The sequence below is a fragment of the Blochmannia endosymbiont of Polyrhachis (Hedomyrma) turneri genome (genome assembly GCF_000973505.1).
GTDB lineage: Bacteria > Pseudomonadota > Gammaproteobacteria > Enterobacterales > Enterobacteriaceae > Blochmanniella.
Genome location: NZ_CP010048.1, coordinates 1 through 57,671 on the forward strand (window position 1 = coordinate 1; position 57,671 = coordinate 57,671).

Here is a 57,671-nt window from a genome sequence, read left to right on the forward strand (position 1 = left end):
ATGACACCACTATCACTACCCCTACCAAAAATTAATTTCGAAGTTATTATCATCGGCGGCGGACATGCTGGTATTGAAGCTGCATGGACCACATCAAAAAAAAAATGCAAAACATTACTATTAACCCACAACATAAAAACAATAGGAGAAATGTTCTGTAACCCATCAATCGGCGGAATAGGAAAAAGTCATCTAGTAAAAGAAATTGATGCAATGGGAGGACTAATGGGACATGCTGCCGATTATTCAGGCATACAATTCAGAACATTAAACACCAGCAAAGGTCGTGCTGTAAGATCTACACGAGCACAAATAGACAAAAAATTATATAAAAAATACATCCAACTAAAATTAAAACAACAAAAATACTTAACTATTTTAGAAGCAACAGTAAGTGATTTAATTATTTACAATAATATAATACAAGGAGTAGTACTTACCTTAACTAAAGAAAAAATATTTACAAAAACAGTTATTTTATGTACCGGAACTTTCCTAAATGGAAAAATCTATATTGGAATGAACGAATATTACAACAAAAAAATAGGAAATTTAAAATTAATAACAACTGCTAAAATATCTCAACAACTACAAGAAATCGGATTTCAAACACGTCGATTAAAAACTGGTACTTCACCCCGTGTTAACAAAAATAGCATCAACTTTTCCTCACTCGTTCCTCAATATAGTGAACAACCTATACCTTTTTTTTCATTTTTTAATACAATTAATATGCATCCCAAACAAATTCCATGCTATATTACTCACACTAACAAAGAAACACATAAAATCATTTCTAATAATTTACACCACAGTCCACTTTTTACAAAAAAAATATTAGGTATAGGACCTCGATACTGTCCATCTATTGAAGACAAAATTATACGATTCCCTCATCATGAATCACATCAAATATTTTTAGAACCTGAAGGATCAAATAGTTCTGAAATTTATTTAAATGGTATTTCTACTAGCTTACCTTTAAACGTACAAATAAAAATTCTTCGATCTATAAAGGGATTAGAACATTCAAAAATCACTAAACCAGGATACGCTATTGAATATGATTTTTTTGATCCAACACATTTAAAACTAACTTTAGAAAGTAAATTAATTCACGGACTATTTTTTGCAGGTCAAATAAATGGAACTACAGGTTATGAAGAAGCAGCTGCACAAGGTTTAATAGCTGGTATAAATGCTGCCTTATTTGTCAATAACCATGAATGTTGGTTTCCTAGAAGAAATCAAGCATATATAGGAGTACTTATAGATGATCTATGTACACAAGGAGTAGATGAACCATATCGAATGTTTACATCTCGTGCTGAACATAGATTATTATTACGAGAAAATAATGCTGATATTCGATTAACAGAAATTGCAAGAAAGTTGTTTTTAATTGATGATCGTTGTTGGAATATATTTTGCGAAAAACAAAATAATATTAAGAGTGAATACAAAAGATTAAAAAATATATGGATATATCCTTGTGATCAATCTAATGTACAATCGAATTTGTTAAGCAAACCTTTACAAAGTAAAATTAGTATTAAAAAATTATTATGTAGACCTGAAATTAATTTTAAAAAATTAATTAATTTAGGTTTATTTAAATCTTCGGTTAGTCCTCTTGTTCTTGAAGAAATAGAAACTCAAATTAAATATAAAGGATATATTGATCGTCAAAATAATGAGATTGCACGTCAATTACGAAATGAAATGACATATTTGCCAAATGACATTGATTATTCTTGTGTTACTGGTTTATCTACAGAAGTAATTCATAAATTGAATAATTATCAACCTACTTCACTTGGGCAAGCTTCAAGAATTTCTGGAATAACTCCATCATCTATTTCTATTTTGTTGATATGGTTAAAAAAACAAGGTTTTATGTCTTGTTTGGATTAATGTAAAAAAATTTTACAGTATAGAAAAAATTTTAATTTATTGTTTTATTAAGTTTATTGTTTATTATTTTATTAATTAATATATATATTATGTAATTCTATTAGTATTATTAGTATTAGGATGTATAGTTATGTTTAATGTTACAATTGCTCCAAAGGAGTATATTCAACATCATTTAATAAATCTTCAATTAGATTTGCGTACATTTGAGTGGGTTAATGAATCACAAAATACTTCGTCATTTTGGATACTAAATGTTGATTCATTATTTTTCTCAAATATATTAGGTATTTCTTTCTTATTTTTTTTTGTTTTTTTATCAAAATATATGACGAGTAATATTCCTGAAAAATTGCAAATGTTTGTAGAATTAATAATTTTATTTGTTGAAGACAGTGTTAAAGAAATATTTCATAAACGTAATAAATTAATTGCTCCATTGTCTATGACAATTTTTATTTGGGTTTTTTTAATGAATTTTTTGGATTTATTACCAATAGATTTTTTACCATATATAGTTCAGTATATATTTGGTGTATCGGTACTGCATGTAGTACCATCAACTGATATTAATATTGTTCTTTCGATGGCGATTGGTGTTTTTTTTCTGATGTTATATTATTCTTTTAAGCATAAAGGCGTTTGTGGATTTATTAAAAGTTTGATATTTTATCCGTTTAATCATCCTTTGTGTATTCCACTAAATTTTTTTTTAGAAATTGTTAATTTGTTATCTAAACCAGTTTCTTTGGGTTTAAGATTATTTGGTAATATGTATGCTGGTGAATTAGTTTTTATTTTGTTTGCTACTTTTGTGCCATGGTGGTGTCAATGGATATTTACTGTACCTTGGGCTATTTTTCATATTTTTGTTATTGTATTGCAGGCTTTTATTTTTATGATTTTAACGATTGTTTATTTATCTATAGCATGCGAGGAAGATTAATAAGATGAATATAATTTAGTGTAGATTGGTTTAAGTTTAGTTTTTTTATGTTAATAATAAGTTTAGTTTTTTGCGTTAATAATAAATTTATCGAGGATCATAATAATGGATCATTTATTAAATAACATAGATTTATTGTATTTGGCGGCAGCTATTATGTTAGGATTAGCAGCAATTGGTGCATCAATTGGAATTGGTATTTTAGGTAGTAAGTTTTTGGAAGGTGCAGCTCGTCAGCCTGATTTAATTCCACTTTTACGTACTCAATTTTTTATTGTTATGGGATTGGTAGATGCTATTCCTATGATTGCTGTAGCTTTTGGTTTATATATTATGTTTGCTGTAATATAAATATGAACGAGTAAGATTGATGAAATATATAACTTTGATATATTAATGAATATTTATTGGTTAGCTTTTAGTATTTTGATGATAAAGTAAATAGGATTGGTGTTGTGAATATTAATATTACAATTTTAGGTCAAGCCATATCATTTGTTATATTTGTTTTGTTTTGTATGAAATATGTTTGGGAACCAATAATTACTGTTATTGAAAAGCGACAAAAAATGCTTGCTGATATTTTTGCAAATGCGGAGCAATCTAAAAAAAATTCGGAGGTATTACGAATTGAAGCTAACAATTGTTTACAACAAGCTAGATGTGAAGCTGAATTAATTATAAAACGTGCGAACGAGTATAGTTTGCAGTTGATTAATCAGGCTAAATTTGATGCAGAGTCTGAAAAAAATAATATTTTATTCCAATCTCGGCAGATTTTGTCTATTGAAAAAAAGCGTGTTATTGAAGAATTACAGAAAGAAATGGGTCTAATGCTTATATCTGCTTTAGAAAAAGTTATGGTATGTTCTATAAATAAAAACATTGATTATAATATTACAAATATAATGCTTAACGATTTGGAACTTAATATTAATAATAAAATAAATAAGAATATATAGATGACTGAATGCTCTTTAACTTTATCGCGTCCATATGCTCAAGCAGCGTTTGATTTTGCGTTTGAGCATAAGACGTTAGACAAATGGGAATTTATGCTGTTTTCTGCGAAAAGTATTATTCAAGATGTGATGGTTAAAAAAGTGTTATCTAATGTTGATTGTATAGAGCCTTTTAAATTATCAGAGATATTAATTTCTATTGGGAGTCATAATTTTAATTGTTTTTTTCAAAATTTTATTCGAGTTATGGCTGAATATAAACGATTATCTTTGTTACCAGTTGTATTTGAACAATTTCTTTCTTTTCGCCGTGATTGTGAATTAGTTACTGAAATTAAAATAGTTACGGCTAATGTATTAAAAAATGATCAATTATTAAAAATAATTTCTTTTATGGAGAAAAGATTGTTACGTAAAGTTAATGTTACTATTAATTTGGATTATTCAATTATTGGTGGTTTTGTTATTTATTTTAATGATGTTGTAATAGATAGTAGTATAAGAAGTCGTATTGAACGATTGAAAAACGGTATATTGAAGGTTTAAAATAGGGGTAAAATTAATATGCAGTTAAGTGCTGTTGAGATTAGTAAGTTAATTAAACAACGTATTGCAGGGTGCAATCTTGATTATGAGGTACGTAATGAAGGTGTGATTGTTTCGATTAGTGATGGTGTTCTTCGTATATATGGTCTATCTGATGCAATGCAAGGTGAAGTTATTGAATTACCGGAAAATAAGTTTGCTCTTGTATTGAATTTGGAACGTGATTTTGTAGGGGCAGTAGTTATGGGATCACATGTTGGTTTGCTTGAGGGTATGTTAGTAAAGTGTACAGGTCATGTTTTGGAAGTACCTATTGGTTTTGGTTTATTAGGTCGAGTGGTGAACGCGTTAGGGCAGCCTATAGATGGGAAAGGGGAATTGGAAAATGTTGTTTTATCTCCAGTTGAATTGGATGCTCCTGGAATTCTTGAGAGAGAAGCTATAGATGAGCCTATTCAAACTGGTTATAAATGTATTGATAGTATGGTGCCTATTGGTCGTGGACAGCGTGAATTGATTATTGGAGACAGACAAACTGGAAAAACTGCTCTTGTTATTGATACTATTATTAATCAACGCGATAAGCATATTAAATGTATTTATGTTGCTATTGGACAAAAAGCGTCCAATGTTTCGAACGTTGTAAAAAAATTAGAGGAACATCGTGCCTTATTGAATACTATTGTAGTAGTGGCTTCTTCTTCTGAGCCTGCTGTATTACAATATTTGGCACCATACTCTGGTTGTGTAATGGGTGAGTATTTTCGAAATATTGGTGAGGATGCATTAATTGTATATGATGATCTTTCTAAACAAGCGGTGTCGTATCGTCAAATTTCTTTATTGTTGCGGCGGCCTCCTGGTCGTGAAGCATATCCAGGTGATATATTTTATTTGCATTCTCGGTTGTTAGAAAGAGCTGCTCGTATAAATTCAGATTATGTTGAATGTCTTAGTAATGGCAAAGTGAAAGGAAAAAGTGGATCTTTAACTGCTTTGCCAATTGTTGAAACTCAGGCTGGTGATGTGTCTGCTTTTATTCCTACTAATGTTATTTCTATTACTGATGGTCAAATTTTTTTAGAATCTAGTTTATTTAATGAGGGTATTCGTCCTGCAATGAATCCTGGAATTTCGGTATCACGGGTGGGAGGTGCTGCGCAAACTAGTATTATGAAATTTTTGTCTAGTGGTATTCGTACAACATTAGCTCAGTATCGTGAATTAGCTGCTTTTTCTCAATTTTCATCTGAATTAGATGAAATTACAAACAAACAGTTACAGCATGGTAAGAAAGTTACTGAGTTGTTAAAACAAAATCAATATGCATCAATGTCTGTTTCGCAACAATCGATAGTATTGTTTTCGGTTATGTATGGTTATTTAGATGATGTCGAATTTAGAAAAATTGCAAATTTTGAACGTTCTTTAATATCATATATGGAGCGTGAAAATAAAAAATTTATGCAGTATATAGATGAGAATGGGTTTTATAATGAGGATGTTAAATTAAAGATTCATGAGATGTTAGATTTCTTTAAGCGTACTCAATCTTGGTAGATTTTTTAAGAAGCATGGTGTTGTATAATTTTGAATTAATTAAAATTACAGTAATATTTTTGTTTTATGTATAATATTTTTGGTGATGGAAGAATATAATAATGTTTAGTATGCAGGAGATACGTTCTCAGGTTAATAGTATTCAAAGTATAAAAAAAATTGCTAAAGTTATGGAAATGGTGGCTTTATCAAAAATGAAAAAAACTCAACAACGTATGTTGGCTAGTCGTCCATATACAGATATGATTCGCAAGGTTATTACTCATGTTGCGTTAGGTAATTTAGAATATAAACATCCTTATTTAACTATCCGTAAAATTCGTCGTGTGGGTTATTTAGTAATATCTACAGATCGTGGATTGGCTGGTAGTTTAAATATTAATGTATTTAAGAAAGTATTGTGTGATATTGAAAATTGTCATTCTGAAGGTATAGAAGTGAGTTTATTTTTAATTGGCGCTAAGGCTTGTGCTTTTTTTTCTTTTATGAAAGAAAAAATTGTGAATTATCTTACTGGGATTGGTGATAATCCTGGTTTATCTGAATTAATTAGTCTTGTTAAAAGTATTTTAGAGTTATATGATGCGTGTTATCTTGATAAGATTTATCTTATTTTCAATAAATTTAAAAATGTACTGTCGCAGGTTCCACATATTTTTCAAATTTTACCTTTATTGCCTTTTGGTGAACAACAAGAAGAGAATTTGAAAAATAAATTTTGGGATTATTTGTATGAGCCAGATCCAAAAATATTGTTAGATACATTATTAGTTCGATATATAGAGTTACAAATATATCAAGGTGTTGTGGAAAATTTAGCTAGTGAACAAGCAGCCCGTATGGTAGCAATGAAATCAGCGTTTGATAATGCTGAGAATATTATGAGAGACCTGAAATTGATTTATAATAAAGTGAGACAAACAAAAATTACTCAAGAATTGATTGAAATTATTTCTGGTTCTATTGCAGTTATTTAATAATTTGGTGTAGATTGTTTTATAGGATGGATCATACAATGGAAAAAGGTAAGATTATTCAAGTTATTGGTGCGGTTATTGATGTTCTATTTTCAATAGATTCAGTACCTAATATTCATTATGCCTTAGAAGTGAAATGTGATTCTAGAAAATTGATTTTAGAGGTTGAGCAGCAGTTAGGTGGTGGTGTGGTTCGGTGTATTGCAATGGGAGTTTCACATGGTTTACGTCGTGGGTTAGAAGTTTTAAATTTAAAAAAGACTATCGAGGTTCCTGTTGGCACAGGAACGTTAGGTCGTGTTATGAATGTTTTGGGTGATCCTATTGATATGAAAGGTGATATTGTATCAAATGAAAAATGGTCAATTCATCGTTCCGCTCCATTGTATGAGGAATTATCTAATGTTCAAGAAATTTTAGTTACTGGTATTAAGGTTATTGATTTAATATGTCCTTTTGTTAAAGGAGGTAAAGTTGGATTATTTGGTGGTGCAGGTGTTGGAAAAACTGTAAATATGATGGAGTTTATTCGTAATATTGCAATTGAACATTCAGGGTATTCTGTATTTGTTGGAGTGGGAGAACGTATCCGTGAAGGACATGATTTTTATCATGAAATGCGTAATTCTCAGGTTTTAGATAAGGTTGCTTTAGTATATGGACAAATGAATGAACCTCCTGGTAATCGGTTCCGTGTAGCGTTTACTGGTTTAACTATAGCAGAGAAGTTTAGAGATGAAGGTCGTGATGTGTTGTTATTTATTGATAATATTTATCGCTATACTTTAGCTGGTACTGAAGTATCTGCGTTGTTAGGTCGGATACCATCAGCTGTAGGTTATCAATCAACTTTATCGGAAGAAATGGGTGTCTTACAGGAACGTATTACTTCTACTAAACAAGGTTCGATCACTTCTGTGCAAGCTGTATATGTTCCTGCGGATGATTTAACAGATCCATCTCCTGCTACTACTTTTTCTCATTTAGATGCTACTGTGGTTCTTAGTCGACAAATTGCTGCTCTTGGTATTTATCCAGCAGTTGATCCTTTAGATTCAACTAGTCGTCAATTAGATCCGTTAATTATTAGTCAAGAACATTATGAGGTAGCTAGATCTGTACAATCTATTTTACAAAGGTATCAAGAATTAAAAGATATAATTGCTATTCTTGGTATGGATGAGTTATCTGAAGATGATAAGTTATTAGTATTGAGATCTCGAAAAATTCAAAGATTTTTGTCTCAGCCTTTTTTTGTTTCTGAAGTTTTCACTGGTTTACCTGGTAAATATGTACCACTAGAAGATACTATTTTTGGTTTTAAAGGTATTATAGATGGTGAGTATGATCATATTCCTGAGCAAGCTTTTTATATGGTTGGTTCTATTGAAGATGTTATAGAAAAAAGTAAACACATTGTGTGATGATAGAATGTTATAATGGTGTGTCATCTTGTTTGAATTATGGAGGTATGATTTTTAATCATATCATATTAGTGTAGTGAGTGGTATAATATTTCAGAGGTATGTTATTTGATGAGGTCTTATTATTTAGATATTGTTAGTGTTGAGGAAAAGATATTTTCTGATTTCGTTAAAAAAATTCAAGTAGTAGGTAGTGAGGGTGAAATGGGCATTTTTCCACGTCATGCCCCGTTACTTGCTTATATCAAACCTGGTATAGTGCATATTTTTATGATAAATAATGAGATAAAATATATATATTTATCTGGTGGTATTTTAGAGGTCCAGCCTGATGTGGTGACAATTTTAGCAGATGTGGCAATTCGTGCTGAAGATCTTGATGAAAATAAGGTTGTGGAGTCCGAACGAAAAGTACAAAAGTCTATTAGTAATTTTTATAATAATGATTTAGGTTATGCTCAGATTGCTGCAGAGATTTCTAAAGCAATTAGAAAACTTAGAATGCTTGAACGCGTGAAGCGGTAATTGTCATTATTGTTTTGTATTTTTTTAGCGAAGTTAGTTTAATAGTTTATAAATATTAATGTTATTGATTATATTAAGAAGTTTTATTGTATGTTGTGTAAAATATTTAGTACAATTATTTTAGCTGCTGGAAAAGGTAGAAGAATGTGTTCAAATATACCCAAGGTGTTGCATCGGATTGGTGGAAAATTTGTTCTTCAATATGTTATTGATACTGCTATACGGGTAGGTTCAAAAGATATCTATGTAGTATATAGTGATGATTATGGTAAGAATATTTTAAAAGATACTTTGGGTGCACAAAATAATTTTGTTGATTGGGTGTTGCAAAATCCAGTATGTGGTACTGGGCATGCAGTAAATCAGGTACTTTCTTTTTTGTCTGATGATATTGATATTTTGATTTTGTATGGTGATGTTCCTTTTGTTTCACCTTATACATTGCGTAAATTATTTGATGCTAAACCTGTAGGAGGTGTAAGTTTGTTGACTGCGTTTTTGCGAAAAAATAGTGGATATGGTCGAATTATACGACAAAATGGAAAGGTTAGTAATATTATTGAAGATAGTGATCTTACTGAAGATCAAAAGGATATTCATGAGGTTAATACTGGTGTTATGGTAGTAACTGGTCGAGATTTAAAACGTTGGGTAAATTGTATTAAATGTGTTAATGCGAATCGAGAGTTTTATTTAACAGATATTATACATATGGCTTGGTTGGAAGATTGTACAGTAAATACTGTTTTTCCTAAAGATAATAATGAGGTAAGTGGTGTCAATAATAAATTACAGCTTGTTGAATTAGAAAGGATATATCAAAAGAAACAAGCTGAATTTTTATTATCTAATGGTGTGTTTTTATCGGATATTTATCGATTTAGCTTACGGGGTAAATTGTATCATGGTGACGATGTATATATTGATGTGAATGTAGTTATTGAAGGTACAGTGTGTCTTGGAAATCGTGTGAATATTGGGATAGGTTGTATTTTGAAAAATAGTGTTGTGTATGATGATGTCGTAATTTATCCTTATAGTTTGATTGATGGTGTTAAGATTAGTTCTCATAGTATAGTTGGTCCATTTGCTCGATTACGTGCTGGGAGTGAGTTAGGGTCGGAAAGTGTTATTGGGAATTTTGTTGAATTAAAAAATACTCGACTAGGGGAAAAATCTAAAATTAATCATGTGAGTTATATGGGTGATGCGGATATTGGTAATATGGTCAATATTGGTGCTGGTGTTATATCATGTAATTATGATGGTTTTGATAAACACAAGACAGTGATTGATGATAATGCTTTTGTTGGTGCGGATAGTCAATTGGTAGCTCCTGTTACAATTGGAGCAGGAGCTAAAATTGGTGCTGGCACTACTGTGACTCGTGATGTTTTACCGGATGAAATGATAATTAGCCGAGTTCGTCAGTTTCCTATTACTTCTTGGAAGCGTATTTTGAAAAAGGATAATGGTGATTGAAAGTATTTGGTGATTAAATTTGTTGTAGTTATTTTCCTATGCAAAAAGTAGAGAATATTTTTTTAAGTAGTTCGTTTGAATTATATTTTCCTGTGATTTTTTTTAATTCTATGTATGCGTATCGTAGTTCTTCTGCTAAGATTTCATCATATTCTTGTTGTGTGTTATTACTGTAATTTTTTATTATTTTTTTTGCTTTTAGTAGGTGTTGATAGCTTGATTTTAATGCTTCTATATGTCGTTGATGACTTATAAAATGTTTTTCTTGGTCATTTGTGAATGGTGTTATGTTATTTTCTAGGTGTTTTTTTATTAAATCAATTCCCTTGTTGTATTTTGCAGAAATAGTAATTGTTGTTTGTTGGTTTGTGTGTGTGATATTTATTTTTTCATTTGTTAAGTCAGCTTTATTTCGTATAATCGTTATGGGTGTTTTGTCATCAATGAGTTGTTGTTTTATTTTTAATTGTAATTGTAGATGTTCTTGATATGAAGAAGGATTATTACTGTCTATAAGAAGTAGAATATGGTTTGCTTGTTTAATTTCATTCCATGCTCGTTTAATTCCAATTTTTTCAATTTCATTTTCTGTTATGTGTTTTTGTGTATTTTGTTGTTTCAGGTTGTTTGTTTCTTGTAGACCTGCAGTGTCTATAATTTGAATTAGTATGCCGTTATTAAGTTGTATGTGTTCATGTAATATATCGCGTGTAGTACCGGCGATTGGTGTTACAATAGCTGCTTCTTTTTCTGATAATGTGTTAAATAAGCTAGATTTTCCAGAGTTTGGTTTACCTGTAATTACTACTTTTATACCCTGTTGTATTAATATGTTATTTTGTGCGTTTTGATATATTTTTTTTATTTTATTAATTATATTGTTTGTTTGGTTTTTTATGTTAGTGTAATCAATGATTTTTATTTGTTCATCTGGAAAGTCAATATTTGATTCAATGTACATTCTTAAATTAGATAGTTGTTGTTCTAATGTGTGTATTTTTTTAGAAAATTTTCCTTGTAGTGTGTTTGATGCTAATTGTGCTGAACGATATGAAGTGGCATTAATAAGATCAGCAATAGCTTCTGCTTGAATTAGGTCTATTTTATTATTTATGAACGCACGTTCAGAAAATTCTCCTGGTCGTGCTATTCTGATGTATTCGGGTGATATATTTAAGATATTTTGTATTATTGTATTTAAAATGATAGGTCCTCCATGTCCATGAATTTCTAGTATATCTTCTCCAGTAAAAGAATTTGGTTTTGGAAAAAAGAGTGCAATAACGTTGTCTAGTATGTTTTTGTGTTTGTGAGCATATAATGGTAGATGTGTGGCTTGACGTGGATATGGTAATATTTTTAATAATTTATGAGATATTTTTGGGACGAGTGTTCCTGATATTCGTATAACACCTATGCTTGATTGTCCCAGAGGAGTAGCAAGTGCAACGATAGTATCTAAATAATAATGATGATTAGTAGTCATTTTTTGAATTTTAATATTAAATATAATCGTTTATGCATTGTTGTTGTGTGATTTAAGATTTGTAAAGTTTCAGTATTAATTATTATCATTATTATGTTATGATCATTACTTATTTTTATTATTTATTGTTAGTCCTTTTTTTTCTAATTCATGATAAATAATTTGTTGTTGAACAATGGTGATAATATTACTGATAATATAGTATAACACTAGTCCAGATGGGAACCATAGAAAAAATATTGTAAAAATTATTAGCATAAATGTCATTATTTTTTTTTGCATGGGATTAGAAATGCTGGTTGATGGTGATAATCGTTGTATAAGAAACATAGTAATTCCCATAATAATTGGTAAAATATATAAAGGGTCTTGGGATGATAAATCATGAATCCATAGTGCGAATTTAGCATGTCGTAGTTCAATAGAACTGGATAACATGTAATATAGAGCTAAGAAAATAGGCATTTGAATTATTAACGGTAGACATCCTCCTAATGGGTTTACGTTTTCAGATTTGTATAGTGTCATAATTGCTTGGTGATATTTATATTTATCGTTTTTAAATTGATTGTGTATTTTTGTTAATTTTGGTTGTAAAAGTCGTATTTTTGCTATAGATATATATTGTGCTTTTGTTAATGGGTATGTAATAAATCGTATAATCAGTGTGATAATAATAATAGCAAATCCCCAGTTATGAATATAATGATGAATGAATTGTAGTAATTTAAATAGTGGTTGTGAAATAAACCATAGCCACCCATAATCGATAGTTAATTCAAGATTTGGAGCTATAAGGGCCATTTTTTCTTGTATTTTAGGTCCAATCCACAGAATGGTTTTTAGTGTGTGTTTGTTATTTGCTGGAATGTCAATAGGTGATGTTTTAAAATTTATTGAAATTTTATCATTATTTAAATATTTTGTATAAAAGATGATACTATTATTGGGTATTGTTGGATACCAGGCAGTAATGAAGTATTGTTCTAATATACTTATCCAACCATTTTGTTCTGTTATAATATGTAGGTTATGATTCTTGATGTCTTTGAATGAGTATTTCTGATATTTTTTGTTTACAGTAGAATATGCTGTGTTTCTGTAATTGTATAAAGAGAGAAAATTATTGTTATTTCGTGATTTAGGATAGTGTATGGATTGAATTAAATTGCCAAAAAGTTCGATGGTTTGTGTTTGTGCGCTTGTATTGTTTATATTATAATGTACATGTACAGAAAAGTCGTTTTTGTTTAAAACGTATGTTTTAGTATATTTAATGCCATTATTATTAGTGTAATATAATGGCACATGAATTGTTTTTTGATTATTTTTCAAGATATATCTATTGTTTTGGTTGTTGTTGGTTGTATAAAGCGGTCTTTGTATTTGAAAAGGTCCGTCGGGAATGTTGGGGTGTATTAAACCGCTTTTTGCTTGATATGTAAATTCTTTTGATGTTTGTAGTAAATGAAAAGGTTTTTTAGAGTTTAATTTTTCTGAATAATTTAAAAGATAAGCTTCTTCAATATCTCCACCGTAAGTGTTTATTTTTAATAATAATACGTCTGTTTGTATTATAATGATTTTATTATTATGTGTATTATTGTTGTTGGTAGTGTTGTATACATGATTTTTGTTTATTGTTAGTTCTTGATAATTGTTTTTATTATCAATATTTTTTTGTTGAATTTGTTGATCTGTTTGCCATATTTGCCAAATAATTAAAGATACAATTAATAAAGATATGATGAGAAAATCACGTTGTGAATTCATTTTAAATTTTTCCTATCTTGAATCTTTAATTGATTTTTTGTTGATTCTTTTGTTGAATGAAATATGTTTTTATTTAAACTTTGTTATTTTAACAAAAGGGTGACATTTCGATATGCGTATTATAAGCATCCATGTGCCTTTTAGTGCACCAAAATTATTTATTGCATCAATTCCATATTGTGAACATGTTTTTTGAAATCGACAACGAGGTTGCATTAATGGGCTGATGATTATTTGATATGTTTGTATTAATTTTGTTAATAATTTTATGAGTAGAGGCATGGTATCGCCATATTTTTTTTAACATGTTTTTTAAGGTATCATTATGTAATGATAAGATATCTTTTTTTATTATGATAATGAAATCTATGTTAGATAATATATTATGTTGATATAGTCGGAAACTTTCTCGTATTTGGCGTTTAACATGATTTCGTTTATGTGCATGTTTAATGTTTTTTTTGCTAATTATAATTCCAATACGTGGATAGTTTAAATTATTTATATTAATATATGTAATTATTTCGTTCGTGAGAATTTTATGTGAGTTTCTAAAGGCGAAAAAATAGTCACGTGAAGATCGCAATCGTAATTTTTTTGAAAAAGACAATTTTTTCACGTTCATGTTAATCAATTTGAAAATCGTAAATTATTGACGTGGTTTGAAATTGGTAGTTATTTAGTAGTTTATGTGCGATATTTGTTCAGTGATTTTTTTTTGTTGCAGTTAATTTTATTCTTCCTTTTGCGCGACGTCGTGATAATATTTTTCTTCCATTACTAGTAGCCATGCGTGCTCGAAACCCATGAGTACGGATTCGTTTTATTACAGATGGTTGAAAAGTTCTTTTCATGTTATTTAATGTTTATTTGTAAAATTACTAATATTACTGATGATATGATAATTGTTAATGGTTATTTTTTTTGTATAACACCGAATGGTAGTAAAAAAAAATTTTATTAAATATTTGTAACTTTAAATTTATGCAGTCTGAATTTTATAGAATAAGTTAAAAAATGCAAGATATTTTTTAATTTTTTGAAGTATAGAATTATAAATTCTATATGATTTTTTTATTAAAAATATACTATTGTATAGTATAGATAGTAATTTTTTTATTCAGTCTATGTATGATTATTTTTGTAAAATATTAAATTTTGTGTTTACAAGGTACATTTAAGAATTTATATATTATTTATGTTAAGAATTTATATATTGTTTATGTGTTGTATTGATTGGCTATGATGATGTGTTGTATTAGTTGGCTATGATGTTTGGTATTATATTTAAGTAACTTTTATGTGTGTTTTTTATATGCAGCAATATGAAACATGTATTATTTTTGAATATATTATATTAATTTTTAATTAACAAATAATAATTTAAGTTGTTATGATGTTTTTTGGGTATAAAAGCTGTATTTTTGTAGTAGTTTTTTATTTGATATTTTTTTATTTTTGTACAACATAAGAGTGTTTTTAAAAACGTAACATTTATCATTATAGTGGTTTTAATTTTTATGTGGAGTTTTTTGTTGTGTCATTTTCGATTTGGCAATATTGTCTTATTTTTTTGAAAAAAGAATTATCTGCTACAGAATTCAGTACTTGGATACGCCCTTTGCAGGTAGAGTTAATTAGTAATATTTTGACAATTTATGCACCTAATCGTTTTGTTTTAGATTGGATTAGGGCTAAGTATTTGAGTCATATTAGTTCCTGTTTAAATAGTTTTTGTGGTACGAATGCGCCGTTATTATGTTTTAAGATAGGGAAAAAACCTTTACATATTAGTGATTCTGGGAAAGATAATATATATAATTCTGGTCGATCGTCTATTTTATCTTCTATTGGAAGAAGTTCAGGATTTGTGGTATGGAGTAATTCATCATCTCAATCGGAATTATTTTATCAATCTAATATAAATCCCAAGCACAATTTTAATAATTTTTTAGAAGGTAAATGTAATCAGTTGGCTCGAGCTGCAGCTCAACAGATAGTTGAGCATAATATAGGAGGTATTTATAATCCTTTATTTTTATATGGTGGTACTGGTGTGGGTAAAACACATTTGTTACATGCTGTGGGAAATGGTATTATGATGAAATGTTCTAGTGCTAAAGTGGTGTATATGCGTTCTGAACAATTTGTTCAAGATATGGTGCAGGCTTTACAAAATAATACTATTGAAAAGTTTAAACTATATTATCGTTCTGTTGATGCATTGTTGATTGATGATATTCAATTTTTTGCTAATAAAGTACGTTCTCAGGAAGAGTTTTTTCATACTTTAAATGCGTTGTTAGAAGGTAATCAACAGATTGTTTTGACTTCTGATTGTTATCCTAAAAAAATTCAGGGTCTTATGGATAGGTTAAAATCTCGTTTTGCATGGGGATTGACAGTAGGCATTGAGTCGCCTGAAGTAGAAATTTGTGTAAGAATATTAATGCAGCGAGCAGAAGAGAAGAATGTTATATTTCCTCAAGATGTTGCATTATTTATTGCTAAACGTTTGCATTCTAACATTCGTGAATTGGAAGGAGCTTTTAATTGTGTAGTAGCTAATTCTAATTTTACTGGAAAATCAATTACGGTTGAGTTTGTTCGTGAGTCATTGAAGGATTTATTTTCTTTTAGAACGCGTATAGTGACTGTTAATCATATTCAAAAAATTGTTTCAGAATATTATAGAATAAAAATTGTGGATTTATTATCTAAACGTCGTTCTCGTTCTCTTGTTCGTCCAAGACAAATCGCTATGGCTTTGTCTAAAGAGTTAAGTAATAATAGTTTATCTGAAATTGGTAATGCTTTTGGTGGTAGGGATCGTACTACAGTATTATATTCTTGTAAAAAAATTAAACGATTGTGTGAGGAAAATCATTGTATTAAGGAAGATTTTTTACATTTAACTAACATGTTATTTTCTTGAAATTTATGTATATTATTATTGAGCGGAATTTTGTGTTTCATGCATTACAGAATGTATTAGGTTTTGTTGGGGGGGTTAAATCTTCTTCACCGATTTTAGGCCATATATTATTAGAAGTTCGTAATAATAATTTGTTTATGATTGGTACTAATATTGATATTGAAATTGTCGTATATATTCCTATATATAAAATATATGATATTGGTCAAATTACTGTTCCAGCAAAAAAGTTTTTTGATATATGTCGTGCTTTGTCTGTAACTTCGAAAATTATTCTACGATATCAGGAAAGCAAATTGTTTATATCTTCTGAAGGTAGTTCTTTTTCACTTGTTACATTTTCTCCGTTGGATTTTCCTAATATGGGTGTGTGGGATGCTGAAATAGAATTTACTGTGTCATCAAATGTTTTAAGGAATGTAATTGAATTAACGCAATTTTCGATGGGTAAACGAGATGTCCGTTATTATTTAAATGGTATGTTGTTCGAGTTCAATATGAAAAATCTGTGCGCGGTAGCTACTGATGGCCATCGATTAGCATATTGTTCAGTGTTAATTGTGTCAACAGAAGTAGATATAAATTCATCTTTTTCTATTATTGTTCCTCGTAAATATGTAATTAGTATGACACGAATGCTAGATGTTAATGAGGAAAAGATCAAATTGAAAATAGGTAGGCAAAATATATCTATTGTAGTCGGTAATTATGTTGTAACTTCTAAATTAATTAATGGTATTTTTCCGAATTATAAATCTGTTTTTCCTAAGGAATCAAAATTTGTTTTAGAAGTAGCTGTTAAGAAGTTACAACAAGCTATTAAACGTGCTATGATTTTATGTAGTGAGAAATTTCATGTAGTTAGATTTTTGTTAGGTCTTAATCAGTTAAAGATTGTTAGTAGTAATCCTGAACATGAATTGTCGGAACAATTGTTAGATGTTGTTTATTCTGGACGGGATATGGAAATTGGTTTTAATATTTATTATATTATAGATATATTGAATGTTATAAGATCGAATACGGTACGTTTTTTATTAACGGATGAACATTCTAGTGTGAAGATTGTGAGTTATCCAATGGATATTAGTGTGTATATTATTATGCCTATACGTTTATAATTTGATATATGTTTACGTAAATGTACTTTAAATTTATGGATGGTTGCATGTAGTTGTTGTTTGTAAGTGATATTGTGTGTTTTTATATTAAAAACATTGTTTATAATTCAAAATTATTGTGAGAAATTATTAATGTTAAATTTGTATGATTCTTCAAGCATTAAGGTGCTTAAGGGTTTAGAGGCTGTACGTAGACGTCCTGGTATGTATATTGGTGACACTGATGATGGTACAGGATTACATCATATGGTGTTTGAAGTTATAGATAATGCTATTGATGAAGTGCTTTCTGGTTGTTGTAAAATAATTATTGTGACTATATACCAGGATGGTTCAGTATCTATAGAGGATGATGGTCGTGGAATTCCTACTGATCTTCATGAGGAGGAAGGTGTATCTGCTGCTGAAGTTATTATGACTGTATTACATGCTGGAGCTAAATTTGATAATATTAATTATAAAGTATCTGGTGGATTACATGGGGTGGGTGTATCAGTAGTTAATGCTTTGTCCAGAAAGTTAGAATTAATTATCAAGCGGGATAGTAAAGTTCACCGACAAGTTTATTATGAAGGGAAACCACAATTTCCATTAAAAATTATAGGGAAGTGTTCAAAGTGTGATCATGGCACTTATATACGTTTTTGGCCGAATTTTTCTATTTTTTCTAATAAAATTGAATTTCAATATAGTATTTTATCCAGGAGGTTACGTCAATTATCGTTTTTAAATTCTTCAGCGTCGATTATTTTGAGAGATTGTAGAGTATGTCCTCACAGAGAAGATAATTTTCATTATCAGGGAGGCATTAAATCGTTTATAGAGTATTTAAATAAGGATAGAGTACCAGTTCATTCTAATGTTTTTTATTGTTTGAATATTAAAGATAATGTTTCTGTTGAAGTGGCTTTACAATGGAATGATGGTTTTCAAGAAAACATTTATTGTTTTACTAATAATGTTCCACAGCAAGATGGAGGTACTCATTTATCAGGTTTTCGGGCGGCGATTACAAGAACCATGCATTTTTATATGCATAAAGAAGGATATGATAAAAAATTCAAGGTGGTTACGATTGGTGATGATGTTAGAGAGGGGTTAGTTGCTATAGTAGCTGTTAAGATTCCAGATCCAAAGTTTTCTTCTCAGACAAAAGATAAATTGGTATCCTCAGAAGTTAGAATTATAGTTGAATCTTTGATATACGAAAAATTATTAGAGTTTTTATTGGAACATCCTAATGATGCTAAAGTGATTATAAATAAAATTGTTAGTGTTGCACGTGCTCGTGAAGCGGCACGAAAGATTCGTGACATTACTCGTAAAAAGAGTATGTATGATTTTGCTAGTCTTCCTGGAAAATTAGCTGATTGTCAAGAGAAGGATCCTAGTATGTCTGAATTATATTTAGTTGAAGGTGATTCTGCTGGTGGTTCTGCCAAACAAGGTAGAGATCGAAAAAATCAAGCTGTTTTGCCTTTGAAAGGTAAGATTCTTAATGTTGAACGTGCACGATTTGATAAGATGTTATCTTCGCAAGAGTTAGTTATGTTGATTACCGCATTAGGATGTGGTATTGGTCGTGATGAATATAATCCAGATAAGTTACGTTATCATAATATTATTATTATGACAGATGCTGATATTGATGGTTCACATATTCGAACGTTGTTATTAACTTTTTTTTATCGTTATATGCCTGAAATTATTGCACGAGGTCATGTGTTTATTGCGCAACCACCATTGTATAAGGTACAAAAAGGGGTCAAAGAACAATATTTTAAAGATGAAGAGTCTATGTATCGATATCAAATTTCCATAGCTGTGGATGGTGCTTCTTTATATAATTTAAAGAATGATTTTCCGCGTATTTCTGGGGGAGATTTAGAGACGTTAGTAGCTGAATACCATGAGATACAAAAAGTGATTGCTCGTATGCAGTATAGATTCCCAATTTTGTTATTGGATCGATTAATTTATCATCCAATTTTAGTAGAGACAGATTGTCGGTATTTTGAACGTGTTAATATGTGGATGCAATTGTTAGTACAAAAATTAAATAATTGTTCAGCACATGGTACTAGTTATAGTTTTGTAATTCAATTAGATTCTATAAAAAAATGTTTTGAGTCGATACTTCAAGTAAAAAATTATGGTGAAATTACAAATTATTTATTAAATGCTGATTTTATTAATAGTGTTGAATACAAACAGCTTATGTATTTTGGTAAAAAAATACAAGGCGTGTTTTTATCAGATACTTATGTTGAGAAGGGTGCGTTTTCTAAGCGTGTTGATTCATTTCGATCATTGGTTGCGTGGTTATTGCAGGAGTCTCGTAAGGGGTTGATTATACAACGGTATAAAGGTTTGGGAGAAATGAATCCTAATCAATTATGGGAAACGACTATGGATCCTAATAATCGTTCAATGTTACGTGTTACTGTGAAAGATGCTTTATTGGCTGATCATTTGTTTAACACTTTGATGGGAGATTCGGTTGAGTCTCGTCGTAAATTTATTGAAAAATATTCTTTACAGGCAAGTAATATAGATGTTTAGGTTTTGGTGCACAAGTACTTATTTGATTATTATACTATAATAAGTAAATAGATAAATTTATATTGATAATATATTTTAGCTGATTGTGCTGTATTGTGATTAATAAATGTGTAATTAAGACAAAATTATGGTTTTTTTTAGTGTAATTATACTAAAAATTATTTATGATGCATTTTCTTGTAGTGATTGGAGTGTTAAATGTTATAAAAAAATATTTTTTTATCGTCGTATATTTCTATGATATATTTAACAAAAGAATTTGATTTTTTTAGATTATTTTCATGTTAAGTGAGGAATATTCTATGTTACAATATTGAAAGGTAGTATATTAATTATTATTGGTAATAGTATTTGTAATATATCTATAAAAAAGTATTTGTATTGTGGTATAATTAAATGAAATTTTAAATGTCAGTTTGGTGTATCAGAGAATGTAAAGGTAATGTATGTTAATTTAAAAAGTGGATTATTAAATGTATATTTAAAGCGTTTTTTTGGTAAAATTTTTTTTTAAAGTCTAATCGAATTAAAATTAAAATAGTGAACAGTAGTGGTGTTTGTATATTTTTTATATACAGATGCTATGATTGTTTTCGTGATTTTATGGAGAATGATATATGCGTGATTATGATTTTTCACCATTATTTCGTCAATGGATTGGATTTGATCAATTGGCAAATGATATGCAGGAAGAAAAGGGAGGATTAAGTTTTCCGCTTTATAATATAGCTAAATCGAGTGATAATCAATATCGTATTACTTTGGCGTTAGCTGGTTTTAAGCAAGAAGATTTAATTATTGAATTACAAGGTACTCGTTTAACTATTTCAGGTCGTCCAAATATGGATGGAGAAGATCAAATAAAAGAATATTTACATCAGGGTATAATTTCTAAAGAATTTTCATTGGAATTTACCTTAGCTGAAAATATGGTGGTTAAACATGCCCGTTTTGGTAATGGTTTGTTAAATATAGATTTAGAGAGACATCTTCCTGAATCTATGAAACCTTGTCGTATTTCTATTGATTAATTATTAATATGTCGTATTTTTTATCAGTTGTTGTTGCATGTTTAAAATGTTAATTTTTTTTATTACAATTAATTATTATAATTATTAAGAATAGTGTTGTTGTTTTATTATGATGTATAGAAGTGAAGGTATAGTAGTGGCAATAGTGTAATTTTCATTAAATTAGATTGTGTGCTCGTAGTTCAGTTTTCAAATAAGCGTAATAAATTGGTGCTGCTATTATGCCTTCTAATCCAAAAATTGATTCAAATAATAACATAACTAACATTAATTCCCACGGTTGGGCTTTTATGCGATTTCCGATAATTTCAGCGTTGAGAAAATACTCTAGTTTATGAATTAAAATTAAATATACTAACATCATTCCACCTGCTATTAATGAAATTGAAAGTGCAGAGATAGTAATTATGATGTTGGACATGATGTTTCCTACAATTGGTAATAATCCGAAGATAAAAGTAGTTAATGTTAATGTTTTGCTAAGTGGTAGTTTGTCATTAAATATTAAAGGAAATATAATAAAAATTATTATAGATGTGAATAATGTGTTTATTAAAGATATTTTTATTTGAGCAAATACAATATTATGAAATGCGTTTGATAAGTGATGTATGCGTTGTAATAATTGAGATATGAAATATGTATGCTTTGTAGTTGTTGGTTTACTTAATGCGATGACTGTACCAATTATTAATCCAATAAATAATGTAATTAATCCATGCAAAAATGTATGTCCCATATTTCGGATGAAAATTAAATTGGATTCGATAAAAATAAAAATTTGATCTTTAAGTTCTTCAGTGCTGTTTGGCAGCCATGAAGGAAGAAATATCGGAACATGTTTTTTTACATCATTGAAAATTCGATTAATTTCTGTAATTAGGTCAATTTTTTTTTGAAAATCTTCTAAGAATGTGATTAAGCTGATTATACCTAATGTCATACTGCTCACAACTATTGTAGAAATAAAGGCAACTACCAACCATCTAGCTTTAGCTTTTTCGCTGCCAACTATTTTTTCAAATATTGTAGCTAGTGAAATGATAATTTCATATGAAAGTAATCCAGAAATGAAACAAGGAAAAAGATGTAATGGAATAATAACAATGATTAATGTGAATGTTAGTAAATAGCTGATCATTTTTATGGAAGATTCTTTATTTATCATTTTTTATCATTATTTTATATATAGTAAAATCATTACATAGTATGGATTATCTCATTTTATTTATGTTATGTGTAGTGTATATAGTTTATTGTTTTATTGTTATATATGTGTTTTTAATTGATAGATGATTAATAAAATAGGTGTTAGTTATGTGTGATAAAATATCATTTTTCTGGATGTTTTAGGGGTGTCTGTATTGTTTTTGTATTATGTTATCAAGTAGTATTATTATTAATAATTGTTTATTCTATATTATATTTTGTATTTGTTATAAAATTACAATATTTAATATAAGTAGGTTTAGGTTTTTTTGTTGGTTTTTTTATGGAGTTATTATATGTTTTTAAGAATTTTGTTATTTTTTTTTATTTTTCAAACAAAATATAAATTTAACGTTTAACTTGTAGTTGTTTATTTTTATTTGATTATTTGTTTTTTACGTGTATATACAGTAATTTTATTCGATCTTGAAATTAGGATATGATTATGTTAGTTAATAATGCTGTGTGTTATTTTTTTAATGATATTTATAATTTAATTAGTAAATTTTTTTTTGATAGATAGAGTTGAAATGGAAAATAGTCCTGTGAAAACTTTTCAAGAGTTGGTGTTTGATCTTCAGAGTTATTGGAGATGTCATGGGTGTATGATAGCTCACTCTTTTGATATGGAAATTGGTGCGGCTACTTCACATCCAATAACATTTTTACGTGCAATTGGACCAGAGCCTATATGTGTGGCATATATTCAAGCATCTAGACGTCCAGTAGATAGTAGATATGCTAAAAATCCAAATAAGTTGCAGCATTATTATCAGTTTCAAGTTATTATGAAACCACCTCCAGAAAACATTCAAGATTTGTATCTTGTTTCTTTGAAATCAATTGGATTAGATATTATGGATCATGACATTAAATTTATAGAAGATAATTGGTCTAATCCTACTCTTGGAGCTTGGGGTGTAGGTTGGGAGGTATGGTTAGATGGAATGGAAATTACGCAATTCACTTATTTTCAGCAGGTGGGTGGATTAGAATGCAATCCGGTTATGGCTGAAATTACATATGGGTTAGAACGTTTAGCTATGTCTTTGCAAAAAGTTGATAATGTTTATAATATTGTGTGGGATAATTATTTATTAGGTCCGGTAACATATGGTGATATTTTTTTTCAAAATGAATTAGAACAGTCTCAGTATAATTTGGAATATGTTGACGTTAATTTTTTATTTATGTGTTTTGCGGAGTATGAAAAACAAGTTCAGTATTTGATTCATTTGGAACCTCCGTTATCAATTCCAGCTTATGAGTATATTTTGAAATTAGTGCATGTTTTTAATTTATTAGAGAGCAGAAAAGTGATTTCTGTTATGGATAGGCAGAATTATATTTTGCGTATTTGTAATCTTACTAAAATAGTTGCTGGAGCTTACTATTTATCTCGAAAATCATTAGGTTTTCCTATGTGTGTAAATGATAAAATAAGATAAATAGTGATATATTATGGTTAAGCATGTTTTGTTAGTAGAGATTGGTACTGAAATGTTACCTTCGAAGATGTTAAGAAGGTTGGGTGAGTCGTTTGCTAACAATGTAAAACGTGGATTTAAGCAAGTTAATATTTATTATGAGCAGTTTTTGTGGTTTGCTTCTCCTAGACGTTTAGCGTTTCAGGTTATTGATATTTCAATGTTTAGTGAAGAAGAGTTAAAAAATAACGTGTATAGTAGTCAATTTGTGCAACAAGATATTACAGAATTGTTGAATACTATAGTTTTTGATGCTTTAACTCAATTATCAACTTCAACAATGATGAGATGGAAAGATGAGAATAGAAAATTTATTCGACCGGTTCGTAGTATTACTATCTTGTTAGATGATAAAGTTGTTACATCAAATTTTTTTGGATTGCCTTCAAATCGGGTGGTACGTGGTCATCATATTATGGCAAATCGGGATATGATTCTTGATCATGCCGCTCATTATCAAAAGGTATTATTAGAATCTGGTTTTGTTATAGCGGACTATGAATATCGAAAACAAATTATATATTCTGGTATTAAAGATTTTGTTAAGAAAGTAAAAGGAGTAATAGATAATCAGATTCATGATTTATTGGAGGAGGTAACTTCTTTATCAGAGTGGCCGGTGATATTGTTAGGATCTTTTGATGAGAGGTTTTTATGTATACCATATGAAATTTTATTATATATAATGAAAGTGAAAAAAAAATATTTTCCTGTTTATGATTTTTCTGGAAAATTATTACCTTATTTTATTTTTGTTATAGATATAATTACTAACAATAGTGAAAGAATTATATGTGCACATGAGAAATTGTTGTCTTTATGTTTTTCTGATGTTGAGTTTTTTTTAAATTGTGATAAACGATATCGTTTAGAAGATTATTTATTTCGTTTAAATACTGTTTCATTTCATAGCAGGTTGGGTAATTTGTATGATAAAACCATGCGAATTAAATTTTTATCTATTTGGATTGCTAATAAGATTGGTGTGGATGTATCACAAGTAGAACGTGCTTCGGTTTTGTCTAAATGTGATTTATTATCTTGTATGGTATCTGAATTTCCTATGGCTCAAGGGATAATAGGTATGTATTATGCTCGACGTGATGGTGAGTTAGAATCAGTTGCTTTAGCTCAAAAGGAACAGTACTTACCCGGATTTTTTTCTGATGTATTACCTAGTACACTTATATCATGTATAGTATCTATTGCTGACAAAATTGATACAATATCAGGTATGTTTATAATTGGAGAGAATCCTAAAGGACGTGGTGATCCATGGGGTTTAAGAAGAGCTGCTTTTGGTATTTTGCGTATTGTGTTGGAAAAAAAATTGGACATTAATTTGTCGCATTTAATAAAATATTCTTTGAATTTGTATAAAACTAGTTTAGTTGGTTTTAATGATTCGTACGTAAGTTTGTCGATTGATCATGGATTAAATGCAATTAATAGTTTTATTTATAAACGGTTATGCATTTTGTATGAAAGAAAAGGTTATGGAATAAGTATTATTCAAGCTGTATTACCTGAGAATATAATGAGTTTAGTAGATTTTGACAAAAAAGTGCATGCGTTAAGTTCTTTTTGTGTATTAAAAAAAAAAGAATCTCAGCAATTGTTTATTATATTTAAACGAATTTTTAATATTTTGAAAAATGTTAGTGGGTTAAAATGTGGTGTCAGTGCTGTTTTATTGATTGAAGAGGAAGAAATTATTTTGGCAAATAAACTCAAAGTTTTGAGTTCTAATTTTCAATTATTGTATAATGATAGTGATTACTACGGTGCGTTAGTATTATTATCAGCTTTATATGATCCTGTAGACTGCTTTTTTAGATCTGTAGTTGTGATGTCTGAGAATGAAGGTCTTCGGTTGAATCGGTTATCATTATTGAATGAAATAATGTGTTTGTTATTTCAGATAGTTTGTCATCCGCAATATATTTTTAATATATATTCTGGAAAAAAATAAATAACCACCATTCAGTGAATGGTGGTTAGATGATTTTGATTTATAAATTTAATTTATTAAATGTTTTAGTTCTTTTCTTTATTTTAAATTTTAAAATGAATCATTCAGTCGTCGTGATACTTCTTCCCAATTTACAATATTCCAAAATGATTGGATGTAATTTATTTTGTTGTTTCGATATTTTAAGTAATAGGCGTGTTCCCAAATGTCCAAACATAAAATTGGGTAGGAATAATCTTCTCCAGATATTTCTTTTCCCATGAGCGGGTTATCTTGATTACTTGTTGAAATTATATGCAATGTATTGTCGTGTTTTTTTACTAACCAAATCCATCCAGATCCGAATTTGTTTATAGCGCATTTTTCGAATTGTTCTTTGAAAGCGTGTATACTGTTGAAATTGTATTCGATTACATTTTTCAGTTGTCCTTCCAGGGTTGTATTTTTTTTTAGCATTTTCCAAAACAAGGTGTGATTAATATGGCCACCTGCATTATTTCTTAGTGTTGTTTGTGATTGTCCTGTTATGTTTTTTAGTTCTTTAATTAGTTTTTCTATAGAGGTTTTATTATATTGTTCTAGATTTTTTAATACTGAATTAGCATTGTTAATATATGTTTGATGATGTTTGGTATGGTGTATTTTCATTGTTTCTTCGTCAATGAACGGTTCTAATGCATTATATGGATAGGACAATGTTGGTAATGTAAAAGTCATAATTTCTCCTTATACAAGGTTATTTTTTTTTGAAAAATGAAGATTTTGTTATATGAATAACATAATGTATGATAGCATACAATATGGTTTTAAAAAAGTACTTTTATTATTTTTAGTATGTTTGTTGACATAGAAAAAAATATTAATTGATTATAATTCGATGATTATATTGTTTTATTAGTGTTATTTGTTTGAAGTTAATGTGAATATCTTTTTGCAATTCGCATTTTTTATTTTATGTGTTTTTGTTGTATGTGTTTTTTGATATGTGATATCAGTTGGAATAATATTTGTATTAGAAATTTTAATGAGTATTGATAATTTTAATATGTTGTTTGCTTTGTTAGTTTTATAAATGAATAGTCAGTTTTATACATGAATATTGTGGTAGGATTTTAATGTATATATGTTTTTTTGATAAAATAGTTATAATTATATGGTCAATCCTTTATTAAGTCAGTTTTATTTACCACCGTTTTCTTTAATTCATAGTTCGGATATTGAATGTGCTGTTAGGGTGATAGTAAGTTATTGTTATGAAATTGTGGAGGAGGTTTTATCGCAGTTTCCTCATACTTGGGACAATTTGTGTTATCCGTTATTATTATCAGAAAATCAATTATGCCGTGTTTGGTCTCCAATAGAGCACTTATATGCTGTGAAAAACACCCCCGGGTTATGTCAGTCATATAAGAAAAGTAAAGCTATTATTGTTGAGTATGAAGTTTGGATTAGTCAAAATTATTCTTTGTATTGTGCATATTATAGTTTAAGAAATAGCAATGGTTATTTAAATTTAACGAGATCACAAAAAAGATTTGTGACAAACGCTCTGTCTGGGTTTGTATTTTCTGGTTGTGAGTTGTCAATAGTAAAACGAACGAGATATGCAAGAATTTATAAAAAATTATCAAGTTTAATTAATATATACAATGATAATGTTTTAAATGCTACAAATTCTTGGAAAAAAGTGATACTTGATAAAGAAAGATTATATGGATTGTCTAATTATGATTTAGAAATGATCGCGTATGATTCAAACATACACAATAGGAACTGTAGTAGTTGGTTGTTGACTTTAGAGTATCCTGTGTATTTATCAGTAATGAAGTATTGTGAAGATAGTGTTTTACGTGAAGAGATGTATTGGGCATATAATACTCGAGCTTCTGATCAGGGACCAGACTTGGGACGTTGGGATAATACTTTAGTTATAGATGAAATATTATCATTACGTTATGAATTAGCTAAATTATTAGGATTTAATAATTATTCTGATACAGTTTTAATAAATAGAATGGCTAAAAATTCTCATCAAGTAATATCGTTTCTTCAAAATTTATCTGCTAGCATATGTTCGCATGCGAATGTTTTTTTTGTAGATTTAAAAAAATTTGTTCAAAAATATTATGGATATAATAAATTATATCCATGGGATATACTGTTTTATATTGAAAAACAGAAGAGACATTTATTTTTTTTATCTGAAATAGAATTGCGTGAATATTTTCCTGTTAATCATGTGCTTAATGGTATTTTCAAAATAGTTAATTGCATTTATGGTATTAGTATTTATGAACGTTATACAATTGATGTTTGGCATCCTGATGTGCGATTTTTTGATGTTCTAGATCTAGATGGTCACTGGTTAGGTGGTTTTTATTTAGATATGTATTCTCGTAATGATAAATTTCCAGGGGCTTGGATGGATGATTTTGTGTCTATGATGTATAATGTCTGTGGTGTTAAACAAAGGCCTATTGCATATCTAATATGTAATTTTAATATTATGAATGATAAGGAGTGCATTTGTTTATCTCATGATGAGGTAAGCACGTTATTGCATGAATTTGGACATGTGTTGCATCATATTATGACTATTGTTGATATTCCCGGGGTGTCTGGGATTCATGGTGTGCCATTAGATGCAGTGGAAGTACCTAGTCAATTTATGGAAAAATTTTGTTGGGATTTTGAAGTATTAAAAGTAATTACTTCACATTTTTTAACGGGTGAGTCATTATCTGTGAGTTTAATAAATCAACTTTTAAAATTAAAGAAATATCAATCATCATATAATTTATTATATCAATTAATATATAGTATATTTGATATACGTATATATAGTGAGTTTCGTTCTAATGAATATTTTGATTTTATGAAGATATTTAATAATATAAAAGAGCAATTATTAATATTTCCACACATGGAATGGGAGAGGTTTCCTCATTCATTTAGTCATATTTTTTCTTGTGATTATGCTGCAGGGTATTATAGTTATTTATGGTCTGATATGTTGGCTTCGGATATTTGGTATTGTTTTATAGATCATGGAGTGTTAAATTCTCAAATAGGGAAATTATTTTTGAATAAAATTCTTATTCATGGCGGTTCAGAAGAATTTTCTGATTTATTTTTTTCTTTTTGTAATAAAGTGGTGAGTACAAAGTGTTTATTGAAATATTATTATGGAATGTAGATAGTTTATTGTTGTATCATGTTTTCGATGTTAGTGTTGTTTAATTTGAATTTATATGTATATTGTAGGTCAAAGTATTTAGTAGTTTATTATTTATGTATGTTGGTGATTTAATTTATGGATTATGAAAATCTGTTATACGTTTATTGTAAAAAAAATTTTAGTATTATCCAATATAATAGACTGCTTAAGATAATTGAAATCGGTAATGTTAATATCCAATTTATCAGGATGTTTTTCACTATTTTATTTTGTATACCATGTCCAGACATTAACATGCTGCCTGCCATGGATGACGATAGAACGTGGGTGGTTGAAACAGGCATGCCGGCATAACTTGCTATACCTATGGCAATGGCTGTTGTGACTTGCGTAGCGAGTCCTTGGGCATATGTCATGTCTTTTTTTCCTATTTTTTCTCCTATAGTAGTTGCAACGCGTTTCCAACCAATAATAGTTCCTAATGATAATGATATTGCAACTGTGATAATAATCCATAATGGAGCGTATTCAATTGTGTGTAATAAATGTTGTTTTAATTTTGTGAATTGATATTTTTCGATAGATGAGACGTTTGGTGATTTTGATATTGCGTCTATGATTTCTAATATACATAGTAATAAATATCGTAATTGTGACCTTTCATGAGGGTTTAGTTGATCATATGTGTGTAGGTCTTTTAATAATAATAATGTGTGGTTTATGATATTTAAATTAGATATAAGATCATTATCATATAGCGTGAGCGTGTCGTGTTTTGTTTTTATATTTGGTATTTGATGTGTGTTGTTTGTTTGTTTATATGATATTGTGTTGTTTTTTGTTGTTTGAATTTGTTTATTAGATAGCGTTATTTGTGAATCTTGTATGAATTTTTGTTGTTTTAAGATAAGACCTTGCTTTTGGTAAATTTTGTTGAGTTGATGTATATTTTGTTGAGAATATGTGTTTATGTAGTATTGATGCAAGTAGTTGATTGCTGCACGAGTGTGTTCGATTTCGTATTGAGTGGTATTCATGTTAATTATAAAACTAGTTGGGATTACACCGATTAGGAGCAGCATGATTAAACCAATACCTTTTTGTCCGTCATTAGCTCCATGTGAAAAGCTAACGCCAGCAGAAGAAACAATTAATATACTTCTGAGTAGAACAGGTGGTTGTCGTTTTCCATTTTTTTGTTCTTTTTCAGATGGTGTCATGTGTATATAACAAGTTTGTTTATCATTTTTCCAGTATTGACATAATATTAACATTATTATTTTAGCAAAGAATAAACCTATTAGTGGAGAAATGATTAATGATAAAAGTATTTCTATTAATTTTTGAATATTTAATCCCTGTGCAAATTGACAGTGTGTTGTGATTGTGTTGATTATTCCAATACCAATTAGTGCACCAATTAAAGTATGGGAACTGGATGTTGGTAATCGTAAATACCATGTGGAGAGATTCCATAAAATAGCCGCGAATAGTATTGAGAATACCATAGCTAAAATATGATGGGGATTGTTATTGATTATTAATTGCATTGGAAGCAGATGAATGATTGTATAAGCAACACTTAATCCACTAAAAGTAACTCCTAAAAAATTAAATATTCCTGAAATAGCGACTGCTGGTCTAGATTGTAAAGCACAGGTGTAAATTACAGTAACTACTGAATTTGATGTGTCGTGAAATCCGTTGATGGCTTCGTAAATAAATATGAGAACTAATGTACAGATTAACATAATTCTAATATGAAGTTCTAAATCGGCAAATAAATGTATCATGGAAACATACGCTATTTTTTAATATATAACTATTCTCTTGACTCGTAATTAGTGATGATTTTCGGCTTGAGGAGAGAAATGTATATTTTGAAATTTTATTTAATGGTACATTATTATTTCATATGGTAGTTTATTTTTATAAAGATTTTTTTAATTTTGTATATAAATTGGTTATTATAATTTGGATATTGAATGATTTTATAGATTTTAGAGGGTATTTTTTTTGATGATGATTGTTTATTTATTAAACTTTTTGGGATGTGTATTTTTTAGTGAAATACTATGTGAATAGTAATCATCTTATATTTTATTTTTTAATTATTATTAAATTTGTTTAATAGTGATGGTATTTACTGATATTAATAATTAATAGTTAATAGTTAATAGTCTGTGTTGTTTGAAATTTTGTTTAATATGCTGTGGTTTATGTATTAATAGCATTTTAATTATGAGTAATGATTATTAGGTGTATGTGAAATATTTTTTTAGTAAATTAAAAATGATTAAGTATAGTTAATATGATTGTTGAATTTTTACAATGTAAATATAATTAATAATCTTTGATTGTTTCTTGAAATATGGTGATATTTTAGTGAAATTTGTTTTAAATACATTAAAAAATAAATTTTTAGTTAAATTTATGACAGTTTTTTGTACAATATATTTATTTCCGTGGCGTGGTATATTTAAGTTGATGCGGGTAGATAAGCCAATAGGTTTTTTTTTGTTACTTTGGCCAACGTTGTGGGCCTTGTGGCTATCTGAGGAAAAAATACCTAATTATTATGTGTTGGCAATGTTTATTATAGGTGTTTTTTTGGTGCGTTCATTTGGTTGTGTAATTAATGATTGTGTTGATAAAGATATTGATTGTTATGTTCGTCGTACTAGTAGTCGGCCTTTGTTGTCTGGAATGGTTAGTATACAAAAGGCATTAATATTATTTGTGGTGTTATTAGTTATTTCGTTTGTTTTACTTTGTTTGCTTGATACTAGTAGACAGACTATTTTGTTATCATGTATAACGTTATTGTTAGTTTGTATGTATCCGTATACTAAAAGGTGTATACCTTGTCCTCAGTTATTTTTGGGAATAACGTTTGGATGTTCTATTTTGATTGTGTTTTCTGTTATTGGTGTTTCTTTATGTAGTTTTTTGCCTTGGTTGTTGTTTTTGGTTAATATTCTTTGGACTATAATTTATGACACTGAGTATGCCATGGTAGATCGTGATGATGATATTTTTTTTAGCGTACAATCGTCTGCTTTATTATTAGGGAAGTATGAAAGATTTTTTATTGGTGGATTACAAGTAGTAGTATTGTGTTTATTGATTATTGTTGGTTTAAAGACCAGGATTGGTTTAGTATTTTATTTTTCATTAATTGGTGTGGCTATTTTATTTATATGGCAGCAAATATTGATGATTGGTCGTAATAGGGATAAATGTTTTCAAGCGTTTTTAAGTAATCATTATGTTGGTATGTTGATTTTTTTAGGAATTTTTTTAGATTTATTATTTGTGTAAATATGCATGACGTTAATGTTTTTATCGTTTGATTATTTTAATGTTTGTTTTTTGCAATTTAGGCATATACCATGTATTTCTATGATGTTGTATGTTATTTGAAAGTGGTTTTTTGTGGCGAGATTTTTTAATGTTTTTTCAATTTTGTCGGTTGTTTTTTCTGTGACTTTTTGACATAGTTTGCAGATAAAAAATACATATGTGTGTGAGTGTTTGAAAAAATGGTGACAAAGTATAAAACTATTAATTGATTCTATTTTATGTATAAATCCTTGCGATAGTAGAAATTTCAATGCCCGATAAATTGTAGATGGTTTAGCTTGAGGTGATGATTTATGGAGTAAATGTAGTAAATGGTATGCTCGGATTGCAGCGTTGTTTTGTTGAGATATTAAATGTAATATTTTTAATCGCTGTGGGGTTAGACGTGCGTGTCGTTGTTTGCATATTTGTTGAATTTTCAGAAAGAATTTTTCTTGATTACACATGTTTATGGTATGCTTTGATCATTGATAATGTTTAATGTTGTATGTATTGCCATTTTTTATTTCAATTATATTTGTGTGTGTAATTATGTCAAATTTTTTGATAATGTACTGATATTGTAATTATATTTCGTTATGGTAGTAATAAAATAATTGGTAGTAATCATACAGTGTTTTATAATATCTGTTGATGTGTTTTTTGTAATTTTAAACAGTTTATTTGGTATTATATTGCAAATTGTATGTTTATTATTATCGTGTTTTGAGTAAAATATATTTGATTTATATAGATTTTTTTATATATTTTTATGTATTGTGATTATTTAATTTTTTTATGTGTGTTTAGTATTGAATGATATATTCTAAATATTATATTAAATATGCCATATTTTATATGACAATGGTATGTTTTGTTGTCATATTCATTAATATGTTTATTGTGTTTTATAGATTAACTAGAGTTTTAAGTGAAAACGTATTTTCATGAGTTGTATTAAATTTTAGGGAGTGTTTTTTATGTATTGCAATCGGGAGATATATGATTTCTATGATGCATAGAAATTGTATTGTTTTTTGTTTTGTGTGTAATATCTGTATTAATTAATTAATAACTACTATTTATGGTGAAGAATAGAATGCATGGTCATGAAGTAATTTCTCAAACTAAAAAAAGGAAAAATTTAGATAATGTTAGAATGCTTCCTTATTCTTTAGAAGCGGAGCAATCAATATTAGGTGGCTTGATGTTAGATAATGAATCTTGGGATCATATATTAGATATAGTTACAGTAGATGATTTTTTTAATTATGCACATCGTGTGATTTTTTGTGAAATGCAATGTTTATTAGAATTAAAGAAACCTATTGATTTAATTACTCTGTCTGAATCTTTAGAGCGAGCTGGTAAGTTAGATGTAGTTGGTGGTTTTGCTTATTTGGCCGAATTGTCAAAAAGTGTGCCCAGTGTTGCTAATATTGTTTTTTATGCAGAAATTGTACATGAACGATCAGTTATGCGTTCAATGATTTCTGTAGCACATGAAATTGCAGATGCAGGGTATGATCCTCAAGGAAGGAGCAGTGATGAATTGTTAGATTTAGCTGAATCTCTCGTATTTAAAATTTCTGGGCATCGGGATAATAAACATGAAATTAATCCTAAAAATATAGAACGTATTCTGTTGGATACAGTAAACCATATTGAGAAAATTGGTAAAAAAACTGATGGAACAACCGGTATTTCTAGTGGTTATAAAGACCTTGATAAAAAAATTGATGGATTACAAAAATCTGATTTAATTATTATTGCAGCTCGGCCTTCTATGGGAAAGAGTACTTTTGCTATGAATTTATGTGAATATGCAGCTATGACTCAAAAAAAGCCGGTATTGATTTTTAGTTTAGAAATGTCTGGTGAACAAATTATGATACGTATGTTAGCTTCTTTATCACGTGTGGATCAAATTCGTATTCGTACTGGTAAGTTAGATGATGATGATTGGGCAAGGATTTCTAGTACTGTTGGATTGCTTTTAGAGAAGAAAAATGTGTATATTGATGACTCTTCGTCTTTAACACCTTCTGAAGTTCGGACACGTTCTCGTAGATTATTTCGTGAGAATGATGGGTTAAGTTTAATTATGGTTGATTATTTGCAATTAATGCATGTACCTTCTTTATTAAATAATCGTACATTAGAAATTTCAGAAATTTCTCGTTCTTTGAAATCGCTTGCTAAAGAATTACAAGTTCCAGTGATTGCTATTTCGCAATTAAACAGAAGTTTAGAGCAACGTGCTGATAAGCATCCTATTAATTCCGATTTGCGTGATTCTGGTGCTATTGAGCAGGATGCTGATTTAATTATGTTTATTTATCGTGATGAAATATATAATAAAAATAGTAGCATGAAAGGTGTTGCTGAAGTAATTCTTGGTAAGCAACGTCATGGTCCCATTGGGACTGTAAGATTAACTTTTAATGCTCAATGGTCTCGTTTTGATAATTATTCTGGTATTCAGTATTAATTGCAGGGTGATATTTTAATATTTTATGGTAGTATTTTGATATTTTTAATTTTGTTCTTGAAATGTGTGTAATTAAATTCAAGGAAATTTAGTTAGTATGTTAAATTTTTTGATATTTTCTTATAATATGTATGTTTTTTATTTTAATATATTTGTAGTTTAAAATTATTTTTTGATTGATATTTATATAAAACTTCAGATTTTTATTTTTATTATTAACATAGTGGTTGTAATTATATATTGGTGTAGTTGATTTTTGATATTATATATAATATATTACATATCACATGCTATATGGCATATATATTTGTTTTATGTTGTTGTAGGCAACAGTGGTGTTCGTTTTTTTAATAGTGTAATACTACATTATTAATAATTAATATGAATTAATGATTTTTTATTATTTATTATTTGGTTATTTATTATAGGAATGATATTTATGGTTACTAGAGGTATTAATAAAGTAATTTTGATTGGTAATCTTGGTCAAGAGCCAGATGTGAGGTATGTTCCTAATGGTGGTGTAATAACTAATATTACTTTGGCAACTACAGAAAATTGGCGTGATAAGCAAACTGGTGATTTTAGAGAAAAGACAGAGTGGCATCGTGTTGTTTTGTTTGGAAAATTAGCTGAGATTGCATCTGAATATTTACACAAAGGTGTACAGGTATATGTTGAAGGGTCTTTACAGACTCGGAGATGGCAAGATCAAAATGGGCAGGATCGTTATACAACTGAGGTTGTTGTTGGTCGTTTTGGTGGTGTAATGCAGATGTTAGGTACTCGTAAGCGAGTAGAGGATATGAAGATAGAAAGTGTTTCTGAAGATAAATTGTCAAGTAATTTATTGGAAAAAAATATTTCGGATAATAATAATATTAGTGATGGTGAATTAGATGTAAATTTTAATGAGGATATTCCGTTTTAATTTTAAATGTGTTTTTTGTTTAAAAGTGTTTGAGATTTTTATATGTTGATGATTATTGACAGGTTGTTTGATGTAATGGATTTTGGTAGTTATTATTTGGTATTTATAATACTTAAGAATATAAATATTGAAAGTTTTTGTGTTTATTCGTAATTTATATTGTGAACATTAGAGTATCTTTTTTAAGTTTTTTTAGTGGAATTTTTTATTGATTTTGTGTTCATGAATGTTGTTTTTTATTAGATTCTCAAATATTATTTAAGTCATTATTTATAATTTTAATGTTATTGAAATAGATGGATTATATGATTCCATATAAATAGGTGTCGTTGTGTTAGAAAATTAATGAATAAATTAAATTATATAAAAAATCATATTTTCATATTTATTTAAGGTATAAGAGATTATTTGATTTTGATATTTGTTTTTTTAGGAATATATTTATGAAATATAATATAAGGATTAAAATATGGAAATTTTTTTTACTATTTTAATTCTTATATTACTGGTTTCTATTTCTGGATTGTTATCTCGTATTTTTTCATTTCAAATTCCATTGCCTTTAGTACAAATTTTACTCGGTGCTTTATTAGCATGGCCTCAATTTGGATTACATGTAGATTTTAATCCGGAGCTTTTTTTAGTTTTGTTTATTCCGCCTTTGTTATTTTCTGATGGATGGAAAACTCCTATTCGAGAATTTTTGCGTCATGGTAGTGAAATTGTAATTTTAGCATTAGTATTAGTAATTATTACTGTAGTTGGCATTGGATATTTAATTTATTGGATGATTCCAGGTATGCCACTTGTAGCAGCATTAGCATTAGCGGCTGTTCTTTCTCCCACTGATGCTGTAGCGTTGTCAGGTATTGTAGGTGATGGTCGTATTCCTAAAAAGTTAATGGATATTTTACAAGGTGAGGCACTTATGAATGATGCTTCTGGATTGGTATCATTGAAATTTTCTATTGCAGTAGCAATGGGGACTATGGTATTCACAATCGGAGCCGCTTCATTAGATTTTTTAAAAGTTGCAGCAGGGGGTTTGTTAGCTGGAATTATTGTTACTTGGATATACAGTAAATCTTTGCGATTTATATTTCAACTTAGTCATGGTGATTTTGCTACTCAAACTATTTTATTATTATTGTTGCCATTTGCAGCATATTTAATTGCTGAGCATATTAATGTTTCTGGAATTTTAGCAGCTGTTACGTCTGGTATGACTATTGGCCAATCTAGCATTATTCGTCATGCACCATTATCGATGCGTTTACGTGGGAATAGTGTTTGGGCTATGTTAGAATTTGTTTTTAATGGTATGGTTTTTATTTTACTTGGTTTGCAATTACCGGATATTTTATTGTCGTCTATTTTACAAGCAGAGTTTGATCCAAATATTAATATTTGGATGTTGGTCACATATGTTATTCTTATTTACAGTGCATTAATTATATTACGTTTTTGTTGGTTAATTTTCATGAAACGTATTACATTGCAGTTCATGTCAAAATGTCCAATGGTATTTAGTGAATATAGTATTCGTGAAATTTTGATTGTTTCTTTTGCTGGTGTACGTGGGGCAATTACATTAGCTGGTGTTTTGTCGATACCTTTGTTTCTTAGTGACGGGTCTGTTTTTCCTGCTCGGTATCAGCTTGTTTTTATTGCCACTGGGGTCATATTATTGTCTTTATTGTGTGGAGTTGTTATTTTGCCTATCTTGTTAGAAGGTATTGTTGTATCTGATAAATCTTTACAACTCAAAGAAGAGCGCATGGCTCGTACTATAGCTGCCGAGGTTGCTATCGAAAGTTTACATAAAATGGAAGAACGTTTAATTAACAGTCATGAAGAAAATATTGATATTCAGATTTTTAATGAAGTGAGTGCACGAATTATCGGTAATTTGCGTCGTCGTATTAATAATACAGATAATATTGAACATATTATGCTCATTGAAGATTTAGAAAGACGTATGAGATTAAATGCTTTGCATGCTGAACGTGGTGAATATTATCATTTACGTGCACAACAGAAGATTAGCAATGAGACATTAACGAAATTATTGCGTGATTTAGATTTTTTAGAAGCGTTGTTAGTTGGTGATGAATAATAATTATCATTATTTTTTTATGTTATATTTTTGGTAAATTTTTATAGTTTGTGTTTGTATAATATTTTTTAACTTTCAAGAGAAATTATGTTAATACATTAAAATATGTCATATGTTTCGGATCCGGAATTGTATTTTTAATATCTTATTATGTTATGATTATAAAATTTTACAAAATCAGAATATTTAGTTTTTTTTGATATATATAATGGTAGTTGTATATATTATTTATGTGTTTTGTATTTTATTTTTTGAATTTTTATTGTTTTAATATGTATATTTGTAGTTAAATAAATATTGTAGTTAAATAAAATAGTTTCGAGTGGTCTTTTTTTATTTAGTAGTTGTTTGATTATATATTAAAATAATATATAAATAGTTCTAGAAAATTTATGATATTTAATATGTTATTATGTATTCAGTAATACTGAATAATGTTATTTTAATGGTAGAATGTGTTTTATTGATGATATGATAGTGTTTTAGTAATGATTACTTAAATGATATTTCAATCAGTTGGATTTAAATATATTATTTTTTTAGAAATGTGTTATTTGTTAATATAGTGCTATATATTATTTCAAAGTGTATTAATTAAATTAGTTGTTATTTTAGTGTTTTTAAAGTATTTATATTATAGTTATATTTTAATTAAGATAAAATTTATTATAGTAAGATGATTGTTTAATAATTTAATAATATTTTAAGTCAATAATTGGTATATTTTGAAATTTGTATAATATTTATGTGCGGAAGTTGTTACGTTTAAAATAATTAAACTATGGAAGGTATTCTTATGAAAATATTGCAAAAAATTACATTAGCTTGGAAGATATGTTTTGCTTTAGTTCTAGGTATTATTGTAGGTGCTGTATTACATGATCAAGGCGCGCTTAGAGATTGGATTATTGCTGTTATTTTATCGCCAGCAGGAGAGATTTTTATTAGGATGATAAAAATGATAGTTGTACCTATTGTAATGGCGACTTTAATAATTGGAATTGCAGGTATTGGTGATGTCAAAAAATTGGGTAGTATTGGATTAAAAACTATAATTTATTTTGAGGTAATTACCACGTTAGCAATTGTTCTTGGTGTAACATTAGCAAATGTATTTCATCCAGGGACAGGGATTGATATGTCTAAATTATCAAGTGTAGATATTTCAATGTACGAACAAACAGCATCTGAAATGGAGTCTCATGGTTATAATTTAGTGAATACTGTGTTATCTTTAATTCCTTCAAATATTATTTTTTCGATGTCTAAAGGTGATATGTTGCCTGTTATTTTTTTCTCAGTAATTTTTGGTTTAGGTTTAGTTGTTCTTCCTGAAAAGAACAAAGTACCTCTTCTCGAGGTGTTTGATGCAATAGCGAAAACAATGTTTAAAGTTACTCATATTGTTATGCGTTATGCCCCTGTTGGGGTTTTTGCGTTAATTTCAATGACAGTAGCAACTTTTGGTTTTAGTTCATTAATTCCATTAGCTAAATTAGTTGTTTTAGTGTACGCAGCAATTATTTTTTTTGCTTTGTTAGTTTTAGGTATAGTAGCAAGAATATGTAATCTTAGAATTTGGCGAATAATTTGTATATTAAAAGAAGAGCTTATTTTGTCTTTTTCAACTGCTAGTTCTGAGACTGTTTTACCTCGTATTATTGAAAAGATGGAAGCATATGGAGCTCCATCGGTAATTACTGGTTTTGTAGTTCCTACTGGTTATTCTTTTAATTTAGATGGTTCGACTTTGTATCAAAGTATTGCTGCAATTTTTATTGCGCAGTTATATGGAATTGAGTTATCTGTTAGTCAAGAGATTATATTAGTATTAACTTTAATGGTGACTTCAAAAGGTATTGCTGGTGTGCCTGGTGTGTCTTTTGTAGTTTTATTGGCAACATTAGGTAGTGTTGGCATTCCTTTAGAGGGATTGGCATTTATTGCAGGTGTTGATCGTGTTCTTGATATGGCGCGTACTGCACTTAATGTTGTAGGCAATGCATTAGCTGTATTAGTGATTTCTAAGTGGGAAAATCAGTATAATAATATACAAGCATTGCAGTATGAAGCTGAGATGTTAGGTATTCATGTTCTTAAGGAATCGAGTAAGAAAAAATGTAAAATATAGTTGATTTATTATGTATTGTATATATTATTCTGGGTTAGAGTGAGAGACACATGTGATGATTTTAAAAAAATATAGAATATAAAGATGTATAACGAGTTGGATTAGGTTGATTGGTAGTAATCAAGTTTTGAGAGCATGATTTTATTTAATTAAAATAATGTACGTATTGCTATTGCATCTATTTCAATGTTTGCATTATTTGGCAAATTACTAACTTCTACACATGATCGGGTGGGAAACGTTGATTGATTTTTTTCAAAAAAGTTTTTATAAGCAAGATTAATTTTGTTTAAATTATTTATATTAGTAATAAATATGGTTGTTCTAACGATATTATTTGCGTGAAGTTTTGCTTCTTGTACAATTGATTTAATGTTTTCCAATACTTGATATGTTTCTTGGTAAATATCATTAGGTATATTTTTAGTCTCAGGACATATTCCAATTTGTCCTGAGATAAAAATAATTTTCCCTGTATCTAAAGCTTGCACGTATGGGCCTATACAGGTAGGAGCATTTTTAGTGTTAATGATGGTTTTGTGCATCATGTTATTAACGAATATAAAAATAAGTTTGATATAATAATATTATTTAATTTTATAAATTAATTTTTGTGCAATTTATGTTATTCTATCATTTTTACATAATAAAAAAAGTATCATTTAGGTATTATTTATGTTGGCATTTATGATACCATCCGGTAGTAATGTCGCTAACATAACTGATTTAATAGTATGTAATCTATTTTCGGCTTGCTCGAATACTACACTATAGTCTGATTCAAATATTTCGTTTGTCACTTCAATCCCATTTTCTAGATTATATTTTTTAGCAATTTTTTTTCCAATTATTGTTTTTTCGTCGTGGAGTGCTGGCAAACAATGCAAAAATTTTACATTTTTATTGTTAGTTTGTTCTATCATAGATATGTTTACTTGATATTTTTTTAGTAATGTAATACGTTCTTCCCAAATTTTTTCATGTTCACCCATAGAGACCCATACATCCGTATAGAGGAAGTCTACATTTTTTACGCCTTCGTTAATATTTTCAGTAAGTATGATATCGGCATTTTTATTTTTTGCAAGTTGTTGACATTGAGAGAAAAAGTTTTTTTTTGGCCAAAAAATTCGTGGAGAGATGAGTCGTAAATTCATGCCTATTACTGCTGATGCTTCTAATAAAGAGTTTCCTATGTTATTGCGTGTATCTCCAACGTAAGCTAGCGTTATTTGATTAAATGGTTTGTGAGCAAGTTGTTCTTGTATAGTCATGAGATCTGCAAGTAGTTGTGTAGGATGAAATTTAGCAGTGAGTCCATTCCATACTGGAATATTTGAATATTGAGCAAATGTTTGAATTATATTTTGGCTATATCCTCGATATTGAATACCATCATATAATCTTCCTAATATTTTAGCAGTGTCTTTAATAGATTCTTTATGCCCCATCTGGCTAATATTAGGGTGCAAACAAGTTGTTCGTGCTCCTTGATCAAATGCGGCAACTTCAAAACAACAGCGCGTCCGCGTAGAGTTGTTTTCGAAAATAAGCACAATATTTTTTCCGATAAGTTGAGGTGTTTCTTTTTTTTCATGTTTATTTTTTTTTAGTTTATATGCCAGTTCTAGCAGACTGTGAATTTCATCAAGTGTGAAATCCATTAATCGTAAAAATGATCGTTGATATAATGTATTCATAATACAATTTCTTTATGTTATTGTTAAAGTGCTATATAAGGTGTTTTAAAAATTTTATTAAGAATACTTTAAATTTTATTTTTAATAAAGAAGTATTTTGTAGAATGGTAATTTTAACAGTTTTGTTTTTTTTATTTAAAGAGTATGTTTTGTTGTTGTAGTATTTGTTGTTTAGTTTTTTGTAAATCTTTAAGTTTATTTTTTTGTTTAGTGATTAGAGATTTTGGTGCATTATTTATAAAGTGCACGTTGTTTATTTTATTTGTTATATATTGAATTTCTTTGTCAATATTTTTAATTTTTCTTTCTATGTGGTTTAATTGAATTGTATTATAGTGATTTTCATCAGTTATTGGAATAAACATTGTTGTATCTTCGATGGGTATCGTGATTAACTTTTTATGTATTTTATTTTTATTTGAAAAATGTATATGATTTATATTAGCCATTTTAGTGAGAATATTAAAATTATTTTTTATCCGTTTTTGTATGTGGTTTTCGGGATTTTGAAATATTATTGTTAGTGGTATTGATTTTGCAATTTTCATATCATTACGTATGTTACGTATATTTATAATTATTGTTTTGATCCATTCTATGTCAATTGTAGCATTAATATTGATTAATGATTTTTCGATACTTGGGAATGGTTGAATCATGATGCTTTTTTTGTATTCGAATATATGTTTTATTTTTTGCCATATGGTTTCTGTAATAAATGGTATAATTGGATGAGCTAATCTTAGTAGTATTTCTAATACTTTTAGGAGGGTATAGTGTGTCCCAGCGGTTGTTAATTCATTTTTTTCATAGATTATCGTTTTAGTGAATTCTATATACCAGTTGCAGAATTGGTGCCAAATGAACGTATACAGAATATTTGCAGCTTGATCAAATCGGTAGTTATTTAATGCTTGAGAAAATGTCTTAATTGTCTCTTGTAGTGTTGTTAAAATCCATTGATCTGATGTAGAGAGAGTTTTTTTTTTATTTAATAGTTCATGGAATTTTTTTTCTGTTGTGTGTATTAGAACAAACTGTCCTGCATGCCATAATTTATTACAGAAATTATAATATCCTGATAATCGTTGCATATCCCAATGGATACTTCGCCCTGTAGATGCTAATGCAGTTAAAGTGAATCGTAAACTATCTGCCCCATATGCTTGTATACCATTTGGGAATTGTTTTTTGGTATTTTTGATTATATTTTCAGATAATTTCGGTTGCATCATATGAGTTGTTCGTTTTTTCAATAAATTGGTAATGGAAATTCCATCTATAATGTCTAATGGATCAATAATGTTGCCTTGTGATTTAGACATTTTTTTTCCTGTTTCATCAAGAATAAGACCAGTTATATAAATTGTTTTAAAAGGTATTTCCGGTTGATTGTGTTTATTTTTAATAAAATGCATGGTTAACATGATCATTCGTGCTATCCAAAAAAATATAATATCAAATCCACTAACTATCACGTTGCTTGGATGAAATTTTTTTAATACTGTCAGGTTTGTGGGCCATCCCAGACTTGCGAATGTCCATAGACTTGAAGAGAACCAAGTATCTAGTACATCTGTTTCTTTATATAAAAGAATGTTGTCATCTAGTTGATGATATTTTCTGATATCTTTTTCATTGTGTCCTACATATATTTTATTGTTTTTGTCGTACCAGACTGGAATTTGATGCCCCCACCATAATTGACGTGAAATACACCAGTCTTGTAAATTATACATCCAATGAAAATATATTTTTTTGTATTCTTTAGGAATAAATTTTATTTTTTTGTGTTTTACAGCTTCGATTGCTGCTTTCGATAAAGGTTGTACTCGAATAAACCATTGATTGGTTATCATTGGTTCAGTTGGTGTGTTTGTTCTGTTACTATATGGAGTAGTGATTTCATAATTTTCTGTTTTTTCTAATAATTGTAATTTATGGCATATTTCTATTATTTGTGTTCGTACTATAAAGCGATTTACATTATGAAATTGTTTTGGAATATAAATTTCGCTATTATTGAACATATGTTGGCTAGTAGTGTTGAATATTTCTGGTTTGTCTCGAATGTTGCCGTTCAGAGTGAATATATTAATCATTGGTAAGTTATGTTTTTTAGCTATTTCATAGTCATGAAAATCATGAGCGGGAGTAATTTTCATACAGCCCGTTCCTTTTTTCATATTTACATATGTGTCAAATATAATTGGTATTTTTCTGTATGTTATTGGGATATGTACATAGTGTCCGGATAATTGTGTATATCGAGGATCGTTTGGGTTGACTGCGATTCCTACATCTCCAAATATTGTTTCTGGTCGAGTAGTTGCTACGGTGAGATAATTTGTATTTTTTGTTTGTTTGTTAGATAATGGATATTTTATATACCACATGTTACTTTGTATTTTTTTATTTTCTATTTCTAGATCGGAAATAGCTGTTTGTATTTCAGTGTCCCAATTAATTAAACGATGTCCACGGTATATTAGGTTTTCTTTATAAAGTTGAATGAATGCTTCCTTTACAGCGAAGGATATTTCTGGATCCATTGTGAATTTTTCTCGCTTCCAGTGTGCTGAAAGTCCTAAGCGTTTCATTTGATATCTCATGATATCGGTATATTTTGATTGCCATGTCCATATTTTTTGTGTGAAATTATTTTTTCCATATTCATGTCGTGTTTTATTTTCGGTTTCTGTTATGTATCGTTCTACTAAGATTTGAGTGGCAATTCCAGCATGATCGGTTCCTGGTTGCCAAAGAGTGTTTTTTCCTTGCATTCTATGGTAACGGATTAATATATCCATAATAGTATGTTGAAATGCGTGTCCCAAATGTAGTGTGCCTGTTATATTAGGAGGGGGCATTATGATACAGTAATTTTTTTGGTTAATATTATTACTTGGTTGAAAATAATCTGATTGTTCCCATTCTGTATAACAGGTTTGTTCTATGTTTTTTGGATTATATTTTTCATGCATAAGAATTTTAATGTGTATTATTAAATTTATGTGTTGTGTTGGTTATAATGGTGTTCAAAATATTTTGTATGCAAAAGTATCAAATTTATATTTTTATTGTTAGATTTTAGATAATTTTTATTGTGTGAAATAGCATTTTTTGTTTTTTTGTTTGTTTATATAGTTCATAAGAAATTGAATAATCATGGTAATTGGTCTACCTGTGGCGCTGTGATTTTGTGTATAATTCGATTTCCAAGCTGTACCAGCGATATCTAAATGGGCCCAGTAGTGTTTACCAACAAATCGCTGTAGAAAACAACCAGCAGTGATTGTGTTTCCTCCTTTTCCTCCTGTGTTTGTCATGTCAGCTATATTGGAATTAATTTGTTTTTGGAATTGGTTGTCAAGCGGTAATCGCCATATTTTGTCATCTGTTTCTTTTCCTGCTATTATTAGTTCATTAGCCAATTCATCATTATTAGACATCAAACCTGTAAAATGTTCTCCTAATGCAATTAGGCATGCTCCAGTCAAAGTAGCAATATCGATAATTATTTTTGGATTGAATCGAGTAGCATATGTTATAGCTTCGCATAATATTAATCGTCCTTCGGCATCGGTATTTTTTATTTCTATTGTTTGTCCAGACAAAGTTTTTATTATGTCACCCGGTCGAAGAGCAGTATTTGTGATCATATTTTCGCAAGTAGCTAATATTCCAATAATGTTTATTGGTAAGTTAAGTTGTATGGATGTACGTAAAATAGCGTACACAGCAGCTGCTCCACACATATCATATTTCATTTCATCCATTTTTTCTGACGGTTTAATTGATAAACCTCCTGAGTCGAATGTTACCCCTTTTCCTACAAGGACCAGTGGTTTTTTTTTGTAATCGTTGTCTCCAATATATTTTATAATTGCCATTAACGATTGGTTTTTTGATGCTTGTCCTACAGCTAAGTAGGCATTCATACCAATTTGTTGCATTTGATTTTCATCAATGATTTGAATTGTGGTATGGTCGTGCATTTTTTCTAATTTTTTACATTCTTGTACAAGGTATTCAGAATTGCACATGTTGGGCGGCATATTTCCTAGGTCTTTAGCAAGATTTATATTTCTTGAAATTATTGTTCCATCGATAATAGCTTGTTGACTGTCTTTAAGTGTATCAGTTTCATGAATATAAAAAATAACATTTTGTAGTGTTTGCGGTATGTTTTTTGTAGAATATTTAAATTGTTCAAATGTGTATGAAAGTTCTTGAATAATGTTTATTGCGTCTCGTATTTTCCAGTAATTATTGTATTTTTCATTAACATTTAGTTCTGTTAAAAATGATATTATTTGTGTAATTTTAGTTTTTTTTAGTGTATCAACGGCGTGATAAGTAATTTTTTTGTAGTGATCTCTATCAAATTTATTTTTTTTTCCGCATCCCACAAGTAAAATCTTTTTCGATGGTTCATCAGGAATATGATATAGCAGTAATGTTTCTCCTATTTTTCCTGTATATCCATTTTTGTTTAATATTGAAGTGATATATTTGTTATTTTTATTATTAATTTGATGAATGGCAGGAGATAACTCTCCTTCTTCAAAAAATCCACCAATAATGCAGAAGTCGTGGTATATTTTTGATTGGTAATTATTTGTTATATCAAATGCAATATTATATTTCATAACTTATTATTCCTAAATAACGCAGTATTTATCGAAATTTTAGATTTTGTTTGTGATATGTTTTTGATTAATTATGGTGAATGTATTTTTCAAGTTTCTGTGCTTTAATATTATTTGTTAATTAATGAAATTTTGTAAAATTTTTTAGATTGTTGATTTAAAGTAAGATATAACATATAAATAAAATACATATAAATATTGTTTGCTTAATATTTAAAATTTTGTTTGTTATTTTTTTCGAAGTTTTTTAATAATTGCGTTTATGATTTTTTTTCATGTGATGATCATCGATGCTGCTAATAATTATAGCATTCTATATGTAAAATTAAAATAAAATTAAACGTTACGAAGAAAATATTTTCTATATGATATTGTTATAGGAATAGATGTGATATTAACTAGGTATTTGGTGTATACAATATTAAGATATCAATTGATTATTTTTATAGTATTATTTTTAGTATTTTTTTCTCAAAAATCTATTCGGATATTTGGTGCAGTGGCTGATGGTACTATTCCGAAATTTTTGATATGTGTTTTTTTTGGGTTGAGTTTACCTGAAGTTATTAAGTTAATTTTACCTGTAAGTTTGTTTTTTGGTATTTTGATAACATTTAATTATTTGCATACTAATCATGAAATTATTGCGATGTATTCTTGTGGTTTGGGGTATACTTTTATTGTAAGGGGGGTATTATTTTTAAGTGTTATAACTACAATTTTTTCTATGATTAATGTTTTGTTTTTGTCTCCATTATGTTTGTATTATCAAAATAAAATAGTGTTTAAATATCAATTTGATTTTACTTCTATACGGTTATTTGAACGTAAGTTTCATTTTGTGAAAAATATGAATATGATGTTTTTTATTAATGGTGTTTATGAAAAAAATTTTAAAGATATTTTTTTAATTAGAGTTTTGTCGAATGGACATTCTTCAGTAATGGTATCTGATTTTGGTTGTATTAAAAAGTTTTTTGATGGTAGTCAATGGTTTGTTTTAGAATTTGGTAATTATTATTGTTGGGATAGAGATATTATTCATTCGAATTTTTATATGAGTCATTTTGATAAATATAATTTTTTAATTGGCAACCAAGCACATTATTATAGGTGTAGTAATAATTCAGTTGCAGAGTTGTCAATGTTGCAGTTATGGCGTTCTTCTTCGATAGAAGCTCAAGTAGAATTACATTGGCGTTTAACGTTGGTTATTATTGGTTTTATTATGGTAATGATTATTTTTCCATTATCATTGATGAAATTGAATCATAGTTATCTATTAATCACATTTCCATCGGTAGTTTTGTATTTAATATTTTTTTTGTTGCAAATATTTTTACGTGCTAATATTTCTAAAGGTAGTGTTAGTTTGATTTGGATTTGGATTATTAATGTGTTGTATGTGTTTATTGCTGTAATATTAAATTTTTGGGATAGTGCACTTGTCCGTAATATTCGTTGGAAAGTGAGATTATTTTTTTGTAATTATGACTCGGATTAATGTTAATGTATTGTCTTTTAGATCGTTATATTGGTAAGACTGTTTTTTATAATATGATTATTATATTATTTATACTAATATCATTATCGAGTGTAATAAAATTTGTTGATGAATTGCGTAAAATTGGTCAAGGACATTATGGTGCTTGGGAAGCATGGTGTTATGTTTGTTTAGATATTTTAAAGGATGTTGAGCGGTTTTTACCAATGGCAGTATTATTAGGTACGTTGTTGGGGTTGGGTATATTTTCGACGCGTAATGAATTAATAGTGATGGAAATATTTGGATTTAGTCGTTTACAGATGGTTTCATCATTGATGAAAATTGCATGTCCTGTGATAATATTTGGTTTCATTATTAATGAGTATGGTTCGCCTGTTAGTGAACGTGTAGCACAGGGTTATCGTTATAAAATGATTCATAATGTATCCATACGCTCTGAATATAATAATGTATGGATTAAGGATGGATATAATTTTATTCGAATTGAGAAAATTTTTGGAGATCATGTATTATCGGGAATACATATTTATCATTTCGATAATAAAAAGTCTTTAAAATCATATCGTTATGTAACATATGCAAAATTTGTTAATAATTCTTGGGATTTGTTAGATGTTTATGAGATCATTTTTAATGATTTTAGAAAAGTCTTTGAAAAAAGTTATACTAATGGTATATGGGTGACTGTTTTAACTCCTCATTATTTGTCAATAATAATTAAATCTATATATCATTCTACTGCTTTATCGATATTTGATGTGTATGGTTGTATTCAATATTTCAGAAAAAGTGGTCAAAATATTTCTCAGTATCAGTTATTTTTTTGGAAGAAAGTATTGTTTCCAATATCTATGATAGTAATGATGTTAGTAGCTTTGTCATGTGTTTTAAGATCATTATTGCATAAATTGCATATTGGTGTTCATATTTTAATTGGCGTTATTTATAGTTTTTTTTTTATATTTTAAACGAGGTTATTTCTGCGTTGAGTTTGGTATATAGTATAATGCCAATTATTGGTGCTGTATTACCTACTATGGTGTTTTTAATTTTTAGTATGGTACAACTATATAGATTACGTTAATAATAAAAATATTTTGAATTATATTGTTTAGTTTGTTTGTTATAAATTAAAGTTGTTTATATTTTTTAGTTTATTTTTTGTTGAATGTAACAATTTTGTTAGTATTTTAAGAATTTGTATTATTAAAAGGTATTACATTGTGTATAGTGTATATAATGTATGTTAGTGGTGTTGGTGGTTTTTGTGTTAGATTTTTAGAATTGTTTTTTTTAGTGATATTAAATTATTGTGAAATTTTTATTGTTATGTATTATATATATGTTGTATGTATGTTGCATAGAAGTGTTAAATTTGTTGGAAGCATGTTTTGTTAGTAATTTGGATGTTTATTGTTAATTTAGTATACTTTTGTTTGTATTTAAGCCGAAGTGGTGAAATTGGTAAACACAATTGACTCAAAATCAATCGTCTCGTGTGGATTTGCCGGTTCGAGTCCGGCCTTCGGCAGATTTTTTGTTAATGAATCATAAATGTTGTTGATGATAGTGGGTAAATTTTGGTATAGATTGTTTATTGTTGAGATTGTTATTTTTTTTGAATATGTTATGTTATGTTATAACATAACATGGATAATATGTTAAAACTAATTTGAAATTATAGGTGGTCGTTTTTATGAAAAGGAATTTGTTTTCAAGCACAAAGTTATTTATGGCTTCGGCCTGGACTAGATTTTTATTAGCTGTAGTGATATTGGTAATGCTGTGGTTAGCAGTTTTTTGGTCAACAATATTGGTGTGATAATATGATAAAATTGAACAATTTATCTATTGGATATTCTGGTCGGAGTATTAAGTTGCCTAGTATTACTGGACAATTTAAACGGGGTAGTATGACTGCTATTCTTGGTACCAATGGTATTGGAAAATCGACTTTTTTAAAAACATTAGCTGGTTTTTTGCCTCCAGCTGGTGGAGAATTAAAATTCAATACGTGCAAGATGCCAAGAATTAGTTATTTACCTCAAAGAATTCGGGTAAATTATCGATTTCCATTGAGTGTTTTTGATGTTGTGGCTATGGGTTGTTGGCCAGTTACTGGATTATTAAAGAAAATTGATGAACAGCAAAATAGTGTGATTTTAGAATCTTTACGATGTGTAAAATTAGATCGAATATTACAAAAAGATATATCTGTTTTGTCAGCAGGGCAATTTCAATGTATGTTGTTTGCTCGTTTGTTAGTTCAACAATCTTCTTTGATTTTGTTAGATGAGCCGTTTAATAGTATTGATTGTCAGACATGTGATCTGATGTTATCTGTTATTGATCAATTACATTATAGAGGATCTACTATTATTATTGTATTACATAATAGTAATATTGTTACTGAGTATTTTTCTGATACTTTGTTATTAAGTAACAGTGTGCATGTTTGGGAACATATTTAATTTTTTGATTTTTTTATGTATGCCAGCAAGGTGTTGTTATGTGTATTTATTTTTTATAGTTTTTATGTAGTAGTGTAGTTATATTTATTTTTAGATTACTGGTTATAGCATTGTTTATTGTTTATTGTTAAATTATGTTTGATATATTTGTTTTATTATTTGATCCTTTTATTTGTCATGGTTTTATGCGTAGAGCACTTGTTGCTTGTTGTGCATTATCTTTAAGTAGTACTCCTATAGGTGTATTTTTGTTATTGCGACACATGACTTTAATAGGTGATGCATTGTCTCATTCCATTTTACCAGGAGTAGCAATTGGATATTTTTTTTTCGGTGAATCTGTAATTGCTATGGGTTTTGGTGGATTAATTTCTGGAGTATTAGTGAGTATATTTTCAGGGTGGATAAGTTTAAAAAATGTTTTGAGAGAAGAAGCTAGTTTTGCTGCTGTATATCTTATGTTTTTATCTTTTGGTGTTATTTTAGTATCAGTACATGGCTCTAATCTAGATTTATTAGATTTATTATTTGGTTCTGTGTTTTCTATTAATGTTGCCCAGATTCGATTTATTGGGATTGTTAGCACTATAACTTTTTTTAGTTTGTCTATTTTTTATCGAGCATTAGTTATTGAAACATTCAATTCAACATTTCTGCAGTGTTGTTCAGTACAGTATTTTCAATATATTCATATGTTGTTTTTGTTACTGGTTGTATTAAATTTAGTAGCTAGTTTTCAGGTAATTGGTACTTTAATGTCTGTTGGATTAATGATTTTTCCTTCATTGTCTGTTTGTTATTGGACTTGTAATTTGTTAACAATGTTATGTATGTCGGTATGTATTGCAATATTATCTTCGTTAATAGGTTTATTAAGCGCGTTTTATATGTTATTACCTCCTGGTCCGGTTATTGTACTATGTAATAGTATCTTTTTTTTGTTATCAATGTTGTTTGGCAGATATAGACATGTAGTTGTATTTTAGTGTAATTGGTATTTTTGTAGATGACAAATATTATGGATATATACGACGAAGTTGTATCAGGTATTGGATGATTTGTATTTTAATGATGTTGTTTTGTGTATTAATTGGTTTATGGTAATTGCTGTTGATAATGATTTTGTATAAAAAAGCATATAATATTGTATTTTTTAACAAAAAAATATTGTTGATTGTATATTAAGTGTTATTTTGATTACCGAGATATATTTGTTGTAAGTATTTATTGTTCAAGATTGCTTTAGGTTTACCTGTAGCGATTATTGTTCCTTTGTCGAGTATGTAAGCTTTATTGCAAATATTTAGTGTTTCTTGAACGTTATGATCGGTAATTAGTATACCAATACCGTTTTTTTTTAATTGCTTAATAATTTTTTTGATGTTATTGATTGCAATTGGATCTATTCCCGAGAATGGTTCGTCAAGTAATATGAATTTTGGATTAACGGTAATTGCTCGTGCAATTTCCACTCGTCTTCGTTCACCTCCTGATAGCATGTCACCTTTAATATTACTTAAATGCGAAATTTGAAACTCATTCATTATTTTTTTGATGTGTTGATATTTTTGTGTTTTGTTCATTTTTTTTTGAATTTCTAATACGGCCATTAAATTATTGAAGACTGTTAATTGACGAAATATTGAATTTTCTTGAGGTAAGTAACTCATTCCATGTCTTGCTCGTAAATATAGTGGTAATGTGCTAATATTTATTGTATTCAGTAAGATATATCCTGAATCATGTTGAATGATGCCTAATAGTATATAAAATATGGTACTTTTACCAGCCCCATTAGGCCCTAATAATCCTACTATTTCTCCAGAATTAATTTCTAAAGTGACATTGTGGATTATTTTTTGTTTTTTTTTTGTTTTTTTTAAATTATATGCAGCTAAAATAGACATTGTTATGTATTTATTTTGTGGTATTGTGTGAAATGTTATTATGTACGTTTTTTTTGCTATGTATATTATCGATTGTGATTATTGTTTTAGTACAATCATTGCGTTGATTGCATGTTTCTACATATCTTTTTTTAATAATGTAAATTAAGCAATTGCTTTGTAATATGTTGTTATTTGTTTTTAAATAAGCTTGTCCTTGTAATATAACAGTATTTTTTTTTTCATTGTATAATATATATGAAGATGTGATTAATATTTGGTTTTTGTTATTTTTTGAATAATAAAGAATGCTTGGGTTTCCGTAAGTTGTTATTGTATGTTTTGTTTTTTTTTTATTAATGATAGCTTTATCTGCATAAATAATAATATTGTTTTGTTGAATAACTACATTGCCTGTAATAGTTAATATATTTCTTGTTATGTCAATGCTTTGGTGATTAGCATAAATGTGTATTGGTGTTTCTATATTGTGAGTTTGAATGAGTGCTTGTGTATTTTGTGTGCTGATAAATAATAATACTAGAGTTTGTTTTTTAAATAATGATTTATAATGGTATTTGTTTTTGTGAATGTTGTGTTTCATGTACTGTTTGTTTGTATTATATCAAACGTTTCTGTAATTGTTCTATGAAAATTACTTTGAGTTTTTTTTATAGCAGTAGTTTTGAAACATTGTGTATATGCTGATTATTTTATTTTAAATGTGATTTTGTGTGTTGTTAATTGTAATTAATTTATTAAGATTTTTTTGTTGTTGTATTTTAAATAATTTTGCAGTTTTTGTATGTTTTTTGCGTTGTTATTTTAGTATTATCGTGTTTATGAATGTCACGTTTGATTTTATTTTCTGTTATATTTTTGTCCATTATAATATAATCAAGTTTTGAATATAATAAATATTAGTGTTTTTTTGTGTTATATAGAATTAACTCATATCAGTATATCATTTATAAAATATATATTATAATATATTGTGTGTGTTTTGATTATATGTTTAATATTTTGGAAAATGTAGTTTTTGATTATGGATATTAGTGAAATTAAGAATTTATTGATTCGCCGTCTTGAGTTAAATAATGTATATATTAATGAAGATGATGGTAAACATTATTGGATTATTGTTATAGGTGATTGTTTTTTGAATATAAATATGTTGCAAAGGCAAAAAATGGTTTATTCGGTATTGATGCAGTATATTTTAGATGGTTATATTCATTCAGTTTTCATTCAGTCTTTTACTGTCATTGAATGGGAGGAAGCGTGCAAATTGAATTTGCAATAATAATAATTTTTATATGTATATTTATTTAAGTACATTGTCATTTATGCATAAATTTTATATTCAAGGTCCTACAGAATTAAAAGGTGAGGTTTTAATTTCAGGTTCAAAAAATTCTGCTTTACCGATTTTATTTGCTAGCTTATTAACTGATAAGCCAGTGGAAATTAGAAATATACCTAATTTGAAAGATGTTGATATTACTATTCAATTGTTACATCAATTGGGTGCTAAAGTAGAGAGTGATGGTGCTATATTTATAGATGCTAGTACTGTGAATACTTGTTGTGTGTCACATAATTTAGTAAAAAGTATACGAGCTTCTATTTGGATTTTAGCTCCGTTATTAGCTCGATTTGGTTATGGTGAAATATTTTTACCTGGTGGTTGTTCTATCGGAAAGAGACCTGTAGATTTACATATTCACGGATTACAGAAATTAGGTGCTCATATTCAACAATTAGAATCTGGATATATAAAAGCATCAGTAAATGGACGCTTGCGTGGTGCTCATATTGTTATGGAGAAAATTAGTGTAGGTGCCACGGTGAGTATAATGAGTGCGGCTACTTTAGCTGAGGGTATAACTGTAATTGAAAATGCTGCTCGTGAACCTGAAGTGATTGATACTGCGAATTTTTTAATTACATTGGGGACACATATTGTTGGGGCAGGTAGTGATAAAATTATTATTAAAGGAGTGAGGAAATTAGGGGGGGGGAGTTATTATATTATTCCCGATCGTATTGAAACTGGAACATTTCTAGTAGCAGCAGCAATTTCTCGCGGTGATGTGATATGTCGCTATTCTGATCCATTGGTTTTAGAAAATGTGTTGATAAAATTATATGAAGCTGGGGCTAAGATTACGATAGGTAATGATTGGATACGTTTGAATATGTTTGGACGGCGTCCTAAGGCAGTATCGATAAGAACTAGTCCGTATCCAGGATTTCCAACTGATATGCAAGCTCAATTTAGTTTATTGAATGTTATTGCTGAAGGGAACGGGGTAATTGTAGAAAGTGTTTTTGAAAATCGTTTCATGCATATCCAAGAATTAGTGCGTATGGGTGCCAAAGTATATATACAGGGCAATATGTTGGTGTGTTATGGGGTTAATACTTTAGTTGGGACTCATGTTATGGCAAGTGATTTGAGAGGTTCTGCCAGTTTAGTGTTAGCTGGTTGTATTGCAGAAGGGTTAACCACAGTACATTCTGTTCATCATATTGATCGAGGATATGATTGTATAGATCAGAAATTATGTAATCTTGGTGCATATATCGATCGTGTTTTTGATGAATAATAAAATATAAAACGAATTATGTGTATGTTCGATGATATTATTTTGAATTATTAATTAATATGTTTGTATCATGAATATGAATTAGTATATTAACGTAATAGTAAGAAAATATTAGCATCTCCTCTTATAATATTGAGGGCCATGACTGCTGGTTTTCCGTTTAACGCTTTTTTTAATTGTGAAAGATTACGTATTCGTTCTCGGTTTAGTCCTATGATAATATCTCCTTTTTGTAATCCAATAGCTGCAGCTGGAGAATCTTTTATCACATCTTCAACTTGCACCCCTTTTGTTCCATCTTTTAGGTTTCCATTACTTAAAGAAGCTCCTTGTAGGGCTGGAGTTAATACCTCCTCGGTAGTGCTGACAGAACTGCTGTCATCTAATACAACAGAAACAGTTTGATATTTGCTGTTTCGTAATAGGCCTAGTTGAATGGTATTTCCAGGAGCTGTAGTTCCAACTTTCACGCGTAATTCTGCAAAGCTTTGTATAGGTTTTCCTTGAATAGATATAATAATGTCTCCAGCTTTGATATTGGCTTTAGCAGCTGCTGATCCTGGTAGTACTTCACTAACAAAAGCACCTCGTTGTGCATGAATGTTAAATGCTTTAGCAATATCTGAGGTTAATTCAGTGCCTTTTATTCCTAATTGTCCTCGTTTAACTTCACCAAATTCAATTAATTGTTGACTTAAATTTTTTACGATGTTACTTGGAATAGCGAATCCTATGCCAATATTACCTCCTCCTGGTGCTAAAATAGCAGTATTAATTCCAATTAATTCACCTTTAAGATTGACTAATGCACCTCCAGAGTTTCCCCGGTTAATAGAAGCATCTGTTTGAATGAAGTTTTCGAGTCCTTCAAGATTTAATCCACTTCTTCCTAATGCTGATACGATTCCAGAAGTTGCTGTTTGTCCTAAACCAAATGGATTACCTACTGCTACGGCGAAATCTCCCACTTTGAGAACATCAGAGTCAGCCATTGTAACTTCAATAAGATTTTTGGGTTTTGGTAGTTGTAAGAGAGCCAGGTCCGTTTGTTCATCATGTCCGACTAATTTGGCATTGAATTCTCTTCCATCATTAAGTTGTATTTTTATTTTGTTTGCACCGTTAACTACGTGGTTATTGGTAATTATGTATCCCTTTTTAGAGTTAATAATTACTCCGGATCCTAATCCTTCAAATGGCCGTGATCCTATGCTACCTCCTGGAATTTCGGGACCGAAGAAGTATTTAAACTCTTTTGGTAAAGTTAGTCGTCGTACCGGTTGAGTACCTTCTACATGTACGCTAACTACAGCTGGTAGTACTTTGTCTAACATTGGAGCTAAACTTGGTATTTCTTTTTCTTGTTTTTGTATTTCATTAGGTAATGCAGCTTGATTAGTGATATTTAGATTCATTCCTGTAGATATAGTTAGTATCAACAATGTATTTAAAAATATTTTTTTCATGTATATTTTGTTTATGATTTGTGAGTTTGGATTTAGTGTAGTTTAGGTATTTTTTTTACTTAGTATTTGGATCGTAGTGTTTGATCGCATGTATCTTTAATATTCAGGATAATCTTTTGGTACTTTTGTTATTGTTAAAAATTTATTAGTATTAGTATCAGTTATGATTAGTAGTTAGTTACGATATCATATCATGTTTATATCATATTTGATTTAAATCAAACTGCTGATTATTTTGTTTGTTTGTATTATTTTGGTTAGTGATGAAAATATTTGAATTTTTGAGTATTATGTGTATAGTGTTTGGTAGTTATTAGCAATAACATCTTAATTTTTAAATTAATTTATTAATAATAGTTGTGTATTTTGGTTAAAGTTATTTAATTCTTTCTGAATATTTGTCCAATTGTTTTGTGTCATTTTGTTGGTATGTGTTTTTCTGTGGATTTTTTGATTTTTCTGGTATAGATTACTATTTTTTAGCTTTATTGTAAATATTCTTAATATATTAATATAAATCCAGCGATTAGTTTAATTAATCCGTATTCATCAGCATATAGTATTTTATTCCGATTTTCCTTTGCAAGGTGTATTTACAAGGTGTATTTACTTTTTAAATAATTTTAGTAAAATTTATATAATTAAGTTTGTGTAATTAAGTATTTTGTGTTTGAAAAATAAATATTTTATTTCTAAAATTAAAAAGATTATATACTCGTTATATATCAATAAATTCGTTACAATAAAATAATATCAGTAAACAAATTGATAGATTATATTTTGTGAATTTTTAATTTGTTAATTAAAAAAATTCGTTGTTTAGTGTTGAAATTTTTTATTGTATTATGTTAACATTACCAATGTGTTAGTTTGTTAAAATTTAGTTTATTAAAATAATGTTATAGATTTAGTAAAATTAAAATTTTAGATTTAGTTGTTTGCTTGTTGAATGGTTAATGGAGTTTTTGTTGTGGGTGTCTGCTCGTTTTAAAATTCTGTACATGGTTTATTAGATTAGATTTTGACAATATTTGAATTAAATTGTGTTTTCTGTGTGTAGTTTTAGTTTAGTGATTTTTAGGGCAGGGGTATTTTTTGTTAATGAATAAAGAGTTACAGGTTACAAAAAAAAAATCGAAATGGTATGTTATAGATGCGTCGGATAAAATTTTAGGACGTTTGGCCAGTGAGCTAGCTTGTTTGTTGCGCGGGAAACATAAAGTAGAGTATGTTCCATATTTGAGTTATGGGGATTATTGTATCGTATTAAATGCTGGCA

Annotated in this window: 45 protein-coding genes, 1 tRNA gene and 1 pseudogene (1 of these 47 running past the window's edge); 31 read left to right on the top strand and 16 right to left on the bottom strand. The window is 28.6% G+C overall.

From position 1 onward, the window contains the following. The 10 genes from mnmG to glmU all read left to right on the top strand — a co-directional run bounded on the left by mnmG (nt 1) and on the right by glmU (nt 10,336). On the top strand, nt 1-1,914 hold the full coding sequence (mnmG, locus tag BTURN675_RS00005; protein ID WP_046288570.1) for a tRNA uridine-5-carboxymethylaminomethyl(34) synthesis enzyme MnmG: 1,914 nt from the start codon (nt 1-3) through the stop codon (nt 1,912-1,914). Nucleotides 1,915-2,044: 130 nt separating this feature from the next. Next, nucleotides 2,045-2,860: a F0F1 ATP synthase subunit A gene (gene atpB, locus BTURN675_RS00010; RefSeq protein ID WP_046288571.1), complete on the top strand. Its 816-nt coding sequence runs from the start codon at nt 2,045-2,047 to the stop codon at nt 2,858-2,860. Between the two features lie 105 nt (nt 2,861-2,965). Beyond that, the gene (atpE, locus tag BTURN675_RS00015; RefSeq protein ID WP_046288572.1) at nt 2,966-3,211 is read left to right on the top strand and encodes a F0F1 ATP synthase subunit C; all 246 of its coding nucleotides are present in this window, start codon (nt 2,966-2,968) and stop codon (nt 3,209-3,211) included. A gap of 104 nt (nt 3,212-3,315) precedes the next feature. Then, complete coding sequence (gene atpF, locus BTURN675_RS00020) at nt 3,316-3,822, top strand: F0F1 ATP synthase subunit B (RefSeq protein WP_046288573.1); 507 nt, start codon at nt 3,316-3,318, stop codon at nt 3,820-3,822. Beyond that, nucleotides 3,823-4,368 carry a F0F1 ATP synthase subunit delta gene (locus BTURN675_RS00025; protein ID WP_046288574.1) on the top strand — a complete coding sequence of 182 codons (546 nt, stop codon included), beginning with the start codon at nt 3,823-3,825 and terminating at the stop codon, nt 4,366-4,368. Between the two features lie 18 nt (nt 4,369-4,386). Then, complete coding sequence (atpA, locus tag BTURN675_RS00030) at nt 4,387-5,928, top strand: F0F1 ATP synthase subunit alpha (protein ID WP_046288575.1); 1,542 nt, start codon at nt 4,387-4,389, stop codon at nt 5,926-5,928. A gap of 101 nt (nt 5,929-6,029) precedes the next feature. Beyond that, nucleotides 6,030-6,905, top strand: a complete 876-nt coding sequence (atpG, locus tag BTURN675_RS00035) for a F0F1 ATP synthase subunit gamma (protein WP_046288576.1) — start codon at nt 6,030-6,032, stop codon at nt 6,903-6,905. 38 nt (nt 6,906-6,943) lie between these two features. Next, nucleotides 6,944-8,329 (top strand): F0F1 ATP synthase subunit beta, encoded by a 1,386-nt coding sequence (atpD, locus tag BTURN675_RS00040; RefSeq protein WP_046289059.1) that lies wholly within the window; start codon nt 6,944-6,946, stop codon nt 8,327-8,329. A gap of 108 nt (nt 8,330-8,437) precedes the next feature. Next, on the top strand, nt 8,438-8,854 hold the full coding sequence (locus BTURN675_RS00045; RefSeq protein WP_173424199.1) for a F0F1 ATP synthase subunit epsilon: 417 nt from the start codon (nt 8,438-8,440) through the stop codon (nt 8,852-8,854). Nucleotides 8,855-8,944: 90 nt separating this feature from the next. After that, nucleotides 8,945-10,336, top strand: a complete 1,392-nt coding sequence (glmU, locus tag BTURN675_RS00050) for a bifunctional UDP-N-acetylglucosamine diphosphorylase/glucosamine-1-phosphate N-acetyltransferase GlmU (RefSeq protein ID WP_046288578.1) — start codon at nt 8,945-8,947, stop codon at nt 10,334-10,336. A gap of 28 nt (nt 10,337-10,364) precedes the next feature. On the opposite strand, the gene mnmE is transcribed toward glmU, so the two are convergent. From mnmE to rpmH, 5 genes and pseudogenes are all read right to left on the bottom strand, one after another. Continuing rightward, a complete protein-coding gene (gene mnmE, locus BTURN675_RS00055) occupies nt 10,365-11,822 on the bottom strand; it encodes a tRNA uridine-5-carboxymethylaminomethyl(34) synthesis GTPase MnmE (protein WP_046288579.1) in 1,458 nt (485 codons plus the stop codon). Between the two features lie 105 nt (nt 11,823-11,927). Further along, on the bottom strand, nt 11,928-13,595 hold the full coding sequence (gene yidC, locus BTURN675_RS00060) for a membrane protein insertase YidC (protein WP_046288580.1): 1,668 nt from the start codon (nt 13,593-13,595) through the stop codon (nt 11,928-11,930). 69 nt (nt 13,596-13,664) lie between these two features. Beyond that, the gene (gene yidD / locus BTURN675_RS03190; RefSeq protein WP_071840769.1) at nt 13,665-13,877 is read right to left on the bottom strand and encodes a membrane protein insertion efficiency factor YidD; all 213 of its coding nucleotides are present in this window, start codon (nt 13,875-13,877) and stop codon (nt 13,665-13,667) included. A 16-nt stretch (nt 13,878-13,893) separates the two neighbouring features. After that, nucleotides 13,894-14,220, bottom strand: a pseudogene (gene rnpA / locus BTURN675_RS03310) (ribonuclease P protein component); the annotation flags it as partial. 79 nt (nt 14,221-14,299) lie between these two features. Next, complete coding sequence (gene rpmH / locus BTURN675_RS00070) at nt 14,300-14,449, bottom strand: 50S ribosomal protein L34 (RefSeq protein ID WP_046288581.1); 150 nt, start codon at nt 14,447-14,449, stop codon at nt 14,300-14,302. Nucleotides 14,450-15,132: 683 nt separating this feature from the next. On the opposite strand from rpmH, the gene dnaA reads away from it, so the two are divergent. The 4 genes from dnaA (at nt 15,133) to BTURN675_RS00090 (ending at nt 21,244) form a co-directional block, all read left to right on the top strand. Continuing rightward, nucleotides 15,133-16,530 (top strand): chromosomal replication initiator protein DnaA, encoded by a 1,398-nt coding sequence (gene dnaA / locus BTURN675_RS00075; RefSeq protein WP_046289061.1) that lies wholly within the window; start codon nt 15,133-15,135, stop codon nt 16,528-16,530. A 5-nt stretch (nt 16,531-16,535) separates the two neighbouring features. After that, nucleotides 16,536-17,651: a DNA polymerase III subunit beta gene (gene dnaN, locus BTURN675_RS00080; protein WP_046289062.1), complete on the top strand. Its 1,116-nt coding sequence runs from the start codon at nt 16,536-16,538 to the stop codon at nt 17,649-17,651. A gap of 132 nt (nt 17,652-17,783) precedes the next feature. Then, the gene (gene gyrB, locus BTURN675_RS00085; RefSeq protein ID WP_046289063.1) at nt 17,784-20,213 is read left to right on the top strand and encodes a DNA topoisomerase (ATP-hydrolyzing) subunit B; all 2,430 of its coding nucleotides are present in this window, start codon (nt 17,784-17,786) and stop codon (nt 20,211-20,213) included. Between the two features lie 617 nt (nt 20,214-20,830). Beyond that, the gene (locus BTURN675_RS00090) at nt 20,831-21,244 is read left to right on the top strand and encodes an Hsp20 family protein (RefSeq protein ID WP_046288582.1); all 414 of its coding nucleotides are present in this window, start codon (nt 20,831-20,833) and stop codon (nt 21,242-21,244) included. A gap of 157 nt (nt 21,245-21,401) precedes the next feature. On the opposite strand, the gene BTURN675_RS00095 is transcribed toward BTURN675_RS00090, so the two are convergent. Then, nucleotides 21,402-22,412: an AI-2E family transporter gene (locus tag BTURN675_RS00095; RefSeq protein WP_046288583.1), complete on the bottom strand. Its 1,011-nt coding sequence runs from the start codon at nt 22,410-22,412 to the stop codon at nt 21,402-21,404. A gap of 571 nt (nt 22,413-22,983) precedes the next feature. On the opposite strand from BTURN675_RS00095, the gene glyQ reads away from it, so the two are divergent. Together glyQ and glyS are read left to right on the top strand one after the other, a co-directional pair. Beyond that, nucleotides 22,984-23,901 carry a glycine--tRNA ligase subunit alpha gene (gene glyQ / locus BTURN675_RS00100; protein ID WP_046288584.1) on the top strand — a complete coding sequence of 306 codons (918 nt, stop codon included), beginning with the start codon at nt 22,984-22,986 and terminating at the stop codon, nt 23,899-23,901. Nucleotides 23,902-23,914: 13 nt separating this feature from the next. Then, entirely contained in the window at nt 23,915-25,912 is a 1,998-nt protein-coding gene (glyS, locus tag BTURN675_RS00105; protein WP_046288585.1) for a glycine--tRNA ligase subunit beta, read from the top strand. 90 nt (nt 25,913-26,002) lie between these two features. On the opposite strand, the gene BTURN675_RS00110 is transcribed toward glyS, so the two are convergent. After that, complete coding sequence (locus BTURN675_RS00110; protein WP_046288586.1) at nt 26,003-26,629, bottom strand: Fe-Mn family superoxide dismutase; 627 nt, start codon at nt 26,627-26,629, stop codon at nt 26,003-26,005. Between the two features lie 436 nt (nt 26,630-27,065). Here BTURN675_RS00110 and BTURN675_RS00115 point away from each other — a divergent pair, with 436 nt between their 5' ends. Further along, nucleotides 27,066-29,108, top strand: a complete 2,043-nt coding sequence (locus tag BTURN675_RS00115; RefSeq protein ID WP_046288587.1) for a M3 family metallopeptidase — start codon at nt 27,066-27,068, stop codon at nt 29,106-29,108. 143 nt (nt 29,109-29,251) lie between these two features. Here BTURN675_RS00115 and BTURN675_RS00120 read toward each other — a convergent pair whose 3' ends face one another. Continuing rightward, nucleotides 29,252-30,883 (bottom strand): inorganic phosphate transporter, encoded by a 1,632-nt coding sequence (locus BTURN675_RS00120; protein WP_046288588.1) that lies wholly within the window; start codon nt 30,881-30,883, stop codon nt 29,252-29,254. Nucleotides 30,884-31,475: 592 nt separating this feature from the next. Between BTURN675_RS00120 and ubiA the strand changes: the two genes are divergently transcribed. Then, entirely contained in the window at nt 31,476-32,411 is a 936-nt protein-coding gene (ubiA, locus tag BTURN675_RS00125; RefSeq protein ID WP_245592133.1) for a 4-hydroxybenzoate octaprenyltransferase, read from the top strand. A gap of 32 nt (nt 32,412-32,443) precedes the next feature. On the opposite strand, the gene zur is transcribed toward ubiA, so the two are convergent. Next, nucleotides 32,444-32,899 (bottom strand): zinc uptake transcriptional repressor Zur, encoded by a 456-nt coding sequence (gene zur / locus BTURN675_RS03195; protein WP_082086667.1) that lies wholly within the window; start codon nt 32,897-32,899, stop codon nt 32,444-32,446. 632 nt (nt 32,900-33,531) lie between these two features. Here zur and dnaB point away from each other — a divergent pair. The 4 genes from dnaB (at nt 33,532) to gltP (ending at nt 40,101) form a co-directional block, all read left to right on the top strand. After that, nucleotides 33,532-34,923, top strand: coding sequence for a replicative DNA helicase (gene dnaB, locus BTURN675_RS00135; RefSeq protein WP_046288590.1), 1,392 nt, complete (start codon nt 33,532-33,534; stop codon nt 34,921-34,923). 439 nt (nt 34,924-35,362) lie between these two features. Then, entirely contained in the window at nt 35,363-35,854 is a 492-nt protein-coding gene (gene ssb, locus BTURN675_RS00140) for a single-stranded DNA-binding protein (protein ID WP_046288591.1), read from the top strand. A gap of 469 nt (nt 35,855-36,323) precedes the next feature. After that, nucleotides 36,324-37,970 (top strand): Na+/H+ antiporter, encoded by a 1,647-nt coding sequence (locus tag BTURN675_RS00145; RefSeq protein ID WP_046288592.1) that lies wholly within the window; start codon nt 36,324-36,326, stop codon nt 37,968-37,970. Nucleotides 37,971-38,751: 781 nt separating this feature from the next. After that, entirely contained in the window at nt 38,752-40,101 is a 1,350-nt protein-coding gene (gene gltP / locus BTURN675_RS00150) for a glutamate/aspartate:proton symporter GltP (protein WP_420021786.1), read from the top strand. A 149-nt stretch (nt 40,102-40,250) separates the two neighbouring features. Here gltP and BTURN675_RS00155 read toward each other — a convergent pair whose 3' ends face one another. From BTURN675_RS00155 to BTURN675_RS00170, 4 genes are all read right to left on the bottom strand, one after another. Further along, nucleotides 40,251-40,649: a Rid family detoxifying hydrolase gene (locus tag BTURN675_RS00155; protein WP_052722559.1), complete on the bottom strand. Its 399-nt coding sequence runs from the start codon at nt 40,647-40,649 to the stop codon at nt 40,251-40,253. 114 nt (nt 40,650-40,763) lie between these two features. Beyond that, a complete protein-coding gene (gene argF / locus BTURN675_RS00160; RefSeq protein ID WP_046288593.1) occupies nt 40,764-41,801 on the bottom strand; it encodes an ornithine carbamoyltransferase in 1,038 nt (345 codons plus the stop codon). Between the two features lie 131 nt (nt 41,802-41,932). Next, nucleotides 41,933-44,785, bottom strand: a complete 2,853-nt coding sequence (locus BTURN675_RS00165) for a valine--tRNA ligase (protein WP_046288594.1) — start codon at nt 44,783-44,785, stop codon at nt 41,933-41,935. Nucleotides 44,786-44,902: 117 nt separating this feature from the next. Beyond that, the gene (locus BTURN675_RS00170) at nt 44,903-46,453 is read right to left on the bottom strand and encodes a leucyl aminopeptidase (protein ID WP_046288595.1); all 1,551 of its coding nucleotides are present in this window, start codon (nt 46,451-46,453) and stop codon (nt 44,903-44,905) included. 388 nt (nt 46,454-46,841) lie between these two features. Here BTURN675_RS00170 and lptF point away from each other — a divergent pair, with 388 nt between their 5' ends. From lptF to BTURN675_RS00195, 6 genes are all read left to right on the top strand, one after another. Then, on the top strand, nt 46,842-47,957 hold the full coding sequence (lptF, locus tag BTURN675_RS00175; protein ID WP_071840771.1) for an LPS export ABC transporter permease LptF: 1,116 nt from the start codon (nt 46,842-46,844) through the stop codon (nt 47,955-47,957). A gap of 5 nt (nt 47,958-47,962) precedes the next feature. After that, on the top strand, nt 47,963-48,928 hold the full coding sequence (lptG, locus tag BTURN675_RS00180; RefSeq protein WP_158332950.1) for an LPS export ABC transporter permease LptG: 966 nt from the start codon (nt 47,963-47,965) through the stop codon (nt 48,926-48,928). Between the two features lie 478 nt (nt 48,929-49,406). Then, nucleotides 49,407-49,491: transfer RNA gene (locus tag BTURN675_RS00185), tRNA-Leu, on the top strand. 165 nt (nt 49,492-49,656) lie between these two features. After that, on the top strand, nt 49,657-49,782 hold the full coding sequence (locus tag BTURN675_RS03290; RefSeq protein ID WP_275451390.1) for a hypothetical protein: 126 nt from the start codon (nt 49,657-49,659) through the stop codon (nt 49,780-49,782). A 4-nt stretch (nt 49,783-49,786) separates the two neighbouring features. Continuing rightward, nucleotides 49,787-50,431 carry a metal ABC transporter ATP-binding protein gene (locus tag BTURN675_RS00190; protein ID WP_046288597.1) on the top strand — a complete coding sequence of 215 codons (645 nt, stop codon included), beginning with the start codon at nt 49,787-49,789 and terminating at the stop codon, nt 50,429-50,431. 134 nt (nt 50,432-50,565) lie between these two features. Continuing rightward, nucleotides 50,566-51,417 (top strand): metal ABC transporter permease, encoded by an 852-nt coding sequence (locus BTURN675_RS00195; protein WP_046288598.1) that lies wholly within the window; start codon nt 50,566-50,568, stop codon nt 51,415-51,417. A 195-nt stretch (nt 51,418-51,612) separates the two neighbouring features. Here BTURN675_RS00195 and lptB read toward each other — a convergent pair whose 3' ends face one another. Then, nucleotides 51,613-52,338: an LPS export ABC transporter ATP-binding protein gene (lptB, locus tag BTURN675_RS00200; protein WP_046288599.1), complete on the bottom strand. Its 726-nt coding sequence runs from the start codon at nt 52,336-52,338 to the stop codon at nt 51,613-51,615. A gap of 10 nt (nt 52,339-52,348) precedes the next feature. Next, the gene (lptA, locus tag BTURN675_RS00205; protein ID WP_046288600.1) at nt 52,349-52,921 is read right to left on the bottom strand and encodes a lipopolysaccharide transport periplasmic protein LptA; all 573 of its coding nucleotides are present in this window, start codon (nt 52,919-52,921) and stop codon (nt 52,349-52,351) included. 441 nt (nt 52,922-53,362) lie between these two features. Between lptA and BTURN675_RS00210 the strand changes: the two genes are divergently transcribed. Both BTURN675_RS00210 and murA read left to right on the top strand, forming a co-directional pair. Further along, on the top strand, nt 53,363-53,620 hold the full coding sequence (locus BTURN675_RS00210) for a BolA/IbaG family iron-sulfur metabolism protein (RefSeq protein WP_046288601.1): 258 nt from the start codon (nt 53,363-53,365) through the stop codon (nt 53,618-53,620). A gap of 43 nt (nt 53,621-53,663) precedes the next feature. Beyond that, nucleotides 53,664-54,926, top strand: a complete 1,263-nt coding sequence (murA, locus tag BTURN675_RS00215; RefSeq protein WP_046289067.1) for a UDP-N-acetylglucosamine 1-carboxyvinyltransferase — start codon at nt 53,664-53,666, stop codon at nt 54,924-54,926. A gap of 89 nt (nt 54,927-55,015) precedes the next feature. On the opposite strand, the gene BTURN675_RS00220 is transcribed toward murA, so the two are convergent. Then, nucleotides 55,016-56,392, bottom strand: coding sequence for a Do family serine endopeptidase (locus tag BTURN675_RS00220; RefSeq protein ID WP_046288602.1), 1,377 nt, complete (start codon nt 56,390-56,392; stop codon nt 55,016-55,018). Between the two features lie 1,101 nt (nt 56,393-57,493). Between BTURN675_RS00220 and rplM the strand changes: the two genes are divergently transcribed. Next, nucleotides 57,494-57,671: the start of a 50S ribosomal protein L13 gene (gene rplM, locus BTURN675_RS00225; RefSeq protein ID WP_046288603.1), read on the top strand. 269 nt of this gene lie beyond the right edge of the window; only the first 178 of its 447 coding nucleotides appear in the window; its start codon is at nt 57,494-57,496; the stop codon falls past the right edge of the window.

What these genes read in the sequence shown, in the direction of transcription:
- mnmG (WP_046288570.1), top strand. Translation starts at nt 1, where the DNA reads ATGACACCACTATCACTACCCCTACCAAAAATTAATTTCGAAGTTATT.
- atpB (WP_046288571.1), top strand. Translation starts at nt 2,045, where the DNA reads ATGTTTAATGTTACAATTGCTCCAAAGGAGTATATTCAACATCATTTA.
- atpE (WP_046288572.1), top strand. Translation starts at nt 2,966, where the DNA reads ATGGATCATTTATTAAATAACATAGATTTATTGTATTTGGCGGCAGCT.
- BTURN675_RS00025 (WP_046288574.1), top strand. Translation starts at nt 3,823, where the DNA reads ATGACTGAATGCTCTTTAACTTTATCGCGTCCATATGCTCAAGCAGCG.
- atpA (WP_046288575.1), top strand. Translation starts at nt 4,387, where the DNA reads ATGCAGTTAAGTGCTGTTGAGATTAGTAAGTTAATTAAACAACGTATT.
- atpG (WP_046288576.1), top strand. Translation starts at nt 6,030, where the DNA reads ATGTTTAGTATGCAGGAGATACGTTCTCAGGTTAATAGTATTCAAAGT.
- atpD (WP_046289059.1), top strand. Translation starts at nt 6,944, where the DNA reads ATGGAAAAAGGTAAGATTATTCAAGTTATTGGTGCGGTTATTGATGTT.
- glmU (WP_046288578.1), top strand. Translation starts at nt 8,945, where the DNA reads ATGTTGTGTAAAATATTTAGTACAATTATTTTAGCTGCTGGAAAAGGT.
- mnmE (WP_046288579.1), bottom strand. Translation starts at nt 11,822, where the DNA reads ATGACTACTAATCATCATTATTATTTAGATACTATCGTTGCACTTGCT.
- yidC (WP_046288580.1), bottom strand. Translation starts at nt 13,595, where the DNA reads ATGAATTCACAACGTGATTTTCTCATCATATCTTTATTAATTGTATCT.
- yidD (WP_071840769.1), bottom strand. Translation starts at nt 13,877, where the DNA reads ATGCCTCTACTCATAAAATTATTAACAAAATTAATACAAACATATCAA.
- rpmH (WP_046288581.1), bottom strand. Translation starts at nt 14,449, where the DNA reads ATGAAAAGAACTTTTCAACCATCTGTAATAAAACGAATCCGTACTCAT.
- dnaN (WP_046289062.1), top strand. Translation starts at nt 16,536, where the DNA reads ATGTATATTATTATTGAGCGGAATTTTGTGTTTCATGCATTACAGAAT.
- gyrB (WP_046289063.1), top strand. Translation starts at nt 17,784, where the DNA reads ATGTTAAATTTGTATGATTCTTCAAGCATTAAGGTGCTTAAGGGTTTA.
- BTURN675_RS00090 (WP_046288582.1), top strand. Translation starts at nt 20,831, where the DNA reads ATGCGTGATTATGATTTTTCACCATTATTTCGTCAATGGATTGGATTT.
- BTURN675_RS00095 (WP_046288583.1), bottom strand. Translation starts at nt 22,412, where the DNA reads ATGATAAATAAAGAATCTTCCATAAAAATGATCAGCTATTTACTAACA.
- glyQ (WP_046288584.1), top strand. Translation starts at nt 22,984, where the DNA reads ATGGAAAATAGTCCTGTGAAAACTTTTCAAGAGTTGGTGTTTGATCTT.
- glyS (WP_046288585.1), top strand. Translation starts at nt 23,915, where the DNA reads ATGGTTAAGCATGTTTTGTTAGTAGAGATTGGTACTGAAATGTTACCT.
- BTURN675_RS00110 (WP_046288586.1), bottom strand. Translation starts at nt 26,629, where the DNA reads ATGACTTTTACATTACCAACATTGTCCTATCCATATAATGCATTAGAA.
- BTURN675_RS00115 (WP_046288587.1), top strand. Translation starts at nt 27,066, where the DNA reads ATGGTCAATCCTTTATTAAGTCAGTTTTATTTACCACCGTTTTCTTTA.
- BTURN675_RS00120 (WP_046288588.1), bottom strand. Translation starts at nt 30,883, where the DNA reads ATGATACATTTATTTGCCGATTTAGAACTTCATATTAGAATTATGTTA.
- zur (WP_082086667.1), bottom strand. Translation starts at nt 32,899, where the DNA reads ATGTGTAATCAAGAAAAATTCTTTCTGAAAATTCAACAAATATGCAAA.
- dnaB (WP_046288590.1), top strand. Translation starts at nt 33,532, where the DNA reads ATGCATGGTCATGAAGTAATTTCTCAAACTAAAAAAAGGAAAAATTTA.
- ssb (WP_046288591.1), top strand. Translation starts at nt 35,363, where the DNA reads ATGGTTACTAGAGGTATTAATAAAGTAATTTTGATTGGTAATCTTGGT.
- BTURN675_RS00145 (WP_046288592.1), top strand. Translation starts at nt 36,324, where the DNA reads ATGGAAATTTTTTTTACTATTTTAATTCTTATATTACTGGTTTCTATT.
- gltP (WP_420021786.1), top strand. Translation starts at nt 38,752, where the DNA reads ATGGAAGGTATTCTTATGAAAATATTGCAAAAAATTACATTAGCTTGG.
- BTURN675_RS00155 (WP_052722559.1), bottom strand. Translation starts at nt 40,649, where the DNA reads ATGATGCACAAAACCATCATTAACACTAAAAATGCTCCTACCTGTATA.
- argF (WP_046288593.1), bottom strand. Translation starts at nt 41,801, where the DNA reads ATGAATACATTATATCAACGATCATTTTTACGATTAATGGATTTCACA.
- BTURN675_RS00165 (WP_046288594.1), bottom strand. Translation starts at nt 44,785, where the DNA reads ATGCATGAAAAATATAATCCAAAAAACATAGAACAAACCTGTTATACA.
- BTURN675_RS00170 (WP_046288595.1), bottom strand. Translation starts at nt 46,453, where the DNA reads ATGAAATATAATATTGCATTTGATATAACAAATAATTACCAATCAAAA.
- lptG (WP_158332950.1), top strand. Translation starts at nt 47,963, where the DNA reads ATGTATTGTCTTTTAGATCGTTATATTGGTAAGACTGTTTTTTATAAT.
- BTURN675_RS03290 (WP_275451390.1), top strand. Translation starts at nt 49,657, where the DNA reads ATGAAAAGGAATTTGTTTTCAAGCACAAAGTTATTTATGGCTTCGGCC.
- BTURN675_RS00190 (WP_046288597.1), top strand. Translation starts at nt 49,787, where the DNA reads ATGATAAAATTGAACAATTTATCTATTGGATATTCTGGTCGGAGTATT.
- BTURN675_RS00195 (WP_046288598.1), top strand. Translation starts at nt 50,566, where the DNA reads ATGTTTGATATATTTGTTTTATTATTTGATCCTTTTATTTGTCATGGT.
- lptB (WP_046288599.1), bottom strand. Translation starts at nt 52,338, where the DNA reads ATGTCTATTTTAGCTGCATATAATTTAAAAAAAACAAAAAAAAAACAA.
- lptA (WP_046288600.1), bottom strand. Translation starts at nt 52,921, where the DNA reads ATGAAACACAACATTCACAAAAACAAATACCATTATAAATCATTATTT.
- BTURN675_RS00210 (WP_046288601.1), top strand. Translation starts at nt 53,363, where the DNA reads ATGGATATTAGTGAAATTAAGAATTTATTGATTCGCCGTCTTGAGTTA.
- murA (WP_046289067.1), top strand. Translation starts at nt 53,664, where the DNA reads ATGCATAAATTTTATATTCAAGGTCCTACAGAATTAAAAGGTGAGGTT.
- BTURN675_RS00220 (WP_046288602.1), bottom strand. Translation starts at nt 56,392, where the DNA reads ATGAAAAAAATATTTTTAAATACATTGTTGATACTAACTATATCTACA.